Source organism: Kribbella sp. NPDC004875 (assembly GCF_042873375.1).
Lineage (GTDB): Bacteria > Actinomycetota > Actinomycetes > Propionibacteriales > Kribbellaceae > Kribbella.
Genome location: NZ_JBIALI010000001.1, coordinates 141,100 through 197,156 on the forward strand (window position 1 = coordinate 141,100; position 56,057 = coordinate 197,156).

Consider the following 56,057-nt stretch of genomic DNA (forward strand, 5'->3'; position numbering starts at 1 on the left):
GGGCGCGGCTGCACCACCCCCGCTACCAACACCGACAGTCATCCAGCGGTTCCCTCCTGTGTCCGGAAGGCTAATGTTGCCGAACACTGGGTGGAGTCGTGTGATTACGTCTTTACCAAGATCTGACACATCTGGTCGTGACCTGGCCTACGATCACCGCATGAGTGGCGCGGTCCGGATTCTGCTGGTCGAGGACGATCTCGATATCGCCAATGCCCTGATACCCGCCTTGCGGCGCTACGGCCTGATGGTGACGCACGTCCGGACGGCCGCGGACGCCCTGGCGGCGGATCCTGGCGACCTGGTCCTGCTGGACCTCGGGTTGCCGGACGGGGACGGCATCAACGTGTGCCGGCAGATCCGCACGGTGTCCGACGTCCCCGTGATCGCGGTGACGGCGCGCGGCGAGGCCGCGGACCGGGTGCGCGGGCTACGCAGCGGTGCCGACGACTACGTGGTGAAACCGTTCGCGATTTCCGAGCTGCTGGCCCGCATCGATGCTGTACTTCGTCGTACCGGTCTCCTCCAACCCCGCCCCCGGGTGACTGTCGGCGACCTGACCGTCGACATCGAGGCCCGGACGGTCCAGGTGGCGGACAAGCCCATCAGCCTGACCCGCAAGGAGTTCGACGTGCTCGCTGTGCTGGCCGCCCACCACGGCCGGGTGGTCCCCCGTGAACAGGTCGCGCTGTACGCGTGGCAGTCGGTCTTCGAGGCGTCCTCGCGCACCATGGACGTGCACGTGGCCAGCCTGCGCGCCAAGCTCGGCCGCCCCGAGCTGGTCCAGACCATCCGCGGCGTCGGCTACCGCCTCGGTTCGGACTGACCGTTGCGCCGTCGACTACTGCAGTCCCTCGTCCCGATGGTCGTCGCGCTGGCGATCGTCGCCGTGATCCCGTTGGCGAACTTCATCGCCACCTCGACGTCGCGCACGCTCTTCCTGTCCCGGAGCAACGACGCGGACTGGTTCGCCACGATGGCGGAGTCCCCGTTGCAGACCGGCGACATCGCCAACCTGCGGGAGCTCGCGGTCCGGTACCAGGAGCTGTACGACACTCCGGTGTTCGTCGTCGACGTCGATTCCCGCGTCATCGCCACCTCGGTGTCCGGTGTCGACGTGAAGGAGGAGGACATCGCGGCGGCCCTGCACAGCACGCTGGCCGGCCGGCTGCCACCCGAGCCACCGGCACTGTGGCCGTGGCGTTCCGGCGAGATGATCGTCTCCCGCCCGGTCGTCAACAACGGCAGCGTGCTCGGTGCCGCCGTACTGCGGGTTCCGACCGAGAACGCCCGTGACCAGGTGCAGCGTGGGCTGCTGCTGCTCCTGGGCGGCCTGCTGATCAGCATCGGCGCGATCATCGTCGGTATCGTCCGGCCGATCACCCGCTGGGTGCTGCGGCCGCTGCAGGACCTCGACAACGCCACCCACCAGATCACCCGCGGCGCCCTCGACACCCGCGTGTCGACCGACGGCCGCGCGCCGGAGCTGCGCCGGCTCGGCGACAGCTTCAACTCGATGGCGCTCAGCCTGCACCAGGCCCGGCAGCGTGAGCGGGAGTTCGTCGCGGACGCGTCGCACCAGCTGCGGACGCCGCTGACCTCGGCCCGGATCCACATCGAGGGCCTGTCCCGGCTGTCGCCGACCGCACGGTTCGCGCTCAGCGACATCGACCGGCTCGGCCGGATCGTCCAGCGGCTGTCCCGGCTGGCCGGCTCGGACCGCCCGTCGGCCGATGCCGAGGGCAACGAAGCGGCGCTGGACCTCGCCCAGGCGGTCAAGGAGCGGCTGGTCGGCTGGAAGGCCGTGTACGCCGCCGACGATCTGGAACTGATCATCGGCGAGATGGTCCCGGGTGGGGTCGCGCCCGAGCTCGAGGTCGACGACATCCTCGACGTACTGCTCGACAACGCGTCCAAGTACGGCGCGCCGCCGGTGGAGGTCTCGGTCACCCGGGACGGCACCGAAGTGGTGCTGTCGGTGCGCGACCACGGTCTGGGACTCGGTTCGCGGGACCTGAAGAAGGTCGGCGAGCGGTTCTGGCGCAGCGCACACCACCGGGAGATGCCGGGCACCGGTCTCGGGCTCGCGATCGTCCGCTCGGAGGCCGCCCGGGTCGGCGGCCGGGTGGTGGCCCGCCCACCGATCGGCGGCGGCCTGGTGATCGAGGTCCGCGTCCCGCTGCTCGAGGACTACGACGTCTGACCGGCAGCCCCGCTGCTCAGAGCGGACCGCTCACGACCGGACCGCTCAGATGTGGTTCTGGCGGTACCAGCGCTCCGCCGCGGGATGCAGCGGAACCGGCATCGTGGCGATCGCCGAGCGCGGGTCCAGCGCGCCGGCTTCCGGGTGGTTCTTGATCAGGTCGTTCTGCCGGCGGAACAGCGTGTTGACCGTCCACCAGGCCCACGAGTCCGACAGCTTCGGCTTCGCGATCAGGTAGTTCGGCACCGCCAGCGTCGGCACCGAGCTGGCCAGCCCGTACTGCGACGGCGGGATCGACGACACCACGAACCCGCCGAACTCCTTCAGCGCGATCTGCTCGGCCACGGTCCCGATGTCGAGCAGCCGGAAGCCGATCGAGTTCTGCAGACTCTTGATCGGGTCGGTCGGGATGCCGCCGCTCCAGATGAACGCGTCGATCGTCCCCCGGTCGGCGTTTTCCTTGGGGATCAGCGCGGCCACCGACTGTTCCAGCGTCATGTTCACCCGCTTCACGTCGACCTTCGCGGCGTCCAGGATCAGGTCGGCGACGATCTGGGTCCCGGAGTGCAGCGGTCCGACGCTGACGACCATCTTCCGGCCGGTCGGGTCGGCCGGGTCCGGGTTCAGGTCCTCGAGGCTCTTCGCCTTCGACGCCATCGGGACCACGACATGGACGTAGTTGTCGTACACCCGGGCCAGCGCGGTGAACTTCAGCGGCGCTCCGCCGCTGAACGCGCCGCTGCCCTCGTACGCCGCCAGCGCGGAGTCCGACGTACAGAAGCCGAGGTCGGCGCGGCCGGTGGCGACCTTCACCAGGTTGTCCACCGAGCCGTTGCTGGCCACCGGCTTGAGCTCGACGCCCGTGACTTCGCTCACCAGCCCGCACAGCGCCGTACCGAACTTGTCGTAGACGCCGTTCGGGTTGCCCGTCACGAACGTGCCGGCGGCGGCCGGCGCGGGCTCGTCGGCACGGCCGCGGGAGCAGCCGGGCAGCAGCAGGCCGGACGCCGCGGCGGCACCGAGACCGAGGATGCTGCGGCGCGTCATCCCGGTCGGCCGGGCAGGAGTCAGCAGGCGGGGGCGTTCCATGCAGGACAACCTAGACAACAACCGGTCCTCGGGGTAGCCGCGCGGGCAGCCCGCAATCGAACCGCTACCCACAGGTAAGGCCCGGGATCGTGGTGAAACTGCGTCTGGACGGGTGCGGGGTCGGTGTGACAGCGTTGTCATCCGTGCGGCCGTAGCGGCCGCGTGAGGATCCTTCTCCGGAGGCTGATTTCGTGCACGACGACCGTCAACTCATCGAGGAGCGGCTCAAGCGCGCCCTGCGGGAGCGACTCCGCCCCGCGATCTACGGCGCGGCCGTCCCGCTGGACATCGAGGTGTGGCACGCACCTGGTGAGCCGGTGTCCCCCGCCGAGGCCCTTGCCCAGACCTACGAGAAGGCCGAGATCGGCCTGCCGTGGGGTCCGGCCTGGGGTACCGCGTGGTTCAAGTTCAGCGGCCAGGTGCCGGCCGAGTGGGCAGGGCAGGAGATCGAGGCCGTCATCGACCTCGGCTTCAGTGGCGGTCCCGGGTTCTCCGCGGAAGGCCTGGTGCACACCACCGGCGGCCGCCCGCTGAAGGGCCTGCACCCGCGCCAGACCTACGCCCCGCTGTCGATCCTCGGCCCGGACGGTACGGCGGCCTCCGCCGGCGACCGCATCGAGTTCTACGTCGAGGGCGCCGCGAACCCGGAGATCCCGCTCGACAACGCCTACGCGAAGGTCGACATCGGCGCCAAGCTCGGCGACACGCCGATCTACCAGCTCACCCGCGCCGACCTGGCGGTCTTCAACGCCGAGGTGTGGAACCTGATCCTGGACCTCGAGTCGCTCGACGGCCTGCAGAAGGAGCTCTCCCCGCAGGAGCCGCGCCGCCGTGAGATCCTCCGTGCGCTGAGCCGCGCGCTGGACGTCCTGGACTACGAGAACGTGGCCGGCACCGCCGCGGACGCCCGCGCGCAGCTGACCGACGTCCTCAGCCGGCCGGCGCACGCCAGCGCGCACCAGCTGTCCGCGGTCGGGCACGCGCACATCGACTCGGCGTGGCTGTGGCCGCTGCGTGAGACCCGCCGCAAGGTGGCCCGCACGGTGTCCAACGTCGCCACCCTGGCCGAGGAGTACCCGGAGCTGGTCTTCGCGTTCTCGCAGGCCCAGCAGCACGCCTGGGTGAAGGACAACTACCCGGAGGTCTGGGAGCGGCTGAAGAAGGCCGTCGCCGAGGGCACCATCGTCCCGGTCGGCGGCATGTGGGTCGAGTCCGACACCAACCTGCCCGGCAGCGAGGCGCTGGCCCGGCAGTTCGTGCACGGCAAGAAGTTCTTCCTGGACGAGTACGGGATCGACACCCAGGAGGTCTGGCTGCCGGACTCCTTCGGCTACACCGCCGCGCTGCCGCAGCTGGTGAAGCTGTCCGGCTCGAAGTGGTTCCTGACCCAGAAGATCTCCTGGAACAAGGAGAACCGGTTCCCGCACCACACCTTCTGGTGGGAGGGCCTGGACGGCACCCGGGTGTTCACCCACTTCCCGCCGATCGACACCTACAACTCCGACCTGTCCGGTCGTGAGCTGGCGCACGCGCAGCGCAACTTCGCCGAGAACGGCGCAGCGACCCGGTCGCTGGTCCCGTTCGGGTACGGCGACGGCGGTGGCGGCCCCACCCGCGAGTTCGTCGCGACCGCCCGCCGGGTGGCGAACCTGGAGTCCTCGCCGAAGGTGACCATCGAGTCCCCGACCGAGTTCTTCAGCGCCGCCGAGGAGGAGTACAGCGAGCACGCACCGGTCTGGTCCGGTGAGCTCTACCTGGAGATCCACCGGGCGACGTACACCTCGCAGGCCAAGACCAAGCAGGGCAACCGGCGCACCGAGCACCTGCTCCGCGAGGCCGAGCTGTGGAGCGCCGCGGCGGTCGTCGCGGGCAAGCTCGACACCTACCCGTACGAGGACCTGGACCGGCTGTGGAAGGTGGCGCTGCTGCACCAGTTCCACGACATCCTGCCGGGCTCCTCGATCTCGTGGGTGCACCGCGAGGCGGAGCGGACCTACGCGAAGATCGCCGACGAGCTGGACGCGATCATCTCCCGCGCGCAGCAGGCGCTGGCGGGCGAGGGTTCGGAGCAGATCGTCTTCAACGCCGCGCCGCACGGCCGCAACGGGGTCGCCGGCCTCGGCGCGGGCGTCGCGACCACCTCCGGCCAGGCGGTCACCGTCGAGAACGGCGTGATCGACAACGGCCTGATCCGGGTCACCGTCGACGAGCGCGGCCTGATCACCTCGCTGTACGACGTCGAGGCGCAGCGCGAGGTCATCGCGCCAGGTGCCGCGGGCAACCTTCTCCAGCTGCACGTGGACACCCCGAACCACTGGGACGCCTGGGACGTCGACTCGTTCTACAAGAACAACGTCCGCGACGTCACCGAGGTCGACAGCGTCGACTTCAGCACCGCCGACGGCGAGGCGACCGTGGTCGTGAAGCGGTCCTTCGGCCGGTCCACCGTCACCCAGACGCTGCGGGTCAGCCCGGGCACCAAGCGGGTCGACATCGAGACCGAGATGGACTGGCACGAGACCGAGAAGTTCCTCAAGGCGGCGTACCCGGTCGACGTGCACGCCGACCGGTCGGCGTCCGAGACGCAGTTCGGGCACATCTTCCGGCCGACCCACCAGAACACCTCGTGGGACGCGGCGAAGTTCGAGATCGCGGCGCACCGCTGGGTGCACGTCGCCGAGCCGGGGTACGGCGTGGCCGTGGTCAACGACTCGACGTACGGCCACGACATCAACCGGACCGCGCGCGAGGACGGTGGCACCACGACCACCATCCGCACCTCGCTGATCCGGGCGCCGCGCTTCCCCGACCCGCAGACCGACCAGGGCGTGCACGTGGTGAACCACGCGCTCGTCGTCGGCGCCGGGATTCCGGAGGCGATCGAGGAGGGCTACCGGATCAACCTGCCGGAGCGCCTCGTCACCGGCGCCCAGGGCGTCGAGCCGATCGTCGCTGTCGACAACGACAACGTGATCGTCGAGGCGCTGAAGCTGGCCGACGACCAGTCGGGTGACGTCGTCGTCCGGCTGTACGAGTCGTCCGGCGGTCGTTCCCGCGCCACCGTCACGCCGTCCTTCCAGGCGGCGTCGGTGACCGAGGTCGACCTTCTCGAGCGACACCTGGCGGACCGCGAGCTGACGGACAACGGCGTGAGCTTCGAGCTCCGGCCGTTCCAGATCCTGACGCTGCGGTTCAAGCGTTCCTGATACACCCCCCGAGGACCTCGGACAGGCAATTGCTTGTCCGAGGTCCTCGTCTGTTGTCCGCATGACCCGGGAGGCAGCGTTTGTCGCGTGCGATGCCCGGTGTTCACCCGGCTGACGTAGCGTGCGGTCATGGCTCCGACACCTTTGCTCGGTTCCCGAACGCTGGACCGGCAGACGGCACGCACGCTGCCGCCCGGCCCGAAGCTCCCGACGCTCGCCCAGACGGTGCTGTTCGCGAGTCACCGCCGGACGTTCTTCCCCCGGATGCGGGAGAAGTACGGCGACGTGTTCACGATCCGCCTGGTGCCGTCGAGCCGCGTGTGCGTCGTCCTGAGCCGGCCGGAACACATCCGCGAGGTGTTCGGCAGCCCGCCGTCGGTGATGCACGCCGGTGAGGGCAACACGGTGCTGGAGCCGATCATGGGCTCACATTCGTTGCTGCTGCTCGACGACGAGGACCATGTCCGGATGCGCAAGCAGCTGATGCCGGCGTTCTCCGGCGCGGCCCTGCGCGGGTACGCCGCGATGGTGCTCGAACTCGCCCGCGCCGAGGTCGCCAAGTGGCCGGTCGGCGAGCCGTTCAAGGTGCACCAGCGGATGCGGAACCTGACGCTGGAGATCATTCTGCAGGTGATCTTCGGCGTCACCGACGCCGACCGGCTGAACACCCTGCGCCCGCTGCTGGACAAGATCGTCTCGGTGTCACCGGTGATCATGCTCGGCGGCTTCTACCCGGCGCTGCTCCGGGTCCGGCCGTGGAAGACGTATCTGGACACCCAGCGCAAGGTCGACGAGATCCTGTCCGACGAGATCGCCCGGCGTCGCGAGACGTTTGCCGGGCGCAACGACGTACTGTCCCGACTGCTTGCTGCCGGCAACTGGTCGGACGAGGAGCTGCGGGACCAGTTGGTCACGTTGTTGCTGGCGGGTCACGAAACGACGGCGACCGGGCTGGCCTGGGCGTTCCACGAACTGGCGCGGCGGCCGGCGGACCTGGAGTTCGGGCAGCACGCGGCGGATGCCGGCGCCGACGAGGAGCTGGAGGCGATCGTCAAGGAGGCACTGCGGCTGCACCCGGTGGTGTACCAGGTCGGTCGCCGGCTGACCGAGACGGCCGACATCGCCGGCTACCGCCTGCCCCGCGGTACGACGATCATGGCGGCGATCGGCCTCGTGCATCGGGACGGTGAGCACTTCCCGCTGCCCACGGAGTTCCGCCCGCAGCGGTTCCTGTCGGACGATCCGCCGGCGCCCGGCACATGGATGCCGTTCGGTGGTGGCGCCCGGCGGTGCATCGGAGCCGGCTTCTCGCTGATGGAAGGCACCGAGATCCTGCGCGCGGCGCTGGCCGAGTACGACATCCAGGCACCGCACCCGAAGCCGGAGCCGCCACAGGCCAAGAACGTCACCCTCGTCCCCCGCCACGGCGCCGAGATCACCGTCACCAGGCGGTAGCTGGTCAGGCGGCTGGGCGGCGCCGCAGGGTGGGGTCGGTCACGGCCGGGGAGCGATAGGCCTGATCCAGGGTGCCGACGTCGGTGCCGGGTGGGACGAGCTCGTCGATGCGGTCGAGCAGGTCGTTGGACAGCCGGACGTCGACGCCGGCCAGGAGGTCGTCCAGGTGGGCCATGGTGCGCGGACCGGCGATCGCGCTGGTGACCGCGGGGTGGGCGATCGTGAATGCCATGGCGAGGTGCGTGAGCGGCATACCGGCCTCGTCGGCCAGCTTGATGAGCTGCTCGACGACGTCGATGCGGTGTTCGTCGGTGACGTGGTTGACGAAGCGCGCGCGGACCAGATCGACGGGCTGCCCCTTGCGGACCCGGCCGGTGAGGATTCCCTGGCCGAGTGGCCCCCAGACCAGCACCCCCATCCCGAACCGCTGGGCGACCGGCAGCACCTCCCGCTCGATCCCGCGGCTCAGCAGCGAGTACGGCGGTTGCTCGGTACGGAACCGCGCCAGACCTCGGCGCTCCGCCACCCACTGCGCCTCGACCATGTCCGAGGCGAGCATCCCGGACGCGCCGATCGCACGGACCTTGCCGCTGCTGATCAGGTCCGTCAGCGCCGACAACGTCTCCTCGATATCCGTGGTCGGGTCAGGGCGGTGGATCTGGTACAGGTCGATGTAGTCGGTCTGCAGGCGACGCAACGAGTTCTCGACCTGGGTCATGATCCAGCGGCGGGAGGCGCCCTGCTGATTCGGGTCGTCGCCCACCGGCCGGCTGACCTTCGTGGTCAGCACGACGTGCTCGCGGCGGCCCCGCAGCGCCTTGCCGACGATCTCCTCGGAGTCCTGGTACGCATCGGCGGTGTCGATGAAGTTGATCCCGGCGTCGAGCGCCTTGTGGATGATGCGGGCCGAGTCCTCCGGGTCGGGGTTGCCGACCGAGGTGGCGAGCATCAGCGTTCCGAGGGCAAACGGGCTGACCTTGATCCCGGTGCCGCCGAGTGTGCGGTACTCCATCGGGCTTCCTCCTGCCGTAGGATAAACCTAAGTGGAAACTCTTTCCGCTTCAGACTATACGGAAAGCTTTTCCGGTTACGCAAGTGGAGGCCTTGATGCCTGAGGAACCCGTCCGCCGACGGCGCGCGGACGCCGCCCGGAACGTCGACCTGCTGCTCGACGCCGCGCGCGTGGTCTTCGACCGGGTCAGCGTGGACGCGCCCGCGAAGGAGATCGCCGACCTGGCCGGCGTCGGGGTCGGCACGCTGTACCGGCACTTCCCGAAGCGCTCGGACCTGGTCAAGGCGGTCGTGGAGACGGGGATCGACAGCATCGCCGAGCAGGGCGCGATCCTCGGCGCGACGTACCCGCCCGGGGAAGCACTCACCCGCTGGATCGACGAGTACACGACGTTTCTCGGCACCAAGCGCGGGCTCGCGCCGGCGCTGCACTCCGGCGACCCGGCGTTCGACGGACTCGCCGGCTACTTCCGGGAGGAGGTGGGCCCGGCGCTCGCGAAACTCCTGGACGCGGCCGCGGCCGCCGGCGCGATCCGGTCCGACGTCACCGCCGACGACCTGATGAACGCGATCGCACACCTGTGCACGCCGATCCCCGGGCGCGACCCGTCGTACGGCCGCCGGATGGTGCACCTACTGATGGACGGCTTGCGGTACAGACCGCAGGGGTGAGCCTGGCGCACCCCTGCGGGAACGCTCAGTCCTCGGCGTCGGTGACGTCGCCCAGGTCGACGTTCTCGTAGCTCTCGAGGTCTTCCTCGTCGTCGTCCTCGAGCTCGAAGTTGTCCTCGTCGTCGACGACGTGCACCGCCGCCTCCTCGGCGCCCGCCGCGGCACCGTCGATGCCGACGTCCTCGGCGTACAGCTCGCTGTCGTCGTCGCTGTGCGCGCCCTCGTCGGAGGCGACCAGCCGGCCGGAGCGCTCGGCGCCGACCTGCGGCCCGCCGACGTCCTCACCCTCTTCCGCGTACGGGTCCACGTCCGGGACCTCCTGGGCGACCCGCTGGTCCAGCGACTCCCCCTGCAGCGCCTCGTCGGCCGTCGTCCCGAAACCTTCACCCGCGGACCACTTCTCCGGCGGCGAGTACCCCTCGTCGAGCAGATCGTCGACACCGCGGTCGTTCAGGGTGTCCTCCGCCTGCAACTGGTCCTCGTCGTCGACGCTGTAGCTGCCGTAGTCCTCGCGGTTGTTCTCCGTCATGCCGAAACCTCGCTGGCGCTCGGCTCCGGCATGACGGAGATCTCCACTGTGCTTCCTGCTCGCTCGCTCATGTGCCAACCTTGGCGCGTCGCGAGCGGTGGAATCAAGCTCGACGGAGAATGGGGCGCGTGGATCCGGTCAGGCTGACGTTGGACCAGCTGCGGGAGCTGCGCGACGACATCGCGCCGCGGGCCGCGCGGCGGTCGCGCGCCTCGTTCCGCCGCCGGACCGAGCGCTGGCGCAGCCGGGCGTTCTTCATCGCCCAGTGCGCGCTCGCCGCCGGGGTCGCCTGGGCCATCGGCCGGTACGTCGTCGGTCACCAGCAACCGTTCTTCGCGCCGGTCGCCGCGATGGTCTGTCTCGGGTTCAGCTTCGGCCAGCGCCTGCGCCGGGTCGCCGAGGTGATGGTCGGCGTGGCGGTCGGGGTCGGCGTCGGTGACCTGTTCGTCCGCGTCTTCGGTACGGGAATCCCGCAGATCGTCTTCGTGATCGCGCTCGCGATGAGCGTCGCCGTCCTCCTGGGGGCCGGCACGCTGATGACCACGCAGGCCGGCGTCCAGGCGGCGATCGTCACCACGCTGCTGCCTGATCCGGGCGCCGGCTTCAGCCGCTGGCTGGACGCGGTGCTCGGCGGCGTCGTCGCGCTCGCCGCCGCCACGATCGCCCCGGCGGCCGCCATCAGGCGCCCGCGGCAACAGGCCGCCGGCGTCCTGAACGAGCTCGCCGAGATCCTGATCGAGACCGCCGACGGCCTGCGCTCCCGTGACGAGGAAGCGCTCACCGACGCTCTCCGCCGCGCCCGGGCCAGTGAGTCGCAGCTCGACGATCTGCGCAGCGCCGCGGACGAAGGGGTCGCGGTGGTCCGGCTGTCCCCGTTCCGCCGCCGGCACCGGGGGCGCGTCCAGGAGATCGCGGATCTCGTCGTACCGCTGGACCGCGCGATCCGGAACATCCGGGTCCTGGTACGCCGGTGCGCGGTGTCGGTCTGGCGGGACGAGAAGATGCCGTCGGAGTACCCGATGCTGCTCGAACGGCTCGCCGACGGGACCCGGCTGATCGGTGAGTCCCTGTTCGAGCCGGCCGCCGACGTCGCCGCGCGCCGTGTCCTCGGCGAGCTCGGCCGCCGGACCGCGGAGATGCCGCTACCGGCCGGCCTGTCCGCGGTCGTCGTGCTCGGCCAGCTCCGCTCCACGATCGTGGACCTGCTCGAGCTCACCGGCACGTCGTACGACGACGCCCGCAAACTCGTCCCGCTCCGACTGGACGGACTCGACGAGAGTTAGTGACTCAGGTCACATCGCGGATTCCCGTCATACCTCGGGAGCGGCCGCGTCTCACCGGCATGACGATCCACCGACTGATGAGCACGATGGCCACCGAGCAGGTCCGCCAGCTCGAGGACCTGCTGGCCGTCGACGTACCCCAGACCGCTGACGACCGGAGCGACGCCGCCGCCGAGCAGTAACGGCGCGACCGGACGAACGGATCCAGGCGGCGCACCGAACGGTCTTGCCCACCGAGCTAGACCGCGCGGACGTCGCACACCAAACGCAGAGGCGCCCTAGTGCGCGGCGCCGCCGGATCCGTTACCAGGTGCACGCCACAGACGTGCACCGTGAAACCACCCGCCGGCTGTCCTGACGCCGCTTGCGCGAGGCTCAGGCCAACCCGGCGGGTGGTTTTTCATTTGCCGGCGGCAACAGTGATCTCGGTGGTCACCGAGTTCGCGATGAAGCACTCCTGGTGGGCCCGGTGGTGGATCCGCTCGATCGTCGCGGCGTCCGGCTCGTCGCCGGCCCAGACGATCGTCGGGTGCAGCGTGACCTCGGTGATCGCCAGCCGGCCGTCCGTGTTCTTCGCCATCACGCCGACCGCGTGGTCGTCGTACGTCTCCACCACCAGGCGCTTCTTCGCCGCGATCGCCAGGAACGTGAGCATGTGGCAGGACGACAGCGCCGCCACGAACGCCTCCTCCGGATCGACCGGGCCCGGGTTCCCCAGGTACTTCGGGTTCGCCGAGCCCGGCACCGTGATGCCGCCGTCGAAGCGCCACTCGTGGTCGCGGTTGTAGGTGTCGTAGGTGAACTCGTGCTCACCACGGCTCCAGCTCACATCGACCACGTGCTCCGACATGTCTACCCCTCTGTCAAGGCCGCCTTCGCGGATGCGGTGACGGGATTGCATCGTACGGGAGTGTGCCCGGGCAGCTTGGCGACGTAGTCGCTGTCGTAGCGGGCCGCCATCCCGGCGACCGGGAAGTCCGTCGTCACCCACTGCGCGCCACTGGCCAGGGCGATCCCGAGCCGGGTGTAGTCCTTGTCGCGGATCGTCGCCATCGGCTCGTCCGACCGGGTCCGGACCAGGTAGCCCTTCGTCACCAACCGCTGGATCTCGGCCTGATTCGCACCGCGCGGGTCGTTCACCTCGGTGACCGCGGCGTCCGGCGCACCCTCGGGACCGCGGGTGAAGACCGCCCGGCCCTCGAGGTTGGGCTTACCCGCCGTGTAGGTGTCACGGATCTCGCCGGGTCCCCCGTTGTCGAAGTAGAACATCACCTGGCCGCGGACGCTGCTCAGCTTCGGCCAGCCGTTGGTGAGCACGGACTGCTCAAGGGTCAGACCGGGCTTGCGGACGTCGTCCGGCGTCACGATCTCGTTCTCGGCGAACACCGACCGGATCTCGGTGTCGACGCTGTCCAGGTTGGCGGCGTCCCACGGCGGCGCCTGCACGCCACCGGCGGCGACCACCTGCGGGTCGGACTGCTTGAGTTCGAGGTTGATCGCGATCGGCACGTGGTTCGGGTGCGCGTCGGACCACGTCTTCACCTGCTGCAGGCACAGCACGAACGTCGCGCAGTTCGTGTTGTAGTCGAAGTCCGGGACGTGCATGACCTTGATCCCGGGCTTGGCCATCGCCGGGTCGGTCAGCGGACCCTGCCCGGTCAGCTTCCGGATCAGCGGGTAGGTGTACAACCCGCCCTGCGGGTCCGGGAACAGGTCCAGCTCGAGCGAGCGGACGTTCTGGTCCTCCAGTTGCTGCGTGATCGGGGCGTGCGAGTACCACAGGTCGACCGAGCCGGCGTTCTGCTGCTGCTGGACCTTCTGCTCGTTCGGGCTGAGCTCCCGGTGATAGGAGTTGTGCGAGCCGACGACCTGCATCTGGTTCAGCCGCAGGCCGTCGCCGGCCGCGTGCGAGTCGTGCCGAGCGACCGCCGTACCGGCGACACCGGACGCTGCGAGTGCTGCCGATGCGAGGCCGGCGACCGCTGTTCTGTTGAAGCGCATACGAAGTTCCCCTCCTCGTGATTGACGGCAATCTGTCACATACGGGTGGCAACGGTGTCCCCCCGATGCGTGGACAATGAGTGAATGGTGACTTCGGGGGCGTATCCGCTGCGCCGGACGCCGACCCAGGACCGGGCGAGCCGGCAGGTCGAGCGGATCCTGGACGCGGCCTGTGCCGAGGTGGTCGAACGCGGGTACGACGCGGCGTCGACGAGCGGGATCGCGAAGCGGGCCGAGATCGCGGTCGGCAGCGTGTACCGCTACTTCCCGGACAAGCGCAGCCTGATCCAGGCGATCGAGCGCCGGAACCAGGCCCGCTACACCGAAGCGGTCAGCGAGCGCCTGGCCGGCGTCACCAGCTGGCGCGGGGCGGTCGACGTCACGCTGGACACCTTCCGGGACATGCACCGGACCGACCCGGGGTTCAAGGCGGTCGTGCTGAGTGGCCTCGGTGACCCGGAGCTGGAGGCGAAGCCGGGCGAGTTCGACGACCAGCACGCGGGCGAGTTCGCGGAGCTGCTGGTGGCGCGGTTCGGCGCGCGTGACTCACAGGATTTCCGGCTGGCGGTGACGCTGAGCATCACGATGGGCGAGGCGCTCGCGCACCTGGCGGACCGGTTGTCGGCGGACGAGGCGAAGTACGTCCTGGACCAGGGCCGGCCGGTGCTCTACAACCTGCTCGCCCCACATCTGCCTGCTTGAGCCGGAAGCGGCTCAAGCAGGTGAACGGTCAGGCTGCCGGGGCCGCGGAGTACGGGCCCAGGGTCGGCCAGTGGCTGACCCGGCCGGCCAGGCGCGCCCGGCGGGGTGTGCGGACGTCGTAGGCGACGATCACCCGATCGTCCTTGGCGTACGGGATACGGCTGCCGACGGGGAACTTGCGAGCGACCTCGTACGGGCCCTCACCCCGGCGGGTGTAGTACTCCACGATGACCTCGGTGTAGACCGCCGGGGCACCGCTCTGCAGTTGGCCGCGGACCGGGCCACGCACCCGGATCACCCGTCCCGCGGTCTTCTCTTCCGTGCCGGTGGGGAGCTGGTCCCGCCGGATCCCGGCCAGGACGTCGGTCACGATGAAAGCCGCAACCACCAGCACCAGGCCGAAACCTAGAACAACGATCGTCAACATGGCACTCACCCCCGACGCGCCACCCGCGAGTGACGCGGTCGTTGTCGAAACTGCCTTGCGCGGCCCTTGCCGCACACCGGTGAGACGCCACCGGATTCCACTTGGTTCCAGGTAAGTACAAAATCTTTTCTACATGAACATGGTAGAGCCCGGTGGAGCGGTGTTGCTAGGGGTAGAGTTGACCTGAAGTTGTCAGTTTCCGCCCATCCCGAACTGGTACTGCGGTGGAACTGGCCGGTGGGTGCCAAGTGCCTCCTCGGCCGCCAGCCAGTACTCGGTGAGCGGATTCGCGCCCTCCCGGACCGTGGCGAGCTGGATCCCGGCCGCCAGCAGTTCATGGGCGCGCGCCGGGTTTCCGGTCCCAATGCGTGCCTGACCTGCAGCAATTGGATCCGGGGATCGTCCGGGGCGTGCGCCAGCATCCGCTCGGCGCGGGCAACGTCGGAGTCGAGCGCGGCCGCGACCGCCTCCACCACCAGCGGCACCAGATCGGGCCGGAGTTCGACCGCGCGCTCGTAGTACACCGATTCTCCCGTGACTACACCGAGGTTGCGTAGAGCCCAGGCATTGTCGCCGGACTGCCGCCACGCGGCGATCGCGCCGTCGACATCACCGTCGTAGTGCCGCGCGACGCCGCGGTGGTACCAGACCAGCCAGTTGTCCTCCGCGGCCTCCAGCAACTCCCGCCACGCCACCAACGTCCCATCCGGTACGTCGTCCTCCGCCGGCAGCCGTCCGTCGAGCAGCGGCAGCCACGCCCGCTCACGCGCCGTCATCGTGTCCGGAGCGAACGGCGTACCGCCTGACACCGTCCAACCCGTGCGCGCCAACTCCAGCGCGCCCCATCCCGAGCCGACCGCGAGACTTTCCGTCGGTACTGCGTCGGCGATCTCGAGCCACGCCTCCTCCTGGGCAGGCAGCGCCTCGAGCAGCGGAGCCAGCGCGGCGGCGCCTGCGCGACGGGCCGTGCGCCAGTCGTCGGAGTGCGCAGCGGCCGGGTCCACCGACATCCGGCCGTACGCCTCCAGCCAGTGCCAGTTCGTTCCGGCCGGCAGCTTGAGGTGCTCCATCTGCGTCCGGGCGAGACCGGCCTGAATCTCGGCGTACCCGTCGCCTTCGAGTCCCGGCGACAGCCACTCCTGCCAGCGGTGGCCGCCGTCGCCCTGGCCCCAGACGAACAGCTTGCGGCCCTGCAGCCCCTCGGTCGACGCCTGCACCAGACCGGCCCCGGCGCCGTCGACCGACGCGATCCACGAGTCCTCGTCGGCCAACGGCTCGAAGAAGAAGTCGACCGCCCGCGGGTGCCGCGTCGGATAGGTCAGATCAGCGCCCTCATACAGCGGTACGTCGACCAGGTCGAGGCGACTGCCGTACCCGAACCGCCACGCCTGGTCCGCCGGGACGAGCACCCGCCGGTCCGGCGACTGCGGGACCGCGATGTTCGACCACCAGTACGCCGGGACCTCGGTCTCGGACGGGTTCTGCAGGCGCACGCCGACGTACAGGAACTCGGAGTCGTCCGGGAGCCAGAAGTCGAGTTGGGTGACGAGGTTCCGGGTGCGCTCGAGTTCCCACAGGCGCAGCACCGGGGTACCGTCCGGGCCTTCGACGCGGGCGGCGTGCATCGGGGCGCAGGTGCCGGTCCAGTGACCGGTGCTGCCGACGTTCCACTCGACCCCGCCGGCGAACCAGGCGTTGCGCAGGGCGAGGTTCGCGGGCTGGAAGACGGGGTTGCGGTAGAGCAACTCCTCGCCGGTCGCCTTGTGCACGAGCGAGTACAGCCGGCCGCCGAGGCCGGGCAGGACCGTCGCCCGGACGTGGTCGTTCTCCAGCACCAGCACGGGGAGCGGCGTCTCCACCAGCGTGCGGTCGTAGCCGTCCTGGTTCAGGCACGGCAGCGGGCTGTGCAGACGCCCGTACTCGATGTTCTCGCGGAGGTCCGCGGGCAGGTCCGCGATGTTCTCGACGTGGTGCGGCTCGCGCTGCGTGCGCAGCGGGGCGAGCGGGTTCTCCGGACCGAGCGAAGCTGCGGGAAGTACGACGTTTTGCGCAGAAAGAATCGTCACGCACTCATCTTCGCAAGTGCGCTATACATGGTCGACATGGACGCTGATGTGATCGTCGTCGGGGCGGGACTGGCCGGGCTGGCCGCGACCGCCGAACTGGCCGACGCGGGCCGGAAGGTGCTGCTGCTCGACCAGGAACCCGAGGCGTCGCTCGGCGGCCAGGCGTTCTGGTCGTTCGGCGGCCTGCTGTTCGTCGACTCCCCCGAGCAACGCCGGATGGGGATCAAGGACTCCCGCGAGCTCGCGCTGCAGGACTGGCTCGGCTCGGCCGGGTTCGACCGGCTCGACGACGAGGACAAGTGGGCGCGCCAATGGGCCGAGGCGTACGTCGACTGGGCGGCCGGCGAGAAACGCCCGTGGCTGCATGCCCAGGGGGTGCGGTTCTTCCCGGTGGTCGGTTGGGCCGAGCGCGGCGGGTACAACGCCGACGGCCACGGCAACTCGGTGCCACGCTTCCACATCACCTGGGGCACCGGCCCGGGTCTGGTCGCGCCCTTCGAGCGACGCGTCCGGGAGGCGGTCGCGAAGGGCCTGGTCGAGTTCCGGTTCCGGCATCGCGTCGACGAGCTGACCGTGACCGGCGGCGCTGTGGACGGCGTCGCGGGCAAGATCCTCGAGCCCAGCGGCGTACGGCGTGGTGAAGCGAGCTCACGTGTCGAGGCCGGCGACTTCGCACTGACGGCGCAGGCGGTGATCGTCACGTCAGGCGGCATCGGCGGCAATCACGACCTGGTCCGTCAACAGTGGCCGGAGCGGATGGGCACGCCTCCGAAGCGGATGATCAGCGGGGTACCGGCGCACGTCGACGGCCGGATGCTCGCGATCACCGAGAAGGCCGGCGGCCGGTACGTGAACCGGGACCGGATGTGGCACTACACCGAAGGCATCCAGAACTGGGACCCGATCTGGCCGCTGCACGGGATCCGCATCCTGCCCGGCCCCTCGTCGCTCTGGTTCGATGCCACCGGCAAGCGACTGCCGGTGCCGCTGTTCCCCGGGTTCGACACGCTCGGCACCCTCGAACACATCATGCGGACCGGGCACGACTACACGTGGTTCGTGCTGACCCAGAAGATCATCGAGAAGGAGTTCGCCCTCTCCGGCCAGGAGCAGAACCCGGACCTCACCGACAAGGACATCAAGGGCGTCCTCGGCCGGGCTCGCGGCGGCGCGACCCCGCCGGTGCAGGCGTTCATGGACAAGGGCGCGGACTTCGTTGTCCGCGGCAACCTTCCGGACCTGGTCCGGGGCATGAACGACCTCACCGGCGAGAACCTGATCGACCTCGACGACCTGGAGCGGCAGATCGTCGCGCGGGACCGCGAGCTGACCAACACGTTCACCAAGGACCTGCAGGTGACCGCGCTGCGCGGCGCCCGCAACTACCGCGGCGACAAGCTGATCCGGGTCGCGTCGCCGCATCGCATCCTCGACCCGAAGGCCGGCCCGCTGATCGCCGTCCGGCTGAACATCCTGACCCGCAAGTCGCTCGGCGGCCTGCAGACCGATCTGGACTCCCGCGTGCTGCGCGCCGACGGCACTCCGCTCCCCGGCGTCTACGCGGCCGGCGAGGTCGCGGGCTTCGGTGGCGGCGGCGTCCACGGCTACCGCTCGCTGGAAGGTACCTTCGTCGGCGGCTGCCTCTTCACCGGCCGTACGGCGGGACGCGCGGCCGCGAAGGCAGTGTCCTGAGGAACCATCGTTGGCCTCGTGGTTATGTGCTGCGATCCGATGTCCGGGCAGGAGGGCGGGATCCTAGCGTGACGCCATGCGCCGACTCCTCATCCTCGCCACCGCCACCGTCCTGCTCGCAGGAGTGACCGTGCCGGCTGATGCCCGTCCTCCGGTCCGGGTCCCCGATGCGGAGCACCAGGAGGTCGCCCAGCTCGACGACCTCACCACCGCGGGGACGGTCGGGTCCGGTCATACCAACCCGGCCGACTACGCGGGTCTGACCCATGCCGGGCTGCCCGCGCATTCCGGCGTACCCGGGGTGCAGATCGACGGGTACTTCCCGGACAACTCGCACACCAACACCAATCACGGGTGGAACCACGACTCGCAGTTCGTGATCCGGCTGCCCGAGCACTGGAACGGCGGTCTCGTGGTGTCCGGGTCGCCCGGTGTACGGGCGCAGTACGCGAATGACGTCGCGATCTCGGACTACGTGCTGTCACTCGGGTACGCGTACGCCGCGACCGACAAGGGCAACACCGGCGCGGAGTTCTTCACCGACGGCCGGCGGCCCGGGGACGCGATCGTCGAGTGGAACGTGCGGATGACCCAGCTCGCCCGAGCAGCTCGCGCCACCGTCGAGCAGTACTACGGGCATCGCCCCCGCGAGGTGGTAGCGGCCGGGATCTCGAACGGCGGGTACCTGGTCCGCTGGCAGCTCGAGAACCACCCCGAGCTGTACACCCGCGGTGTCGACCTCGAGGGCACGCTCTGGACCGTCGACGGGCCGAACCTGTTCACGCACTTGCCGCAGGCAATCAAAGGTTACGAGCAGCAGAACCCGGCGTTGATCACGGCCGCCGGCTTCGACCCGAGGTCCGAGTTCCTGTGGGACTACCACTACACGGTCTACTGGAAGCTGACCCAGCGGATCTACGCCGCCGAGCTGGACCCGACGTACACCGGTAGCGAAGCGGACTACGACTACGCGTTCCGGCCCGAAGCACACAAGGCGATCAAGCGGATCGCGCTGACCGGGAAGATCCGCAAGCCGCTGGTCACCATCCAGGGCACCTACGACAGCCTGCTCCCGATCACCCAGGACTCCGACGTGTACGCCGAGATGGCGCGGCACACCGGCTTGCACAGGTACCAGCGGGTCGAGGCAGGTAATCACGTCGACGGTCTCGTCGACACCTACCCCGACCGGCTGGTCCCGCTCGTCCCCCTGTTCCAGGAGGCGATCAGAACACCATGGTGAGCAGGTCGGCGAACAGTTCCTGTTCGTCGATCTCCAGCCCGCGGTTGGTGAACCAGGTCGCCATGTTGTGGCAGTCGCGCAGCAGGAACTCCATGCCCTTGGGATTGCCGACCACATCGATCACCTGTGGGAGGTCGATCATCACGATCCGCTCCCCCTGGGCGAGGACGTTGTACGGCGAGAGGTCACCGTGGGCCAGACCGGCGCGGGCCAGCTCACGCATCCCGTGGCGGACCTGCTCGAAGTAATGACCGAGCAGGTCCTGCGACGGCCGGACCTGGGCGAGCCGCGGCGCGGCGCCGCCCTGACCGTCGTCGATGAACTCCATCAGCAGTTCGGTGCCGTCGACCTGCACGGGGTACGGCACCGGGACGCCGGCCGTCCACAGCTGACACAGCGCGCCCCACTCCGCGCCTGCCCACTGGCCCGCGGCGACACTGCGGCCGTGCGCGGTCTTCTTGTGCATCGCCCGGCTGTCGCGGCTGTTACGGACCCGGCGGCCCTCGACGTACGCCGTGCTGCGGTGGAACGACCGGTGTTCCTCGGTGCGGTACCGCTTCGCGGCCAGCAGCGAGGACTTCGCCGGGTTGTCGCCGATGGCTTCGACGGCCCGTTCGACCAGGAAGACGTCGGCTTCCTTACCGGTTTTGAGGACGCCGAGCTCGGTGTCGATCGCAGCCTGTTCCGTCACAACCCAGTCGGGTCGTGGTTCCGGGCCGCGAGAGCCGCGCTCGACGTCCAGCCAGGTGGACCACCGCTGATCCGGGCCCAGACGCTCGTCCACCGAGTGGAACTTGAAGACGAAGGCATCGGACGGATCTGGTAGGGACTCGTCGCTGGTGCTGAATTCGCTGAAAGCGCCTTCGGCGCGGGCAGCCCAGCGGGAGTCGAGATCTGCGGAAGAAGTGGTGTCAGAGATGTGGTACTTCGAAGACAACGGGTGTGCTCCTGAACGAAGAAGAGAAACTGACGCGGACATGCCGCAGCACAGTGATGGCCATCCGTCAGCCCTCCTTAGGTCCAGGCAGCGTTCGCCGCTACTCGGTCAGACCAGGATGCCCGCCCGCTCCGCACCCCGCAACGTATTTACCGGAACTGCGATCGCGCGGTCGGCCGGAGCCGCAGTTCCTGGGCCGGCCGCGCCGACCGGCAGACCAGTTCCGGCAGCACCCGCTGCTGCCACACCCTGGACGCCGCGAGCTGCCGGCGATGCTCGGCGTACGCCGTGTCGCCGGCGAACCGTGCGAACCAGGCGAGCACCACCTCGTCCCGCAACGGCAGCTGCGGAAAGTTGTTCTCGGCAACCAGACTCTCGAACACCGCGACCGGCTCGGCCCCGGTGCCGGCCAGCACCGGCGCGACCCGGTCGGTGAAGAACTCGACGAACCCGTCGTCCTCCGCACCCCGGTGATAGACGGCGCCGGCGACCACCGAGTCCGCCGGCCCGTCCTCCCGCACCACGTCGAGCGCCGGGTACGCCGCACCGAGCCGCACCGGCCTGAGTAACAAAGCGTTGTCCGAGTCAACCATCGTCGCGTTCGCGGCCGCGGCGTGCGCCCGCCAGATCGGCCCGTAGTAGAAGGCGTTCAGCGCGTCCGCCCGCGCGGGCAGATCACGGAAGCCGCGCAACCAGACGAACCGGTCCGGGTGATCGAGGTCACGGAACTGACCGGAGATGTGCATCCCGGTCTGCTCCTGTCCCTCGACGAAGTACGTGTCGAAGAGGTCGATCAGAGTGTCCCGATGTCCGGGGTGCAGCGTGTACTGGCGCAGGTCGACGACGGCGCAGCAAGCGTTCATAGGTGTCAGCGAAGCACCGAAACCTGACAGTTACCGTCAGGCGACAGTCGTTTCAAACAGTCGTAACAGCCTGGTACTTGAAAGCGCTGGCCGAGTTTGGTCTGGTGGAACCAGTGGTTGAGCCCCCTGCCACCAGACTTGCACGACGACACGACGAGGTATCTCCCGTGACGATCGCAGCTGCCGAAGACACCAAGCAAACCATCGCCGATGCCACCCACGAACTGCTGCTCGAGGCGGACAGCGTCCCGGATCCCCGCCATCAGGCGTGCCTCGACGAGGTCGTCCTGCTGAACGCGCCGGTGGCGAGATCGATCGCCTCGCGCTACCGCAGCAAGGGTGTGGACGCCGACGACCTCGAGCAGGTCGCGTACCTGGGGCTGGTGAAAGCCGCCAACGGCTACCGCCTGGACGCCTCGACCGCGTTCCTCTCGTACGCCGTACCGACCATCCGGGGTGAGCTGAAGCGGTACTTCCGCGACTGCGCCTGGACGATCCGGCCGCCACGCCGGGTCCAGGAGATGCAGGGCAACATCGCCGCGGCCGAGCCGGAGCTGATCCAGCGGCTCGGGCACGTGCCGACCGACGAGGAGACCGCCGAGGCGCTCGGCACCGAAGCGTCCGAGGTCGCCGAGGCCACCTCGGTCCGTGGCTGTTTCAGCACGCTGTCCCTGGACGCTCCGGGCGCGTCGGAGGGTGGCACCAGCCTGCTCGACACGGTCGCGGACGCCGAGAACGGCTATGACCTGGTCGAGGACGTGCACACCCTCACGCCGGCGGTCGCGAACCTCGGCGACCGGGACAAGCGGATCCTCCAGCTGCGGTTCTGCAACGGCTTCACCCAGGAGGAGATCGGCCACGAACTCGGGGTCAGCCAGATGCAGGTCTCCCGGCTGCTGCGCGGGATCCTGGAGAAGCTACGCGCCGACCTGGCCGCCGGAGTACACAAGAAGAGCTAGCTCGGGGGTCTTCCGAGGCCGGCGGCGGACGCGGCTCGGTGCGGTAGCGTCGCCTCGTGGACTTCGACGAGGCGGCGGACGCGCTCTACGCGGCGCCGGCTGCCGAGTTCATTGCCACCCGCAATGAGCTGGCCAAGCAGCTGAAGGCCGACGGCGACCCGCTCGGGTCGACCCGGCTGAAGGCGCTGCGCAAGCCGACGGTCGCGGCCTGGGTCACCAACCTGCTGGCCCGCAAGCTTCCGGACGAGCTCGACGACCTGCTCGCGCTCGGTGACGAGTTCCGCGAGGCGACCGCCGATCTCGACGGCGAGCGGCTGCGCGAACTGACGCCGAAGCGCCACAAACTGCTGGACGCGCTGGCCAAGCAGGCCGCCCGGTTGGCCGGCGACGAGGGCCAGAAGATCAGCGCGGACGTCGGCCAGAAGCTCCGCGAGACCCTCGACGCGGCGCTGGTGGATCCGGCCGCGGGCGATGCGGTGCGGGAAGGCCGCCTGAGCAGTGCGCTGCGGCACGTCGGGTTCGGCGTCGTCGACGAGAACGGCGAACCGTCCAACGTCACGCCGCTCACCGACGAACGCCGCCGGGCCGCTCGTGATCGTCGCACAGCGCAGCAGCGGGTCGAGACGGAGACCGCGAAGGAGAAGCAGGACGCCGCGCAACGGGAGCAGGAGGAACGGGAGGCCGCCGAGCGGGCCAAGGCCAAGCAGGCCCTGGAGGACGCGGTCGCGGCGGCGCAGCAGGCCGAGGCGAAGGTCGAGGACCTCGACACCCAACTCGACGACGCTCGCGAAGCGCTCTCGGAGGCTCAGGCCCTCGTGCACCGCCTCGGCTCCGAACTCGACGAAGCCCGCCGCGCGGCCCGCGACGCCCAGAAGGAGAGCCGCGAGGCCCGCAAGCGCTACAACCGCCTCTGAACAGGCAACACAGAAGACAACCGGGCAGCAGAAGACCGGGCACCAGGCGGCCTGAACCGACCGGCTAGGGTCATTGGCGTGGGTGGGCTTCTGCTGGGTGGCGTGGTGGTGTTGGGGGCGTCGGTCCAGTGGATGACCGGGATGGGGTTCGCCCTGGTCGCAGTGCCGGCGTTGGTGCTGGTTCTTGGGGCTCAGGACGGTGTGGCGCTGGCCAACTGTGCGGCCGGAGTGATCTGTCTGGCCGGTCTGTCCGAGGGTTGGCGACGGGTTCGGTTGCGCTCGATGGTGCCGTTGATCGTCGCTGCGGCGTGCACGGTTCCGGTCGGCGGCTGGTTCGCGCGGCGGCTGCCCGAGCCCGTTCTGCTGGTCACGATGGGTGCGCTGGTGACGGTCGCCGTACTGCTGCTGCTTCGCGGTCTCCGGCTGCGCGCGCTGAGTGGTGTCGGTGGAGCCGTGAGCGCCGGCGCGGTCGGCGGTTTCATGAACGCGGCCGCGGGTCTCGGCGGTCCGCCGGTCTCCCTGTACGCCGTCAACGCGGGCTGGACGATCCACGAATTCGTCCCGAACGCGCTGTTCTACGGCGCCGTCGTCAACGTCTTCTCGGTCGTCGCGAGCGGACCTCCGCAGCTCAGCAGGGTCCAGTGGATCGTCGCGGCGATCGGATTGGCCATCGGAGCGGTGGCCGGGCGGACGCTGGCCGGACGGGTGTCCGAGCCACGGGCGCGGCTGCTGGTACTGATGCTGGCCCTGGTCGGCGGGGCGACCACGGTGCTCAAAGGCGTGTGGGGCCTTCTCCCGGCGTAGGCAGGAGGTAGCGGCTCGGATTCGCCGGGGCGCCGGCGTCGAGCCAGCGGTGGAAGCCGTCCGGGTTGCGTTTTTCGAACTCGTCGAGGCAGATCCGCCGTACCTCGGCGACTGCCTGGCGGTCCCGGAGCCCGGCGTCGTGGGCGAGCTGCGTCACGGTCTCCGACCAGACACCGCAGAGCTCCTCGATGCTGAGCGGGCACTTCAACGACGCGATCAACTGCTCGTCGTCAGCCAGCTGAGCCTCGGTCAACCGCTCCAGCTTGCGCTGCTTGCGGGTCGCTCGCCGCGGCGGCCGATCGGGTACGGCGAGGTCGATCAGCACGAAGAGTGCGGCCAGGACCAGCGCCGCGGTGACACCGAGTCCACCCCAGGCGAGCAGCCGGACCAACCCCGGCAAGGCCAGCACCGCGGCCGCCGCCGTCGCCGCGACCAGACCCGCCGAGCCGTACGGCGCGTCGTCCGTCACGTGCCGGACCACCGCCGCCAGCGGCCAGACCAGCACGAACACCGCGGCGAGCAGGATCGACGCGGCCACCGGGCCGAGCAGCAGGACACCGGCGAGCGCCCCGGCGGTCCCGACCCCGAGACCGGCCGCGAGGCCCATCCGCCGTACCAACCCGGACTGACGCATCACTCACTCACCGTCACCCAGCACACCCCACAGAACCCACGAAGTCCTCCCCCGAAGAACGAACAACACCCCAGCACCGTTCCCCCTCCGGCGCCTGAGCAATCCACCGGGTGTGTGTTCAGGGTGTGGTCGCCGCTGTGGTGCCGGCCGTCTTCGCGGATGATGTATCAGATGAGGACCTTCGCCGACCGCGTCCGCGGCCTCGCCCCGGCCCCGTGGGAGCACGACGCAGAGCTGCTCCGCGGCCTGTTCGACGCTCAGCTCGGCAGCCGGCACGCGGACCTCGCCGCCCGCTGGATGCAGTCCCAGGGCACCGGCTTCTACACGATCGGCTCGGCCGGTCACGAGGGCAACGCGGCGGTCGCCGCCGCCCTGGAGCCGACCGACCCGGCACTGCTGCACTACCGCTCCGGCGCGTTCTACCTGACCCGGGCCGCCCAGTGCGGCTCCAAGGACGGCCTGCGGGACATCCTGCTCGGCGTCGCCGCAGCCACCAGCGAGCCGATCGCGGGCGGCCGGCACAAGGTGTTCGGCCGCGCCGAGCTGGCGGTCATCCCACAGACCTCGACGATCGCGTCGCACCTGCCGCGGGCGATGGGCGTCGCGTTCTCGCTGGCCCGGGCGGCGAAGCTCGGCGTACCGTCGCCGTGGCCGGCCGACGCGATCGTGGTGACCAGCTTCGGGGACGCGTCCGCGAACCACTCGACGGCGACCGGCGCGATCAACGCCGCGCTGCACGCGTCGTACCAGGGTCTGCCGATGCCGTTGCTGCTGGTCTGCGAGGACAACGGGATCGGGATCAGCGTGCGGACACCGGACGGCTGGATCCGGCAGGCGTACGGCTCGCGCCCCGGCCTGCGGTACTTCGACGCGGACGGCACCGACCTCGACGCGGCACTGTCGATGGCGACCGAGGCCGCGACGTTCGTACGCCGGAACCGGCGGCCCGCGTTCCTGCGACTGCGGACCGTGCGGTTGCTCGGCCACGCGGGCTCGGACGTCGAGACGGCGTACCGCTCGCCCGCCGAGCTGGCCGCGGACGAGGAGCTCGACCCGCTGCTCGGCACGGCGCGGTACCTGCTGGGCGCCGGCTACACCGCCGACGAGATCATCGAGCTGTACGAGGACAAGCAGGCGGAGGCGCTCCGGATCGCGGCCGAGGTCGCGGGGCTTCCGCAGCTCACCTCCGCGGCGGCCGTCGCGGCGCCCTTGCGCTTCCCAGCGCCGGAGGCGGTCGCCGATGCGCTGCCGGAGCGCACGTCCTCCACCGAGCTCCTGACGCTGAGTCAATCCGTCAACCGCGCCTTGGGCGACGTACTGGCGTCCTACCCGGAGGCGATGGTCTTCGGCGAGGACGTCGGCCGCAAGGGCGGTGTGTACGGCGTGACGCGCGGACTGCAGAAGGCGTTCGGACCGGCCCGGGTGTTCGACACGTTGCTCGACGAGCAGTCGATCCTCGGACTCGGGCTCGGCGCGGGCGTCTCCGGACTGCTGCCGATCCCGGAGATCCAGTACCTCGCCTACCTGCACAACGCCGAGGACCAGCTCCGCGGCGAGGCGGCGTCACTGAAGTTCTTCTCGCAGGAGCAGTACGCGAACCCGATGGTGCTGCGGATCGCCGGGTACGGGTACCAGAAGGGCTTCGGCGGTCATTTCCACAACGACGACGCGATCGGCGTACTGCGGGACATCCCGGGCGTCGTCATCGCGTCACCGTCGCGGCCCGACGACGCGGCCGCGATGCTGCATGCCTGCGCGGCCGCGGCGCGTTCGTCCGGGACGGTCAGCGTGTTCCTCGAGCCGATCGCGCTCTACCACCGGCGTGACCTGTACGAGGACGGTGACGAGCAGTGGCTGGCGGCGTACCCCTCCGAGCCGGTGCCGATCGGGCGGGGCCGGACCTACGGGGACGGCAGTGAGCTGACGATTGTGACGTTCGGGAACGGTGTACCGATGAGTCTTCGGGTAGCGGCTCGGGTGCCCGGGGTCAGGGTTCTCGACCTGCGCTGGCTGGCGCCCTTGCCGGTCGAGGATCTGTTGCGCGAGGCAACAGCCACCGGCCGGGTGCTGGTCGCCGACGAGACCCGGCGCTCCGGCGGGGTCTCCGAGGGCGTCCTGGCCACGCTCATCGACCACGGGTACGCCGGGCGGCTGGCGCGGGTGACGAGTTACGACTCGTACGTCCCGCTCGGCGCGGCCGCGCACGAGGTCCTGCTCGCCGAGCAGACCATCGAACGCGCGGCCCGCGACCTGCTCAGCTGAACAGCCGCTGCCAGATCGACTTCTTCCGCGCCGGCCGGTGTTCCCCGGCGGGCTGCGGCCGGGGCTCGCGTGCGGGCCGGTCCATCCGCCACTGCGCGATGACCGCTTCCTCGTTCACCGGGCCGGTCGGCACGACCGGGCCGGTGGTGTCGCGGATGCTGACCCGGATCCGCTTGTTCAGGTCCGCCAGGTACTCGCGGACCTCGGACTCGCGCCGCATGCCGCGGACCTTCTCGTGGACGTGCTGCTTCTCCTTGCGGAGCTGGACCGCCGGCGGCAGCAACGCCTCGGTCTCGACGTCCTCACGGCGGATGAAGTCCTTGACCCACCAGTCGGGGTCGTGCTGGTCGGCGAGCTTCAGTGGCTTGCCCGCTCCGGGCAGATTGTCGAACTCGCCCTGGTTCTGGGCCAGCTTGATCTGCGACTCGACCCATTCCTGGTTACTCATACCCGGTGGTCTGCGCTTGGTCATCGCCACACCTCGTCTGTCGTCGTCGACAGTTGCTTCGGAGAAACATCCTACTAGCTTGTGAATGCAATCACAAGGCATACTCGAAACGTGCAGCTGACCGATGAAGACATCGCGGCGATGACGCCGGCCGAGCGACGGGACCTGATCCTGCGGCTCGCCCCGCGACCGGGCGGGTTGCCGTCCCGGCAGACGATCGAGCGGATCCGCAAGTGGCGGACCGTCCTGGTCCTGGTGTGTGTGGCGGTCCTGGTCCCGTGGACGGTGTACCTGGCGATCACCCTGCCCAACCACTACGTGGCCCGGAACTGGGTCGCGACCTGGGTCGGGTTCGACATCTTGTTGCTCACGATGCTGGTGCTGACCGCGATCGGCGGCTGGAAACGCAAGCAGTTCGTGTTCCCGACCGCGTTCGCGTCCGGCGTCCTGCTGATCTGCGACGCCTGGGTCGACGTGATGACCAGCCAGCGCGGCGGCGACCTCACCCAGGCGCTGCTCAGCGCGCTGCTGGTCGAGCTCCCGCTGGCGTTCGTGCTGATCGCCGGCCCGCTCCGCCTGCTCCGGATGATCGCGATCCGGCACGGCATGGTCCACCCCGACTCGCACCTGTGGCGGCAGCCGATCCCGATCCCGGACCTCTATCCCGACCACAAGGTGCCGCCCGCGATCTAGAGTTGCGGTTCAGACGAGGAGAGGATGCCGCGTGGCCGGTGAGGTGCTGTCCGTTGTCGGTGGCGAGCGGGTTGCGGAGACGGTACGGCGTACCGCGTCGACCAATCCCGCGCGGTTGAGCGAGATCGTCGGGACGATCGGGAGCGCCGGGCCGGAGGTGTTCGTGCGGGCGGCCGAGGCGGCGCACGCCGCGCAGCCGGCCTGGGCCGCGACGCCGGCACCGCAGCGCGGCCAGGTGATCTCGAACGTCGGCCGGCTGATGACCGCCAACAAGGAACGGCTCGCCGCACTGGTCACCCGGGAGATCGGGAAGCCGCTCGCCGAGGCGCTCGGCGAGGTGCAGGAGATCATCGACACCTGCGACTTCTTCCTCGGCGAGGGCCGCCGGCTGTACGGGCAGACGGTGCCGTCGGAAATGCCGGACAAGCAGCTGTTCACGTTCCGGCGCCCGGTCGGAACGGTTTCCGTGATCACCGCCGGAAACTTTCCGGTCGCCGTTCCGTCCTGGTACATCGTGCCGGCGCTGCTGTGCGGAAACTCCGTGGTCTGGAAACCGGCGGAATACTCCGCCGTCGTTTCCGACGCGTTCTACGAGATCTTCGCGCATTCCGGCGTACCGGCCGGGGTCTTCAACGTGGTGTACGCCGACGGGCCGGACACGTTCGCGGGTCTCGAGCAGGCGTTGCAGGCCGGACTGATCACCAAGGTCGGGTTCACCGGTTCGAGCGCGGTCGGTACCCGGATCGGTGAGCTGTGCGGCCGGCACCTGCAGACCCCGTGCCTGGAGCTCGGCGGCAAGAACCCGATGGTGATCACCGAGGACGCGGACCTGGACCTGGCGGTCGAAGGCGCCCTGTTCTCCGGCTTCGGTACGGCGGGCCAGCGCTGCACGTCCCTCGGCACGGCGATCGTGCACCGGTCCGTGTACGACGAGTTCCTCGACCGCTTCGCCCGCGCCACCGCGGCGGCGGCGATGGGCGACCCGACCCAGGACGTGCTGTTCGGGCCGTTGCTGGACGAGAAGTTCGCGGCCGGCTTCGAGAAGTCACTGGGCTGGATCACCGCTCACCACCGGGTGATCGGCGCGATCGGCCGGGTCACGGCCGCCAACCCTCGCCCCGGGTTCGTCGGTGATCCGGCAGCCGGGCTCTTCTACCACCCGGTGATCGTGGCCGGCGTGCGGCCGGACGACGAGCTGTTCCTGAACGAGACGTTCGGTCCGGTCGTCGGCGTCACGGCGTACTCCGAGCTGGACGAAGCGATTGCGCTGGGCAACAAGTCGGGGTACGGGCTGTCGAGTTCGATCTACACCACCGACCCGAACAAGGCGTTCCGGTTCGCGCAGGGAATCTCGGCGGGGATGGTCAGCGTCAACAACTCGACGTCCGGTGCGGAGGCGCACCTGCCGTTCGGCGGAAACGGGAAGTCGGGGAACGGTTCGCGGCAGAGTGGGATGTGGGTGCTGGACCAGTTCACCCGCTGGCAGTCGCTGAACTGGGACTACTCGGGCAAGCTCCAGAAGGCCCAGATGGATACGGAGACGGTGGAGGCCGACCTCTCGTTCCGGCTGCCCTGATGGCGGCACCGCTGCCGGAAACCGCCGAGGTGGTGATCATCGGCGGCGGCGTGATGGGCACGAGTATCGCGTTTCACCTGGCCGAGGCCGGCGTACCGGACGTCGTGCTGCTGGAGATGAACGGACTCGGCTCGGGCTCGACCTGCAAGGCGGCCGGCGGGGTGCGTGCGAACTTCTCCGACGAGGTGAACATCGCGCTGGGCGCCCGCAGTCTGGAGGCGTTCGCGCGGTTCGGCGAGCGGCCGGGGCAGGACATCGATCTGCATCGGGTCGGGTATCTGTTCCTCCTGGAGACTGCCGAGCAGGTCGAGCATTTCCGCGAGAGCACCGCCCTGCAGAACCGCCTGCAGGAAACCGGCGGGCGACCGACGCGGATGGTTTCCGTCGACGAAGCCGTCGCGCTGGCGCCGCTCGTGGCGCCGGACGGGCTGGTCGGCGCCTGCTTCTCGCCAACCGCGGGGCATTGCACGCCGGAGTCCGTCGTACTCGGATATGCGTCGGCGGCGCGGCGGCTGGGCGCGACGCTGGTGACCGGGTGCGAGGTGGTCGGGATCGATGCGGCCGGCGTGCGGACGAATCGCGGGGTCGTTCGGACGCCGACGGTGATCTGTGCGGCGGGCGCCTGGTCGGCGGGGCTTGCGGCGATGGTCGGGGTCGACCTGCCGGTGGTCCCGCTGCGGCGGCAGATCGTCGTGACCGAGGCGATCGCAGGTCTGCCGGACACGTTGCCGATGACGATCGACTTCACGAGCACGTTCTACTTCCATCGCGAGGGCCCTGGGTTGCTGGTCGGGATGTCGGATCCGGACGAGCTGCCCGGGTTTCACCTGGGCCGGACCGACGCGTGGATCCCGCGCCTCACCGAGGCGATGGCGAGGCGAGCGCCTGCGTTGCTCGATGTCGGGCTGACGGGTGGCTGGGCCGGGCTGTACGAGGTGACGCCTGATCACAACGCGCTGATCGGCGAGGCGGACACATCGTCGCGTTTCCTTTATGCGACAGGATTTTCGGGACACGGTTTCCTGCAAGGCCCGGCGGTCGGTGAGGTGATCCGCGACCTGTACCTGGGTCGCCCGCCGGTCGTCGACGTCACCCCACTGGATGCGCGCCGGTTCCAGTCCGGCACCCGAGCCGAACGGAACATCGTCTGATGACAGTCCTGTTGACGCGCTCGGACATCCTGCAGTCCCTCCAGGTGCCCGACGTACTGGAGTGTCTGCGCACCGGTTTCCTGCAGGCCGCCGAGGTGGAGCCGTTGCGCATCCGCACAGACCTTCCAGGACCTGGTACGGCGACTGCGTTGTTGCCCGGGTTGATTCCAGGCATTCCGGCGTACACCGTGAAGGTCAACGCGAAGTTCCCTGGTGCGACACCCGCGCTCCGCGGCGTGGTCTGCCTCCACGACCTGACCGACGGCACGCTCCTCGCGCTCCTGGACAGCGCCACCGTCACCGCCTGGCGCACCGGCCTGGCCGCCGCCCTGGCCACAATCACCTTGGCCCGACCAGCCGAGCCGACCTGGGGAGGATCACACCCCCAGATCGGGCACAAGGTCCTCCCCGGATCAGGTCAGGCGGTGGGAGTGGTGGGGGCAGGGGCGCAGGCGGCGATGACGTTGGCGGGTATCGCCGCGCTTCGGCACGTCGATCACCTCGTCGTGCACGATCTGGATCCGGGGCGTGCCGCGGATTTCCTTGCACAGCAAGGGATTCCGGGGGTGGTGGTGAACAGTCCACGGGAGGTGGCCGCGGCGGCCGATGTCGTGGTGCTGGCCACGTGGTCCCGGACACCGCTGCTCACCGCGGCCGATCTCCGGCCGGGGCTGCACCTCACTACGTTGGGCGCGGACGAGCCGGGGAAGGTGGAGCTGTCCCGGGATCTGTTGGAGGCGGCCCGAGTCGTGGTGGATGATCGGGCGCTCGCGGTGCAGATGGGTGCTCTGGGCAACGTTGGCTTGACCGCGGACGGCGTTCACACGCTGACCGAGGTGCTGACCGGCGCTGCTGCAGGACGCCGGTCAGCGGAGGAGGTCACCGTCTATGCGCCCGTGGGACTCCCCTGGCAAGATCTCGCCATGGCCTGGCCCCTCCACCAGGCCACGCATGGGCGCACGATCGACTTCCTCAGCTAGTTGAAGTCGGTCTCGGCTAGTTGAAGTCGGTCTCGGCTAGTTGAAGTCGGTCTCGGCTAGTTGAGTCGGTCTCGGCTAGTTGACGACCGCGCCGGCGGTGAGGTTGATCGCGGTGCCGGTGACGGAGCGGGCCAGGTCCGAGGCCGCGAAGGTGGCGACGGCACCAACATCGGCCAGGGTCGCGGCCCGGTTCAGCATCGTCTGCGCCGCGGTGTGCTCGGCGACCTCGCGCCGGAAGTCCTCGGGGTAGGTGTCCGGGTTCGACTCCGGGATCCCGTTCGTCTGCAAGGTGATCACGCGGATGCCGTGCGGCCCGAGCTCGCGGGCGAAGCTGCGCCGCAAGGCCTCCACCGCGCCGAACCCGGCCTGGAAGCTGCCGAGGTTCGCCGCCGGGTCGCCGTACCCGCCGAAGGTGAGGATGACGCCGGAGCGCTGCTCGACCATCCGCCGGGCGGCGGCGCGGGAGGTGAGGTAGTAGGTGCGCAGCATGTTCCGCACCGGTTCCTCGATGTCCGCGAGGGACATGTCGATCAGCGGCGTCCCGAAGTACTGCTGGTGGCCGATCAGGTTGAACGAGATGTCGATCCGGCCGACGGTCTCGGCGTGCTGGTCGACCGAGCGTTCGTCGAGCGCGTCGACGACCGCGGTCTCGGCCTTGCCGCCGGCCGCGCGGATCTCGCCCGCGACCCGTTCGAGGGTGTCGGCCGTGCGGCCGGCCAGGTGCACCGTCGCGCCTTCGGCGGCGAAGGCCTTCGCGACCGCACCGCCGATCGGCCCGGCCGCGCCGTACACGATCGCCTGCTTGTCGTTGAGCATCATCAGGTGGCCTCCTCGGCCAGTTCGGTGACGAGGTCGTCGAGCTGTTGCATCGACGCGCGGATCCCGCGCTCCATCCCGCCGGCGACGTACAGGTCGCGGTCCTCGACGGCGAAGAACACGGTGTTCTGGGTCAGCGTGGTGACCCCGTCGGCCTCGTCGAAGGTGATCAGATTCAGGTAGACGGTCCCCGGCGCCTGGTCGAACTCGTACGTCTGCACGATCCGCTCCGGCGTCGGCTCCCCGTGGTACAGCCCATGGAACACATAGCCCTTGCCGTCGCCGTCGTAGTGCGTCCACCGCCAGCGGCCGCCGTGCTGCGGGTCGAGCTGGTTCACGACCAGCTCGAGCCCGGCCGGACCCAGCCAGCGCTTCACCAGGTCGGGCTCGGTGTAGGCGCGGAACAGCAGCTCCCGCGGGGCGTTGAACGTCCGGACGACGACGACCTGCGGAACGCCGGGCTCCGCGATGACCTTCACGATTGCTCCTTCAGGTCGTCGAGCAGATCGTCGAGCCGATCGAAGCTCTCCGCCCAATAGCCGCGGTAGTCCATCAGCCAGCCGACCGCTGCGCGGAGCGGCTCGGCCTCGAGGTGGCTGAGCCGGGCCGTGGCCCGCTGGGACCGGCTGATCAGGCCGGCCGCCTCGAGCACCTTCAGGTGCTTCGAGACCGCCGGTTGGGACATGCTGAACGGCGCCGCGAGCTCGGCGACCGTCGCGTCGCCGTGCTGGAGCTGGGTCAGGATCGCCCGCCGAGTCGGGTCCGCGAGGGCCGCGAACACGCCGGTCAACATGTCTTCATAACCAGATGGTTTCAGAACCATGTGGTTAAGAATGCAGACCGGACCGGCCGGCTGTCAACCGGACGTCACGGATGCTGCGGCGACTGCCAGTTGTTCGGGTCGCACCAGTCGGGGTCGATCCCGCGATCGATGCAGTACTGCCGGAGTTCCTCACGCGTCGACGGCCGAGCGGTCGGCCTCGGCGGCTTAGGCGGCTTCGTGCTCGTCGTCGTCCGCGTCGGCTTGGGATCCGGCGTCGGCTCGGTCCGCCCGGTAGTCCGCTCGGTAGTCCGCGTGACGGTCGGCTTCCGAGTCGGCCGCTGGGTCGGCACCTGAGTCGGCGCGACCGTCTTCGGCACCTGGGTCGGTGTAACGGTCTTCGGCACCCGCGGCGGCGTGACCGTCGGGGAGGTAGAAGTCGGTGACGGTACGGCGGGACTCGTCGCGTCGTCCTGGAGGAACTTCACGGCCGCCGTCTCGTCCGAGCCCCCGAACAGGCTGATCGACGACACCACGACTCCGAGGACCAGGACGGCCGCCGCGGCACCGGCGTACACGACCCGGCGGGACGGGGCGGCGTACTGACCGAGTGGGCCGCGGACCGGCTTGCCCTTGCCGTCGACCCAGAACGCCCAGCCCTCCGGCGCCGGCGGCCAGGACGGATCGGGGCGCCAGGTCTTCGGTGGCACCCAGCTGCGACGGGGTGGGGTCGGCCAGTTCGGCGGGGCCACGAACCGCTTCAAGGGAACTCCTCCACTCGACCGGGACTCACCCAGGCCAACGACACAGACCAGAAGCAGGCTACTCGCGGCGTGGAGCAGTTGCTGGTACGGCGGGTCAGGGCCGGAGAACGTCGGCGAGGAGCCTGGTCAGGTCCTCGCCGAACGGGCGGTCGCCGGCGATCGGAGGTACGACGTCGTCGACCGCCCGCAGCAGTTCCTGGAGTCCCGGCGGCACCGGACGCCCGGACAGGGCGAAGGCCTGACGTACGGCGAGCAACTCGCAGGCGGCTGTGCCGCGGGTGAGGCGGATCGCGTCGCCGAGGTTCCCGACGGCTTCCCAGGAGAACGTCTGGACGTCCTCCTGACCGTTCGACGTCTCCGTCGTACTGATTGCCGTGGGCAGCGTCAGGCGGCGGAGCTGGTGGGCCGTCGCGACCGCTCGTTTGTGCACGGCGACGAGGCCGGCCTGCGGCCCGGGCTCGCGCGCGAGCTGCGCGGTCAGTCCGGTCACGGCGGGATCCAGCAGTCTGTGCAGTCGCGCCACCGAGACCTCGGCGGCGTGGGCGAGCGCCGCCGTCAGGTGATCGCAGTGCGCGGCCAGGTCGATCCCGTGAAAGCCTGCCGTTCCGACGAATTCACCGTCCAGGTACGCCGGTGAGTCGGTCACACCGTCGAACGCCCGCTCGACCGCGTCGTCGAGCTGCCGCACAGTCCGTCGTACGTGGGCGATCACGTGGCCCGCCACGCGGAACGACACCGGGGCCTGCAGGCTCCGGGGCTCCTCCTCGGGGCCCGCCAACTCCCGCAGTCGCGCCAGTTCGGACGCCAATACGGCGTCTCCGCGGCCCACCGCCGGACGGTACGGATCCCGGTTCGCGCCGACCACCGCGATCGCACCGGCCGCAATGGCGCTGAGTCGCTCGACCAAGCGGTGAGCGTTCGCCGCATGGAGAGCGGCCCGGCCGGTTGCGCCAGGGATGCCGGCCAGCAGCGCGATGCCTTCCTTGGGGCCGGGATCGAGAGAGGCGAACGCATGCGCCAGCGGGATGATCTCGCCGGCCGATCCGGCACCTTCGGCGGGGATGTCCGGGACCTCGCCACTGTTGATCAGGGCAACCAACGCCTGGACCAACTCGACCGACACCGCGGCGTCACCGGTGAGGAACGTTCGCAACCGGCCGATCAGGACCGCGCGGGCTTCCTCGGGCGGCAGCCACGGCGGGCCGCCGACCGCCCGGCCGAGGAGCAGGTTGCGCTGGTGCACGCGCTGCTCGTCCTCGGTCAGGCGGACCTTGCTGAGGTTGCCCATGCCGGTGTTCACGCCGTACACGGGACGGCCCGACGCGAGAGTGCGGAGGGCGGCGGTACGGGTCGCGGCCAGGCGGTCGAGGAGCGCGGGGGCCAGCTCGATCCGAGCGGGACTCGCCGGGTCCAGGTCGGCGGGATCCTCGATCATCAGTGGAACCGGAGCATGGTGCCGGCGTCGGCGGCCTCGGCGCGACGCAGGATCAGGTGCGCGATCGCGACGTCCAGGAGCGACAGCCCGCGGTGCCAGAAGAGGTTGCGCTCGGCATCGTTCTCGCGACCGGGTTTGTGGCCCGCGACGATCGCGCCGATCTCGCCGTACAGCGTCTCCGGGGACAACCGGCCGGTGTCCACGTGCCGTCGCAGCGCACCGAAGCGGCCGGACTGCGCCTCCCGCCAGTCGTCGACGACGACCTTGTCCATCACGTCGAGCAGGTCCAGCTCGACCGCGGACACCGTGCCGTACGGTACGACGAACGCTCCGGGCCGGACCGCCGCCGTACGCAACAGTGGCTCTGGCTCGGTCAGCCGGGTCGCCTCGACGAGGACGTCGGCGCCGTCGAAAGCCTCCGCCGCGGTCGCGCACACCCGGATCGGCGTGGACAGTTCGGCGGCGAGGTCCGCGGCGAACTTCTCCCGGGACTCCGGTCGCCGTGACGTCACCCGGATCTCGTCGAGGTCGAGCAGGTCGTCGAGCATCGTGACGTTCCACCACGCAGTACCCCGGGCTCCCGCGTGCGCGAGGATCTTGCTGTCCCGGCGGGCCAGGTGCCGGGCGCCGACCGTGGTCATCGCGCCGGTCCGGGCGGCGGTGATCATCGTCGCGTCGAGCACCGCCAGCGGTACGCCGGTGGTCGGGTCGAACAGCGTCGCCATCGCGAGCTCGCTCGGCAGGCCCTGCTGGTAGTTCGGGACGAAGTCGCCGACCACCTTCACGCCGCTGATCCCGTGCTCGCCGAGGCCGTCGAGGTGACCGCGGAGCACGTTGAAATGCCCGATCCCGCCGTTGTCCGGGGTGAGGTGGACGCGCGGCTCGAAGGCGGTCCGGCCCTCGCCGTGTTCACGGACCGCTTCCTCGACGGCGTCCACGATCTCCAGCCGGGTCAGCCCCAGCGCGTCGATGTCCGGGCCGCTGAGGAAACGCAGCCAGATCCCGTCCGTCACATGGCTCCTTCGGTTGCCGTCGATCGATACTTTAGTTTCACGTCGTGACGCTACGTTCGGGACATGGGGTCGACGACTGGAACACCGGAGCGCACCGTCATCGGGCATTCGACCACTGACAAAGTGGTGCTGTTCGGCGGACTGCCGCTGGTCGGGCTGGTGCTCGGCTTCTTCCTGCCGCGGATCGCGGACTGGGCCGCCGACCGGAGCTGGGTGCCGTTCCAGGGGCCGCTCAAGCTGATCGCCGCGTGGGACAGCTGGTGGGTCGTGGTGATCTGCGTCCTCGTCGGTCTGGTCGCCGGCGTGGTCCTCGCCGGGATGGCGCTCGACGACACGCTCAAGGTGACGATCACCGACCGGTCGGTGGAGTTCCTGAAGAACCAGAAGGCGGTGACGGTGCCCCGGGAGAAGGTCGCCGTCGCGTTCCTGGACGGGAAGGAGATCGTCCTCCAAGACGCCACGTCCCGGGAGCTGGCGCGTGAGAAGCACGACCAGCTGAAGGCCGAGGCCCAGCGGATCCCGGCCGCCTTCCGGGCGCACGGTTACCCGTGGTCGGACGCGGGCGACCCGCACGAGTCGGCGTTCCGCCGCTGGATCGAGGACGACCCGGAGCTGCCGCCCGCGGTGAACGCCGTCCTCAAGGTCCGTTCGAAGGCGTTCGGCGACGGCGACAAAGGCAAGGCCGACCTGCGCGAGCTCCGCACCGAGCTGACCAACCTCGGCTACACGGTCAAGGACCGCGACAAGGTGCAGTACTGGCGCGCGTCTTAGGCACCCAGAAGGTGCATCAGAGCGTCGGCGTACGCCTGCTCGGCGTCGGTGGAGGTGTGGGTGCTGTCGGTCAGCGTGACGCGCCAGCCATCGGGGGTCGACTCGAGGGAGCGGAAGTGCGGGCCGAGGAGCGCGCGGAGCTGCTCCTCGCGGGGTAACCAGATGACTTCGCGCTGCTCGATGCTGTCCAGCGCCCATTCCGTGGTGCCGTTGAAGCCGATCACCTTGCTGCCCTGGTAATCGTGCACCTCGACGGTCATGTCGCTCACCACGAACACGTCCTCGTCCATGTCCCGGTCCGGTACGACGAAACGATCACCGGCGCCGGGGCTCCACAACACCCCGGCCTTGCGCAGTCGTCCGGCCTGCTCGATCGTGATCACCCTTCCATCCTCCCCACAGCAGGCAAACGCCGCAGGTCCGCGCGAGCCGCGGCCACCGAGACACGGCTCGCGCGGTGGACCTCCAGGGCCTCGGGGTCAGCGCGCGAGGGCGCTGCGCAGCTCCTCGGCCCGCTGGGCGATCCGGTCCCGGCACTCGGTGGTCAGCGGCAGGTCGAGCAGCGCCGTGGCCTGCAGGTGACTGAGCGCGAACCGGTCTCGTAGCCGGCGTACGGCGAGTGCGCGGTCCGGCGCGGAACGCAGTACCTCAGCGACCTCGTCGCGGCGCTCGAACGCGGACAGGACGCCGTCGTAGATCTCCAGCTGGGTGAACGCGGACCGGTCCGGCTCCGGCGGCATCGCGTGCTCGGACTTGTCACCGGTGCGGATCACCTGCCGCCACAGGGCGGGGACGGCGAGCCGGGCGCGGGTGTAGCGCCGCCGGGCGAGGGGCTGTGCGTAGGTCATAGTCATGAGAAATCCCCCTAGTGATCAATCTGCCTTGGCCACCGCGTGCGGTTCGCGCGGTGGGCACTTCCTGCCGGGCGTCGTGAGCGCCTCGAAGTGCCAGGGTTCGTTGTCGTACCGGCGGCACACGCCGTACCGCCAGCCGTTCGTGTTCAGCCAGGTCATGGCGGCCGTCGGACCGATGTCCACGGCCTTGCCCTGCACGTGGGCGGAGTACTTCGGCGGCAGCACCCACCGGGTCGCCGCCTTGTAGGTCCCGTACTTCTCGATCGCCTCGTCGAGCAGCCGCTGCTGCTTGGTCGCGCTGCGCCGCGCGGAGGTGATCCGGATCGTCACGCCGTCCGCCTTCGCGGCCGCGATCGCCTTCTTCAAGCGGGTCCGCAGCTTCGGGGTCAGGCCCTCGATGCTCTCCTCGCGAACCCCGGTCGACGGCTTCTTCGTCGCCTTCTCGGACGGCGTGGTCCTCGGAGTCACCGGCGTCCTGGACGGGATCTTCGAGGGTGCCTGCGTCGGCCGGCTCGTCGGCTCGGGCGTGCTGGTGACGAGCGTGGTCGCCGGCGGTGCCCCCACCGCCGGCGCGCTCACGGTCGACACGACCGGTTCCTTGTCCGCGGCCAGGCCGAGCACGTCACCGATCTGCGCGTGCCACAGCAGCAGCGCACCGACGACCGACCCGGCCACGACCACCCCGATCACGGACAGCAACTTTGTCCGTACCCCGCCGTGTGGGCGTGGCGGGCGGCGGTCGTGACTCATGGGGTACAGCCTTTCTGATCGGGACAGCGGGCGCATCGGTCCCAGGGACCGTCCTCGCGTCCCATCTGTAGCCCCTGAGTATCAGTTCGGACGCCGAGCCTCCTCCAAAAGTTGGAGAGACCGCCCCTCCGGTCAGATGAAGCTTCGGCAAACACGGTCTGACTACCCTGGGCGACGTGAATGGGCTCTGGCGGAGATTGTCGCAGGGGCAGCGGGATCTGCTGCTCGCTGCGGTGATCGGCGTGGTCTGGTTCGGGGCGCTGAACCTGATCAGCGGGACCGGTCTGCGCCCGCGCAACCCCGCGGTCTCGGTCGTGACCGGTGTCTTCCTGATCGCCACGGTCGCCTTCGCCCGCCGTACGCCGCGCACCATGCTGCTCGTCGTCTCGATCCTCTACCCCTTCCTGTACGCCGCTGTCGGTACCGGGCTCGCCGCGCAACTGGGGCTGACGATCTTCGGTCAGCCCGAGATCAGTGACGCGGCGCTGCAGTCCGAGATCCATCTCGTCCCGCTGCTCGTGGTCGGGTATTTGGCCGCGGCCGCCGGGGTCCGGCGCTTCACGTGTCTGTTCTTCACCATGGGCAGCCTGGCCGGCCTGATGATCGGTCTGCCGACGGTCGTCGCGATCGTGCTCGGCCACGTGAACCGCGACATCCTGCGCGGCGACCGGTACCAGAGCCTCCCACGGAGCCTGCCGAGCCTGTACTCCTACATCGACGTCTCCCTGTTCGTGTTCGCCGAGGCGCTGATCTGCGGCATGGTGCTGCTCGGCGCGGACGCACGGCGGCGCCGGAAGTCGGTCGCGCTGCTCGAGCAGCGCAATGCCGAGCTGATCCGGCTGCGAGCCGTCGAGGCCGAGCGGGCGGCGGTGGCGGAACGGACCCGGATCGCCCGCGACCTGCACGACGTCATCTCGCACCATGTGAGCGCGGTGGTGATCCGGGCGCAGGCCGCGGACCGGGTGGCCGACCAGCGGCCCGAAGTACTCCGGGAGGCGATCCGCTGGATCATTGCCAGCGGCAAGGAGGCGCTGACCGCGATGCGGGAGACCGTCCGGGTGCTGAACACCGCCTCGCCGCAGGTCGCCGGCGACACCGGCTCCGGCGGCGGGACCGCGCCGGTGCCCGACCTGGCGGATGTGGCGCGGATGGGTGAGCGGCTGCAGGCGGTCGGGATCGACGTGACGATGGAGCTCCCGCCCCGGCAGCGGCAGCTCACGTCGGCGACCGACCTGACCGCGGTGCGGATCATCCAGGAGGCGCTCACCAACGTGATGGTGCACGCGAAGGCGACCGCGGCGCGGGTGACCTGGCAGAGTGGTCCCCAAGGCGAGCTGCTGACCATCGACGACAACGGGAACGGCGGCCCGCCGCCGGTGAACGTGCTGGAGACCGCACGGCGGAACGAGAGCGGCCGCGGCAACGGGTTGATCGGGATGCGGGAACGGGCCACCGCGGTCGGCGGCACGCTCGCCGTCGCGGCCGGGCCCCTGGGTGGATGGAGAGTGCAGGCATGGTTGCCCCCGCAGAACTGAGCCCCAACGGCCCCAACGGTCCGGGCGGCCCGGGCGAGAGCGAGCCGATCCGGATCCTCGTCGCCGACGACCAGGGCGTGATCCGGATGGGGCTGTCGATGATCCTCGACCACGAGCCGGATCTGACCACGGTCGCCCAGGCCGAGAACGGTGCGGAGGCGCTCCGGCTGATCGAGCAGTACGACCCGGACGTGGTGCTGATGGACATCCGGATGCCGGTGATGGACGGACTGGTCGCCACCGAGCAGATCACCTCCGCGAACCGGGCGGCCGGGCGCGCGCGTCCCGCCGTACTGGTGCTGACGACGTTCGACGACGAGGCGTATGTGCTGGCGGCGGTGCGGGCCGGGGCGTCGGGGTTCCTGCTGAAGGACACCGATCCGGATCTGCTGGTGTCGGCCGTGCGTGCGGTGCACCGCGGCGACTCGCTGGTCGACCCGGCCTCGACGCGCGTGCTGCTGGAGCGCTGCATGGAGCTCGAGCGGCAGGTCGACGGCGGTACGGCGCCCGCGGCGCCGGCGCAGCCGGATGCGCGCTGGATCGGTCTGCTCGGTCAGCTCAGCGAGCGGGAGCGCGAGATCCTGGTCTGGATGGCACGCGGGCTGTCGAACCGTGACCTCGCGGCCAAGCTGTTCGTCAGCGAGACCACGATCAAGACCCACGTCAGCTCGGTGCTGTCGAAGCTCGGGCTGTCCAGCCGGGTGCAGGCGGTCGTCGTGGCGTACGAGGCCGGGGTGGTCCGGCCGGGCGAAGCCGACGTGCGCTGGGACTAGGCCAACAGCCAGCCCCCGACGGCCACCACGGCGAGCAGGATCACAACGGTCACGGCTTGGCTCAGCACCGACGCCTTCTGGCGCCGGGGTAGAAAGTCCCCAGTCATGTTTCCAGGGTCGCTCGCGGAACCGCCGCACCCATCGGCCGTCAGGATGGTTCCGGTCTACTACCTCAGGATGACCGGGCGCGGCTTTCGTAGGCTGTCGCGATGACCAAGCCTGTGCTCAGCCGCCGTGTACTGAATCGTACGTTCCTCGAGCGGCAGCAGTTGCTGCACCGGGAGCCCGGAACGGCGGCCGAGCTGATCGAGCGGCTGGTGGGTCTGCAGGCACAGGCGCCGCTGGCCGCGTACGTCGCGTTGTGGTCCCGGCTGCGGGATTTCGACCCGGCCGAGCTGTCCGAGCTGATGACCTCGCGACAGGCCGTGCGCGCGACGTTGCTGCGGGCCACCATCCACTTGGTCACCGCCGACGACTGCCTGCGGATCTGGCCGCTCGTCCGTCCGGTCGCCGATCGCGGGTTCCGCGGCGCGTTCGGCAAGCAGCTGGCCGGTGCGGACATCGACGCGGTCGTTGCCTACGGCTCCGAGTTGCTGAGCCAGGCGCCGTACAGCCGCACCCAGCTCCGGGACGTGCTGGGTGAGCGCTGGCCGGACTGGGACGCGAACGCGATGGCGTACGCCGTGAGCTACCTGCTCGGCACGGTCCAGGTCACTCCGCGCGGCGTGTGGGGCGAGACCGGCCAGGCCGCGCTGCAGACCATCGAGAGCTGGCTTGGGCGGCCGCCGGCGCCGGCACCCTCGATCGACGACCTCGTCCTGCGGTACCTGGCGGCGTTCGGACCGGCGAGTGTGGCCGACGTCCAGATGTGGTCGGGTCTGACGAGACTCCGTGAGGTCGTGGAGCGACTCGACGTGCGTCGGTACGCCGACGAGGACGGGCGGGAGCTGTACGACGTACCGGATGGGGTGCTGACGGATGCGGAGACGCCGGCGCCGGTCCGGTTCCTCCCGGAGTACGACAACCTGCTGCTGGGTCACGCCGACCGGCGCCGCGTGAACCCGGTGGGGCGCCCCGTACCGCTGCCGCCCGGCAACGGCGCCGCGATCGGAACCGTCCTGATCGACGGCGACTACCGGGCCGACTGGCGCCACCACCGGGGCAAGAGCCTGCAGGTCACCCCGCACGAGCCGATCACCGCCGCCGAGCAAGCAGCCGTCGAGGCCGAGGCCGTGAACCTGCTCGGCCTGATCGGCAGTACGGACACACCGGTCGTCGTGTCCTGACCGTCACGGGTGCTTGCACGCAGGCGAAGATCGGCTGCAGCTGATCCCCTGGTGCCGGAATCGCGGCAGCCTGTGACGCGCGGTGCGGTCAGTGCTCCCCGAAGTAGTCGGCTCGGACCTTCTTCGGGACGCACATCGACCAGGCGTCCAGGATCAGCTCGCGCAGCTCGGCGTGGTCGAGGGCGGCCAGCCGGACCTGGATCCAGCGGAACCGCTCGTCGGACGGCCGCGGCGGGAAGAACTTGTCCGGCTCGGAGGCCAGCGCGGCGGCACGCTCCTCGCGAGGGAACCCGATGCCGATGGTCTGCTCGTCCGGAGCGACCGCGAGATAGACGATCTGGCCGACCCGGAACTTGATCTGGTCCCGGACCAGAACTTCGTAGCTGCGCGGCAGGTCCGCGGTGATGGCGCGGATATCGGTGAGATCGACCACGCTCTCACGATAGCCAGCGAACCCTGACACCGGATGTCAGTGTTTCCGTCGGTACCGTGGTCGGATGCCCGCAGTCGTGAGCGCCGTCGAAGGAGCCGAGGTGGTCTTCCGCCTCGGTGACGCCGCGCATGCCTTCACCGGTGTCCGGCTGTGGCAGGAGCTCGGGTTGCCGGCCGACGTGCTGGAGTTCAAACCGGTCGACTTCGGATGGGAGCTGCGGTTGCCGCGGCCGGCGGTGCACCGGATGGAATACCTGTTCGACATCGCCGACCTCGGGATGCGGACCGACCCGACCAACCCGCGCGTCGTCGGCGGGGCGTTCGGCGAGCACTCGTGGCTGCCGCTGCCCGGGTACGTCGAGCCCGCGTGGATCGACGTACCGCCGGTCGCGTCCACGCTGACGCCGCTGACCGTGGACTCGCTGGTCGGGGCGGTCGACGTGCAGGTATGGGCGCCGGAGGGGATCGCGCCGGGCTTCGAGCTGCCGTTGCTGCTGGCGCACGACGGTCCCGAGTTCGCGGCGTACGCCGGGCTCACGCACTACGCGGGGGCGATGATCGCCGACGGCTCGCTGCCACCGTTCCGGCTGGCGCTGATCCGGCCGACCTCGCGAAATCTCTGGTACGCCGCGAATCCGCAGTACGCCGCCGCGCTGACGCAACACGTGGTGCCGGCGGTGCAGGCGCGGTACCGGAGCCGGCGGCCCGTGATGATGGGGGCGAGCCTCGGCGCGCTCGCGGCGCTGCACGCGGAATGGCATTTTCCGAACACGTTTTCCGGTCTGTTCCTGCAGTCGGGGTCGTTCTTCACGCTCGCGACCGATCCGCAGGAGTCGAAGTTCGAGTACTTCGCCGAGGTCTCCGGATTCGTGGAGCAGGTGCTGGCGGCAACCGTGGCGCCGAGTACGCCGCCGGTCGGGCTGACCGCCGGGACGACCGAGGAGAACGTGCACAACAACCGGGTGCTGGCGGCGCGGCTGGCCGAGCTGGGGTTCGCCGTACGGTTCGACGAAACTCCCGACATGCACAACTTCACAGCCTGGCGCGATGTGCTGGATCCTGATCTGACGGAGCTACTGCGGCGGACCTGGGGTGGGGCTGATGGAACGGGAACAGGTCGAGTTGGAGGCGCCGGGGCTTGACCGACCCGGCACCGTGATCCGGTACGGCCACTTCGGCCGCCCCGTGCTGGTCTTCCCGAGCGAGCAGGGCCGCGCCTGGGACTACGAGAACAACGGCATGGTCGACGCCGTCGCGGACCTGATCGAGGCCGGCCGGGTGAAGCTGTACTGCGTCGACTCCTACGACCACGTCAGCTGGTCGGACCGCAGCATCCAGCTCGAGGTCCGCGCGCGGCGGCACGAGCTGTACGAGTCCTGGATCGTCAACCAGGTGGTACCGACGATCGGCGCGGACTCCCCCGGCGTCGCCGACATCATCACGACCGGCTGCAGCCTGGGCGCCTTCCACGCGCTGAACTTCGCGTTCAAGCGCGCCGACCTGTTCCCGATCGCGATCTGCCAGTCGGGCAACTACGACGCGGCGAGCTGGCACGCGTGGGGCGAGCGCGGCGACGCGACGTACTTCAACAACCCGGCCGACTACCTGCCGAACCTCTCCGGCGAGCACCTCGACTGGCTGCGGAGCCGGCTGTTCGTGCTGCTCACGGTCGGGCAGGGCGACTGGGAGACGCATCCCACCGGCTCGTTGCCGTCGGCCCGCGCGACCGCCGCCGTCCTGGAGTCCAAAGGCATCCCGCATGAGCTGGACGTGTGGGGGTACGACGTAGCTCATGACTGGCCGTGGTGGCAGAAGCAACTCGCCCACCACCTGCCCCGATTCTGTTAGGAGCACCTATGTCTGACCGCTCACGGCATCTGATCGGGTTGCTGCTCGGGGCCGAGGAGGACTGGCCGCGAGCCTTCGAGGCGCTGCTGCAGCGCGTCGGTCCGGTGACCATCGACGGGCGCGAGCACGAGTTCGGCTCCCGGCGGCTCACCATCGAGCCGTTCGACCTGAACGACCCGGTGCGGGTCGGCCTGGTGATCGACCGGCTCGCGTACTGGTACTACCACCCGCGCGAGTGGCTGAAGAAGGCCGCGCTGATGAACGGGACGTACCTGCTGAACTCGCCGTTCACGTTCCAGTCGATGGAGAAGCATTCGGCGTACTGCGCGATGCTGCGGCTCGGGCTGAAGATCCCGCGGACCGTGCTGGTGCCGTACAAGAACCCGGTCGACAACGTGCGGTGGGCGTACACGTCGGCGAAGTACAACCAGCCGTTCGACCTGGACGCGATCGCCGACGACCTCGGGTACCCGCTGTACATGAAGCCGTTCGACGGCGGCGGCTGGCGCGGGGTGTCGCGGATCCGGGACCGGGCCGACCTCCACCGCGCGTACGACGAGTCCGGCGAGATGCTGATGCACCTGCAGGCCACCATCGACTACGACAAGTTCGCCCGCGCGCTCTCGATCGGCGCCGAGACGATGGTGATGGACTTCCGCCCGGACGAGCCGATGCACAACCGGTACGCCGTCTCGCACGACTTCCTGTCGCCGTCGGCCGGTCACCAGGCGGTCGCGATCAGCCGGATCGTGAACGCGTTCTTCGGCTGGGAGTTCAACTCCTGCGAGATGCTGGTCAAGGGCGATTCGGTGCACCCGATCGACTACGCCAACGCCTGCCCGGACGTCGCGGTCACCTCGCTGCACTACTACTTCCCGTGGGCACTCAGCGCACTGGTGAAGTGGTCGGTCTTCTGCCTCGCGACCGGCCGGCGCTCGTCGGTCGACCTGCACACCGAGCGGTACTTCGAGATCGCGGACGACGAGTCGCTCGACTACGACGCCAAGCTCGAGGCGTACCTCGGGCTCGCGGACGAGCACTTCGAAACCGCGAAGTACCACGAGTGGTGTGCCGCGCACCTGGGCGACTTCGACCTGCGGGTCCGGGACTGGGTGTCGGGGCCTGACTTCGACCGGCTGCTGCGGGACACCGTCGCGGCGACCTACCCCGCGCACGAGCAGGACCGGTTCCTCGCGCACTTCAAGGGCCTGACCGACCTCTGGCTGGCCGATCAGGCAGGCTAGGGGGCGTGCGTGACTCCGAAGTGCCGGCATGGTGGCAACGACTAGGGCTCGACGGGCTGGTGGACGTGCATGTCCATTTCCTGCCGGACCGGGTGCTGAACGCGGTCTGGGCGTACTTCGACCAGGCCTCGGAGCATTACGGGACGGAGTGGCCGATCACCTACCGCACGTCGCCCGAGGAGCGGCTGAAGACTCTTGATGCGCTGGGCGTTCGTGCTTTCCCGGCGCTGGTGTATCCGCACAAGCCCGGAATGGCTGCTTCGCTCAACGAGTGGGCGCGCGACTTTGCTGCTCGTACTCCGGGCTGCGTTTCCAGCGGCACGTTCTTTCCGGAGCCTTCCGCGGCTGGCTATGTGCGTCAGGCGCTGGAGCTGGGGACGCGGATCTTCAAGGTGCACGTCCAGGTCGGGGACTACGATCCGCGGTCGGGTGAGCTCGACGACGTGTGGGGGCAGTTGGCGGAGGCCGGCGTACCGGTGGTCGTGCATTGCGGGTCGGGTCCGATCCCGGGGCGGCATACCGGGCCCGGGCCGATGGGTGAGGTGCTGCGGCGTCATCCTCGGCTGACGGCGGTCATTGCGCATCTCGGGATGCCGGAGTATGCCGAGCACTTGGCGCTCACGTCGTACCCGAACGTGCATCTGGACACGACCATGGCGCTGACGCCCTTCGTGGAGGCCATGATGCCGTTCCCGCGCGATCTGGTGCCGCGGCTCGGTGAGTTGCAGGACCGGATCGTGCTGGGGACGGACTTCCCGAACATTCCGTACGAGTACGCGGTTCAGCTCTCCGCGCTGGAGAACCTGGGGCTCGGGGACGAGTGGCTGCGCGCGGTCTGCTGGGACAACGGCGCTCGACTGCTCGGCATTTAGTTGCTTTTGGCAATATCCACAGGTATGTACAAGTATTTCCCTTGAAAACAAGGGACTCTGGGCTTGGGAAGTGTCGGCGGGCGTGCCTAGAGTTGATGCATGGAGACGTTGGGTGAGCGACCGGTCTGGTCGATGAGTGGCAGCGAGATGCTGGACACCATCGATCAGCTCGATGCCGAGCTCGCGCGCCTGGAAACGTACCGCCTGCAGGTGATCTCGGGCCTCGACGCGGTCGGGTATGCGCGGGAGATCGGGGCGCAGGACACGGTTCAGCTCCTCGAGTACCGGTACCTGCTGGATCACGTGCGCGCCCGCCGCGACGTACGACTCGCGCTGGCCCTCCCGAAGTACCCCACCGTCACGGAAGCTCTTCCCGCCGTCGACCCCTTTGACTCCCGCGACCCAGACACCGACCCGGCCGACGACTCGCGTGGCCCCGCGCCGCGTCTGAGGACCGCGCAGGCCGAGGCGATCGTGTCCGCGCTCGAGCAGGTCCCGCCGACCGTTCCCGTCGAGGACCTGAACGTCGTCGAGCGCGAACTCGTCGGCCTGGCCCGCCACCTCTGCCCCGCCGAGCTTCGCAAGGCCGGCCAACGAGCCCGCGACATCCTCGACACCGACGGTCCGGAGCCCGAGGAACAGAAGGCGTACGCACGCGAGACACTCACCCTCAGCACCGCCGACCGCGGCGTCAAGTTCCGCGGCTACCTGGCCAACGAGAACGCCGAACTCCTCCGCACGCTCATCCACGCCGGCGCCCGCCCCCACAAAACCGTCGACGGCGCACCAGACCCCCGCCCCCACGACAAACGCCAAGCCGACGCCCTCACCACAGCCCTCACCATCGCCGCAACCACCCTCGACACCACAACCCCAGCCAACCGCCAGGCAAACTCCGCCGGTCACTCGAGCAAGGCAAACGCTGCCGGGCACGCAGGTGAGGCGACCGCTGGTGGTCACGCGAGCGAGGCAAACGCTGCCGGGCACGCGGGTGGGGCGAATGCTGATGGTCACGCGAGCGATTCGACTACTGCCGGGCACACGCGTGGCGCGAATGCTGATGGTCACGCGAGCGAGGCGAACACTGCCGGGCACGCGGGTGGGGCGAATGCTGATGGTCACGCGAGCGAGGCGAACACTGCCGGGCACGCGGGTGGGGCGAGTGATGGTGGAACTGGCGGGCAGGTCCCGGGCTTCGGCGCGAAGGCGAACATCACGGTCACCATCGACCTTGCCGACCTCCGATCAACAGCGGCCGACGCAATTGGCGACGTCGTGTATGGCGACGGCCTCTCCGCCGCCGCCCTCCGTCTCCTGGCCTGCGACGCGAAGATCATCCCCCTGGTACTCGGCTCGAACTCCGAACCCCTGGACGTAGGCCGCTCCCAACGCCTGGTCACCCGCTCCCTCCGCCGCGCCCTGAACGCCCGCGACCGGGGCTGCGTCGTCTGCGGCGCCCCACCCATCATGTGCGACGCCCACCACCTGATCTCCTGGCTCCACGGAGGCGACACCAAACTCACCAACCTCGCCCTCCTCTGCCGCCGCCACCACCGAGCCCTCCACGCCGGCGAGTGGACCATCACCATCATCAACAACCAGGTCCACGTATCCCGCCCCACCTGGACCACTCCACCACCGTCCCGCACCAACCACCCACGTCCGCCCAACGCCCAACCACCCGCCAACCCCAGACCCACCACACCCCACACACCCACGCCCGCACCCACGCCCGCACCCACGGCCGCCCACACACCCACGCCTGCGCACACACCCGCGGCCGCGCACACACCCACGCCTGCACCCACGGCCGCCAACACACGCTCGACTGCACCCACCGCAGTTCCGACACCCACGTCTGCGCGCACATCTGCCGCAGCGCCGACCATCACGAATGCGTCGGCACCCAACCCCATTTCGGCAGCACTATCCGACCACCCAGCTCCAGCATTCGGCGCCATCGCCAACCGCTCGGCCATCGGACGAGAGCTGCTCACCAAGCTGACATCCACCACCGAACCCGGCACCCCAGCCTCCGCGCATTCCCTCCACGAGGCCGCATCCCGAGCCATCTGGGGCGAATCCACCACCACTGACGATCCTCAGGCCCACGACACCCCGCACAGTCAAACCACCGCGAGCCCTCCAGCCGACCACCGCGCAGACCCGTGGGCGGATCCCCCAGCCGACACCCCAACCCCATCCCCACAATCAGCCGCCTGACCACCCCGCATCAAACGCACTCGGCCCCGTCGCAACCAACGGGCAAACCTCGGTCGCGTACTCCGTGACGCACGCGCACACGTCGACGTACAACGTGCGTCTAAGACCCCGGCACCCCTGCGCGAACCCACAACAGTCGCAGTCCTGACAGGAGCATCCGCAACGACCGCCTGCCCAGCTCCATCACCAGCGGCAACCCAACCAGGCGCGCCCCCGGCCCCGCCCGCACGCCGACGTACAACGCGCAGCCCCGCCCGACCGCACCCACACGAACGCAGCCGGCCACCGGGATCGGTAAGAGCACCTGTGCGGACCCGAAGGTGCCGACAGCACAGGCAGCACGGACCGCACGGGCGTCCCCTCGCCCCGGCGCTCAGCGAGACCTGCCTGCGCGGTGACCTACAACGCGCCCGGTCACGCGCCCCGGCACGGGCAGCACGAGCAGCACGAGCAGCACGGGCAGCACGGGCAGCACGACTCAATCACGAGCGTCACCTCGGCCAGCCGCTCCACCAGACCCGCCTGCACGGCGACCTACAGCCCGCCCGGCAATGCGCTCCGGCGCAGGCAGCGCGGGCAGCGCGGGCAGCGCGGGCAGCGCGGGCAGCGCGGGCGTCATCCTCGGCCGGACGCTCCGCCAGACTCGCTTGCGCGGTGACCTGCGGCGCGCCTGGTCACGCGCTTCGGTACGCGCCGACGTCGTGCTCGGCGAGGCGTCCGCGGGCCCGAACGCGCACGCGGGCCTGAACGCGCACGCGGGCGTCAACGCGTGCTCGCCCGCTGTCCGCGATCTGGCGATGCCGTGACCGAGATCGATCCACGGACCTGCAAGGTGATGACAGCGGTGACCAACCCGAGCACCGGCGCGAACGTACACACCAGCCGTAGAACGGTTGGTGGCATCGATCTGATTTCGCGGCCGGGCCGGTCTGAGCGGTGTTCGACTGCGGCCGAGGATGTAGACGGTCGGGGTCGCGCCGTTGTACCTGAGGAGGCGTTGACGCACGACCTTCAACGTCGGCCGGCGGTCGACGGCGGCGAGGAGAGTGCGCTTGTCCTCAGTGAGGAGAACAGCGCGCCCGTGGGCCGTCAGGACTCGATCGAGCTCCCGCAGGAAGGCCGGGTACAGGCGCTGGTTGGCCCGATGACTGCCGACCTGCTTGCCGAACGGGAGGTTCGCGACAACTCGCTCCAAGCTGCCGGAGGCGACCGGCAGCGCCTCCGCCGTGCCCCGCACGAGCGGGAACCCATCCCGAGCGGCCAGGGTCAGGGCATTCGGGTCGTGGTCCAGTCCGAGGACTGTTGCCGTCGGGACGCGACGGCGTACGGACCGAAGAATGGTGCCGGTACCGCAGAACGGATCGAGCACGCGCGACGCCGGGTGGATCTTCGCCAGCCGGACGAGTACCTCCGCGACGATCAGGTTCGTTGACCAGGGCAACCGTTCGGGCCGGCCGAATCGGCGTGTCCAGGAGAGCGGGCCGTATTCGACGACCCCGTCGGTGAGGTTGACGTCCCAGTCGCACGGCCGGTTGAGCCAGCCGGATCGTTGCGCGGTCGCCGTGATCAGCTCGCGCCGCCGCACCGGATCATCAGCGCCGACGCGGAATCTGATCGGCGGTGGAAGAGTGCTGAGTACGCCGGTCCGCAGCGACCCGTCGAGATCGCGGACGGCGACCGTCGAGTACAACGCGCAGGCGGCGAGTTCGTCCAGCGGTCCGTCGAGCACGCAGTACACGGTCTCGGCCGACGTCTGGTGGATCGAATGGACGGACGGCATCGCGCGTAGTTCCTCGACGAGGAGATCGGCGGCGCCGTCGATCGTACGCAGGACAAGGTGATCGGTGACGCGGGCAGCAACGCCGCGTCCCGGCTCGGGAAGGCCGGACACAAGAAGGCTCCTGAAGGCTCGCGATCGACAGAGCAGTCGAAGCGCGGCGTACGCACGTCCGATCGGGCCGACTCCGCTCCGGAGCCCGCCGCGTCAGTCGCGCTTACGCCTTCAGGAACAACGCATCGCGGGCACTTTAATATGGGGCGCGCCGCCTCCTCACCTGCATTTACGATGCACGCGTGGAATACGACGTACAGGAGCGTTCACTGGACGACGCCGAACTGGCCGGCCTGCTGGAGGCCGCGTTCGCCGAACTCGTCACGCGCAACGGCCGCGAAGGACGCACACAGGTCAAGAGCGGCGCACGGTACTTCGTGGTGCTCGACGGCGAGGACCGTGCCGTCGGGTGTGGTGCCGTACAGGTGTTCGGCCCGGACACCGAGCATGCGGGCGACGGTGAGGTCAAGCGGATGTACGTCGCTCCGCCGGCCCGCGGGCGGGGATACGCGCGCGCGTTGCTGACCGCCCTCGAGAACGCAGCCCGCGAGGCCAACCACCCGGTCCTCCGGCTGACAACCAGCGAGCGCCAGCCCGAAGCAATCGCACTCTACGAGTCCTGCGGTTTCGTGCGGGTCGACCCATGGGGCAAGTACGCAACCGAACCCACCACCCGCTGCTACGGCAAACCCCTCAACCCGACAAGCTAGCGATGACGGACTCCCGGATCTCCACGGTTGACCAGTTGTTCGAGGTTCTCGATCAGGTGGTGGGCGCGAGCCCTCGCGGCGACCGCTCACATGCGTCAGCCACGGAGTACTGGACCAGCCTGTTGACCACCCCGGGTCATCCACTCGCGATTCAGCTCCCCGACGAGCCGCTGGTCGACTGGTACGAGCGAGGCCTTCTCGGTCAGCTCGACGGAAAGCGTGTTCTTGACGTCGGATGCGGCGGCGGACGGAACGCGCGGTGGTTCGCCGAGCAGGGGGCGACGGTTGATGGCATCGACCTCGCTGCCGGGCTGCTCGACGTGGTTCGGCCGAGCATGCCGGCCGGGGTCACGCTGAGCGCACTCGACGTACTGCGTGACTCGTTGCCGGACTGTCAGTTCGACGTCGTGTACGACTCGGGTTGCTTTCATCACGTCGCGCCGCATCGGCGGATCACCTACCTGCGGCGGGTGTTGTCGCTGGTTCGGCCCGGTGGGCGGTTCGGCGTGGTCACCTTCGCGGCCGAGCGGATGGAGACGCCGAGCGATCTCGAGATCGTCACTAGCGGGGACACGTCCGGCGGGATGGCCTTCTCGCTCGATGACCTCCGGGGGATCTTCGGTGCGCTCACGCCCGTCGAGCTTCGCGCTGTGCGGGCGGGTCGGGAGGGCACCTTCGCGCCGGACTTCCTCAATGCCGGCCTGTTCACGGCTTAGGACCGACCGGCGCCCACCGGCCGGCGCCGGGGCAGGAGATTCCAGCGGGTGGACGGTGGCCGTTGCTGAGGCTATTTCAACGTTGTAAAGTGCTGGCGACCCCACCAGAACAGCATCACGGGAGAGTTCATGTCGCAGCCTCGTGCGGAGTACCCACGTCCGCAGTTCGTTCGGCCCGAATGGGTCAATTTGAACGGTGAGTGGCAGTTCGAGATCGACCGGTCGGACTCCGGACTGGAGCGCGGCCTGCGTGATCGGGAGCTGACGCAGCGGATCGTCGTACCGTTCGCGCCGGAGACCGAGTTGTCCGGGATCGAGGACGTCGACTTCATGGAGGCGGTCTGGTACCGCACCACCGTCACGATCCCCGCCGACTGGGCCGGCAAGGAGGCGGTCCTGCACTTCCAGGCCGTCGACCACGACGCCACCGTCTGGGTGAACGACCAGGAAGTGGTCCGGCACCGCGGCGGGTTCACCCCGTTCAGCGCCAACCTGCGCCACGTCGTCCAGCCCGGTGAGGAGGCGACCATCGTCGTCCGCGCCCGGGACACCCACCGCGGCCCGCAGGCGCGCGGCAAGCAGAGCCAGCTGTACGCGAACCACAGCTGCCTCTACACCCGGACCACCGGCATCTGGCAGACCGTCTGGCTGGAAGCGGTCCCGACGGTGCACCTGAAGCGTCCGCGGATCACCCCCGACGTGGCCGGCTCCAGCTTCCACCTCGAGGCGCCACTGTCCGCGAACAAGGCCGGCTACAAGGTCCGCGCCGTCCTGAAGGACGCCGACGGCGAGGTCGCGACCGCCGAGGTGCGCGCCGACCTCGACCTGGCCCCGCGGCTGACGCTGCAGGTCCCGGCCGACCGCGTCCGGCTCTGGGACACCACGGACCCGCACCTGTACGACGTCCGCCTCGAGCTGATCGATGCCGAGGGCAACGTCGCGGACGCCGCCGACTCGTACGCCGGCCTGCGGTCGGTCTCGATCAACGGCAAGGCGATCCTGATCAACGGCAAGCACGTCTTCCAGCGGCTCGTGCTGGACCAGGGCTACTGGCCGGAGAGCCTGATGACCGCCCCGTCCGAGGAGGCGATCGTCCGCGACATCGAGCTCAGCCTGGCGGCCGGGTTCAATGGCGCGCGGCTGCACCAGAAGGTCTTCGAAGAGCGGTTCCTGTACCACGCGGACCGGCTCGGCTACCTGGTCTGGGGCGAGTTCGGCGACTGGGGCTCCGGCGTCGGTCACACCGGTGACGACAACCAGCAGCCGACCGCGACGTACGTCGGTCAGTGGCTCGAGGCCGTCGAGCGGGACTACAGTCACCCGAGCATCATCGGTTGGTGCCCGCTGAACGAGACCCACCAGCTGCTGCACGACCGGATCACCCAGCTGGACGACGTCACCCGCGCGATGTTCCTCGCCACCAAGGCCGCCGACACCAGCCGGCCGGTACTGGACGCGTCCGGCTACTCGCACCGCGTGCCGGAGACCGACGTCTGGGACTCGCACAACTACGAGCAGGACCCGGCCGAGTTCGCGAAGCAGATGGCCGACCTGGTCAACGACAAGCCGTACGGGAACACCGGCGGCCCCGAGGGCAAGCCGATCTCGCTCGCGTACGACGGCCAGCCGTACTTCTGCAGCGAGTTCGGCGGCATCTGGTGGAACGCCGAGAAGGCGGCCGCCGGCAAGACCGGGAACTCCGCGGATTCCTGGGGCTACGGCCAGCGGGTCGCGAACGAGGAGGAGTTCTACACGCGCTTCGCCGGCCTCGTCGACGCGTTGCTCGACAACGAGTTGATGTTCGGTTACTGCTACACGCAGCTGACCGACGTGTTCCAGGAAGAGAACGGCATCTACAACTTCGACCGCAGCAACAAGCTCGACGTACCGCGGATCAAGGCCGTCCAGGAGCGTCAGGCCGCTTACGAGAAGGACTGAAGTCCGAGGCTGCCGACAGCGACCAGGACCCAGAGAATCGCGCCGAGAAGGAGCGGCCTGGGTCCTGCGTCGCGCAGCTCGCGCGGCCGCAGCGAGAGCCCGATCGCGGTCAGCGCGGCGGTGATCATGGTGCTGCCGATCAGGGTGAGCGTCGGCAGCCAGGCTTCGGGTACGGCGCCCGCGGTGCGCAGCCCCGCGGCCGCGATGAAGCCGATCAGGAACAGCGGGACGAGTTTGCGCCACGGCAACGGTTTACGGATCGAGGCCGTGGCGCCTTCGTACGAGCCCGTGGAGCCGGCGTTCAGCGCCCGGGCCGCGCGGTTCTCGCGGCGGATCTTGAGCGCGACCAGCGTGAGCACGATCGGGATCAGCGTCAGCGAACGGGTCAGTTTCACGACGATCGCCTGGTCGCCGGCCTGCTGGCTGTACGCGTAACCGGCCGCGACGACGGACGAGGTGTCGTTGACCGCCGTACCCGCCCAGAGGCCGAAGGCTTCGGGGCTCAGGTTCAGCAGGTGGCCGAGCGGCGGGAAGGTCAGGACCGCGACGATGTTGAAGGTGAAGATCGTCGCGAGGGCGTAGGCGACCGAGGAGCGCTTGGCACCGATCGCCGCGGTTGCCGCTGCGATTGCCGAGCCGCCGCAGATCGCCGTACCGACGCCGATGAGGGTTTGGGTGTCGCCGCGTACGCCGAGGATTCGGCCGAAGAGCCACGCGCCGCCGAGTGCGAGGGCGAGGGTGCCCAGCATGACGGGCAGGGAAGAGATGCCGACGCGGGCGACCTGCTGGAGTGACAGGCCGGTGCCGAGTACGACGATCGACAGCTGGAGCAGCGTCTTCGAGGCGAAGTCGTAGCCCGGGCGCCAGGCGTCGGAGCGCAGTACCGGGATGAAGGAGCCGGCGAGTACGCCGAGCACGATCCCGAAGACCGGGCCGCCCACCAGAGGAACCAGCCGCCCGAGGGGCACCGCGACGGCCGTCAGGACCAGCACGATCACCAGCCCCCGCAATCGCCAAACGGCAGAGCCGAGGCGACGGTTGATCGGAAGAACCCCAGCAGTCCCGGCGGCCGGATCTGTCATGGTCGGGTCGGACGGGTCGGTGGTTGGGTCGGCGGGGTTGGGGTCTGGTGTCCTAACCTCGACGTGCACCACTAGCCGGTCCTCCCTTGCGGAAATGTGCGTACATTTAAGGTAGGAGATGACCGGACATTTGGCAACCGCTGGGAGGGCATGGGTGAGCACGGGCAGGCTCGATCGGGCTGCCGGGGAGCCGTTGTGGAAGCAGCTGCAGGCGGATCTGGTGCGGCGGTTGCGGTCCGGTGAGTTCGACGACGCGTTCCCGGGGGAGCTCGCGCTGGTCGACGAGTACGCCGTCAGCCGGCACACCGTCCGTCAGGCACTCGCCCAGCTGCGCGCCGACGAGCTCATCGTCGCCGAGCGCGGCCGCCAGCCACGGGTGGCAACGGCGCCGGAGATCCGCCAGCCGATGGGTGCGCTCTACAGCCTGTTCTCGTCCGTCGAGGAGTCCGGCCTCGCGCAGCGCAGCGTCGTCCGCGCACTCGACGTCCGCGCTGACGGCGTCGTCGCCGCCCGTCTCGACCTCGAGGAATCCATTCCGCTCCTCTACCTCGAGCGCCTCCGGTACGCCGGTGACGAACCGCTCGCCCTCGACCGCGTCTGGCTT

At 69.6% G+C, this 56,057-nt stretch carries 55 protein-coding genes (2 of these 55 only partly in view); 31 read left to right on the forward strand and 24 right to left on the reverse strand.

All coding sequences use genetic code 11. The features are described from left to right. Positions 1–42: the 5' end (the start) of a TRAP transporter permease gene (locus ACFYRH_RS00700; RefSeq protein WP_387765877.1), read on the reverse strand. 1,959 nt of this gene lie to the left of the window's left edge; 42 of the gene's 2,001 nt are visible here — the first part of the coding sequence; the start codon lies at positions 40–42; the stop codon falls past the left edge of the window. 118 nt (positions 43–160) lie between these two features. On the opposite strand from ACFYRH_RS00700, the gene ACFYRH_RS00705 reads away from it, so the two are divergent. After that, positions 161–826: a response regulator transcription factor gene (locus ACFYRH_RS00705; protein WP_012918592.1), complete on the forward strand. Its 666-nt coding sequence runs from the start codon at positions 161–163 to the stop codon at positions 824–826. Positions 827–829: 3 nt separating this feature from the next. Then, complete coding sequence (locus ACFYRH_RS00710; RefSeq protein WP_387765880.1) at positions 830–2,203, forward strand: sensor histidine kinase; 1,374 nt, start codon at positions 830–832, stop codon at positions 2,201–2,203. A gap of 45 nt (positions 2,204–2,248) precedes the next feature. Here ACFYRH_RS00710 and ACFYRH_RS00715 read toward each other — a convergent pair whose 3' ends face one another. Continuing rightward, positions 2,249–3,292: a TAXI family TRAP transporter solute-binding subunit gene (locus ACFYRH_RS00715; protein ID WP_387765883.1), complete on the reverse strand. Its 1,044-nt coding sequence runs from the start codon at positions 3,290–3,292 to the stop codon at positions 2,249–2,251. 191 nt (positions 3,293–3,483) lie between these two features. Between ACFYRH_RS00715 and ACFYRH_RS00720 the strand changes: the two genes are divergently transcribed. After that, complete coding sequence (locus tag ACFYRH_RS00720) at positions 3,484–6,498, forward strand: alpha-mannosidase (RefSeq protein ID WP_387765886.1); 3,015 nt, start codon at positions 3,484–3,486, stop codon at positions 6,496–6,498. Positions 6,499–6,627: 129 nt separating this feature from the next. Continuing rightward, entirely contained in the window at positions 6,628–7,953 is a 1,326-nt protein-coding gene (locus tag ACFYRH_RS00725) for a cytochrome P450 (RefSeq protein WP_387765888.1), read from the forward strand. Positions 7,954–7,957: 4 nt separating this feature from the next. Here the strand turns inward: ACFYRH_RS00725 and ACFYRH_RS00730 are convergent, their stop codons facing one another. After that, positions 7,958–8,965, reverse strand: coding sequence for an aldo/keto reductase (locus tag ACFYRH_RS00730; RefSeq protein ID WP_387765891.1), 1,008 nt, complete (start codon positions 8,963–8,965; stop codon positions 7,958–7,960). A gap of 95 nt (positions 8,966–9,060) precedes the next feature. Between ACFYRH_RS00730 and ACFYRH_RS00735 the strand changes: the two genes are divergently transcribed. Further along, positions 9,061–9,636 carry a TetR/AcrR family transcriptional regulator gene (locus ACFYRH_RS00735; protein ID WP_387765894.1) on the forward strand — a complete coding sequence of 192 codons (576 nt, stop codon included), beginning with the start codon at positions 9,061–9,063 and terminating at the stop codon, positions 9,634–9,636. Between the two features lie 25 nt (positions 9,637–9,661). Here ACFYRH_RS00735 and ACFYRH_RS00740 read toward each other — a convergent pair whose 3' ends face one another. Next, a complete protein-coding gene (locus ACFYRH_RS00740) occupies positions 9,662–10,165 on the reverse strand; it encodes a DUF5709 domain-containing protein (protein WP_387765897.1) in 504 nt (167 codons plus the stop codon). Between the two features lie 128 nt (positions 10,166–10,293). Between ACFYRH_RS00740 and ACFYRH_RS00745 the strand changes: the two genes are divergently transcribed. Both ACFYRH_RS00745 and ACFYRH_RS00750 read left to right on the forward strand, forming a co-directional pair. Beyond that, positions 10,294–11,448, forward strand: coding sequence for an aromatic acid exporter family protein (locus ACFYRH_RS00745; RefSeq protein ID WP_387765900.1), 1,155 nt, complete (start codon positions 10,294–10,296; stop codon positions 11,446–11,448). Between the two features lie 59 nt (positions 11,449–11,507). Then, positions 11,508–11,630: a hypothetical protein gene (locus ACFYRH_RS00750; RefSeq protein WP_387765903.1), complete on the forward strand. Its 123-nt coding sequence runs from the start codon at positions 11,508–11,510 to the stop codon at positions 11,628–11,630. Between the two features lie 218 nt (positions 11,631–11,848). On the opposite strand, the gene ACFYRH_RS00755 is transcribed toward ACFYRH_RS00750, so the two are convergent. Then, positions 11,849–12,298, reverse strand: a complete 450-nt coding sequence (locus ACFYRH_RS00755; RefSeq protein WP_387765905.1) for an OsmC family protein — start codon at positions 12,296–12,298, stop codon at positions 11,849–11,851. Between the two features lie 2 nt (positions 12,299–12,300). Next, entirely contained in the window at positions 12,301–13,449 is a 1,149-nt protein-coding gene (locus ACFYRH_RS00760) for a phosphatidylinositol-specific phospholipase C1-like protein (protein WP_387765908.1), read from the reverse strand. A gap of 84 nt (positions 13,450–13,533) precedes the next feature. On the opposite strand from ACFYRH_RS00760, the gene ACFYRH_RS00765 reads away from it, so the two are divergent. Next, on the forward strand, positions 13,534–14,151 hold the full coding sequence (locus tag ACFYRH_RS00765; RefSeq protein ID WP_387765911.1) for a TetR/AcrR family transcriptional regulator: 618 nt from the start codon (positions 13,534–13,536) through the stop codon (positions 14,149–14,151). A 28-nt stretch (positions 14,152–14,179) separates the two neighbouring features. Here ACFYRH_RS00765 and ACFYRH_RS00770 read toward each other — a convergent pair whose 3' ends face one another. Next, a complete protein-coding gene (locus tag ACFYRH_RS00770) occupies positions 14,180–14,578 on the reverse strand; it encodes a hypothetical protein (RefSeq protein ID WP_387765913.1) in 399 nt (132 codons plus the stop codon). 5 nt (positions 14,579–14,583) lie between these two features. After that, positions 14,584–16,644 carry a DUF5107 domain-containing protein gene (locus tag ACFYRH_RS00775; protein WP_387765916.1) on the reverse strand — a complete coding sequence of 687 codons (2,061 nt, stop codon included), beginning with the start codon at positions 16,642–16,644 and terminating at the stop codon, positions 14,584–14,586. A 36-nt stretch (positions 16,645–16,680) separates the two neighbouring features. Between ACFYRH_RS00775 and ACFYRH_RS00780 the strand changes: the two genes are divergently transcribed. Then, positions 16,681–18,336 (forward strand): FAD-binding dehydrogenase, encoded by a 1,656-nt coding sequence (locus tag ACFYRH_RS00780; protein ID WP_387765919.1) that lies wholly within the window; start codon positions 16,681–16,683, stop codon positions 18,334–18,336. 76 nt (positions 18,337–18,412) lie between these two features. Next, positions 18,413–19,579, forward strand: a complete 1,167-nt coding sequence (locus tag ACFYRH_RS00785; RefSeq protein WP_387765922.1) for a tannase/feruloyl esterase family alpha/beta hydrolase — start codon at positions 18,413–18,415, stop codon at positions 19,577–19,579. On the opposite strand, the gene ACFYRH_RS00790 is transcribed toward ACFYRH_RS00785, so the two are convergent. Both ACFYRH_RS00790 and ACFYRH_RS00795 read right to left on the reverse strand, forming a co-directional pair. Beyond that, complete coding sequence (locus tag ACFYRH_RS00790; protein WP_387765925.1) at positions 19,563–20,516, reverse strand: serine protein kinase RIO; 954 nt, start codon at positions 20,514–20,516, stop codon at positions 19,563–19,565. The genes ACFYRH_RS00785 and ACFYRH_RS00790 overlap by 17 nt on opposite strands. 149 nt (positions 20,517–20,665) lie before the next feature. Beyond that, on the reverse strand, positions 20,666–21,379 hold the full coding sequence (locus tag ACFYRH_RS00795; RefSeq protein ID WP_387765928.1) for an NIPSNAP family protein: 714 nt from the start codon (positions 21,377–21,379) through the stop codon (positions 20,666–20,668). Positions 21,380–21,546: 167 nt separating this feature from the next. Between ACFYRH_RS00795 and ACFYRH_RS00800 the strand changes: the two genes are divergently transcribed. The 3 genes from ACFYRH_RS00800 to ACFYRH_RS00810 all read left to right on the forward strand — a co-directional run bounded on the left by ACFYRH_RS00800 (position 21,547) and on the right by ACFYRH_RS00810 (position 24,056). After that, entirely contained in the window at positions 21,547–22,338 is a 792-nt protein-coding gene (locus ACFYRH_RS00800) for a sigma-70 family RNA polymerase sigma factor (RefSeq protein ID WP_387765930.1), read from the forward strand. Positions 22,339–22,394: 56 nt separating this feature from the next. Beyond that, entirely contained in the window at positions 22,395–23,252 is an 858-nt protein-coding gene (locus ACFYRH_RS00805; protein WP_387765933.1) for a hypothetical protein, read from the forward strand. A 78-nt stretch (positions 23,253–23,330) separates the two neighbouring features. Beyond that, positions 23,331–24,056 carry a TSUP family transporter gene (locus ACFYRH_RS00810; RefSeq protein WP_387765936.1) on the forward strand — a complete coding sequence of 242 codons (726 nt, stop codon included), beginning with the start codon at positions 23,331–23,333 and terminating at the stop codon, positions 24,054–24,056. On the opposite strand, the gene ACFYRH_RS00815 is transcribed toward ACFYRH_RS00810, so the two are convergent. Further along, positions 24,025–24,690, reverse strand: coding sequence for a hypothetical protein (locus ACFYRH_RS00815; protein WP_387765939.1), 666 nt, complete (start codon positions 24,688–24,690; stop codon positions 24,025–24,027). The two genes, ACFYRH_RS00810 and ACFYRH_RS00815, sit on opposite strands and share 32 nt — an antisense overlap. A gap of 171 nt (positions 24,691–24,861) precedes the next feature. On the opposite strand from ACFYRH_RS00815, the gene ACFYRH_RS00820 reads away from it, so the two are divergent. After that, a complete protein-coding gene (locus ACFYRH_RS00820) occupies positions 24,862–26,952 on the forward strand; it encodes a thiamine pyrophosphate-dependent enzyme (protein WP_387765942.1) in 2,091 nt (696 codons plus the stop codon). Here the strand turns inward: ACFYRH_RS00820 and ACFYRH_RS00825 are convergent. After that, a complete protein-coding gene (locus tag ACFYRH_RS00825; RefSeq protein WP_387765945.1) occupies positions 26,945–27,424 on the reverse strand; it encodes a DUF1992 domain-containing protein in 480 nt (159 codons plus the stop codon). The two genes, ACFYRH_RS00820 and ACFYRH_RS00825, sit on opposite strands and share 8 nt — an antisense overlap. Positions 27,425–27,511: 87 nt before the next feature. Here ACFYRH_RS00825 and ACFYRH_RS00830 point away from each other — a divergent pair, with 87 nt between their 5' ends. From ACFYRH_RS00830 to ACFYRH_RS00845, 4 genes are read left to right on the forward strand one after another with little or no spacing between them, the layout of a single operon-like run. After that, on the forward strand, positions 27,512–28,093 hold the full coding sequence (locus tag ACFYRH_RS00830) for a hypothetical protein (protein ID WP_387765948.1): 582 nt from the start codon (positions 27,512–27,514) through the stop codon (positions 28,091–28,093). Positions 28,094–28,124: 31 nt separating this feature from the next. Then, on the forward strand, positions 28,125–29,669 hold the full coding sequence (locus ACFYRH_RS00835; RefSeq protein WP_387765951.1) for an aldehyde dehydrogenase family protein: 1,545 nt from the start codon (positions 28,125–28,127) through the stop codon (positions 29,667–29,669). Then, positions 29,669–30,820 (forward strand): NAD(P)/FAD-dependent oxidoreductase, encoded by a 1,152-nt coding sequence (locus ACFYRH_RS00840; protein ID WP_387765954.1) that lies wholly within the window; start codon positions 29,669–29,671, stop codon positions 30,818–30,820. Before ACFYRH_RS00835 ends, ACFYRH_RS00840 begins: the two co-directional genes overlap by 1 nt. After that, positions 30,820–31,800 (forward strand): ornithine cyclodeaminase family protein, encoded by a 981-nt coding sequence (locus ACFYRH_RS00845; RefSeq protein WP_387765957.1) that lies wholly within the window; start codon positions 30,820–30,822, stop codon positions 31,798–31,800. Before ACFYRH_RS00840 ends, ACFYRH_RS00845 begins: the two co-directional genes overlap by 1 nt. Positions 31,801–31,875: 75 nt before the next feature. Here ACFYRH_RS00845 and ACFYRH_RS00850 read toward each other — a convergent pair whose 3' ends face one another. The 6 genes from ACFYRH_RS00850 to ACFYRH_RS00875 all read right to left on the reverse strand — a co-directional run bounded on the left by ACFYRH_RS00850 (position 31,876) and on the right by ACFYRH_RS00875 (position 36,588). Beyond that, positions 31,876–32,619, reverse strand: a complete 744-nt coding sequence (locus ACFYRH_RS00850; RefSeq protein WP_387765960.1) for an SDR family NAD(P)-dependent oxidoreductase — start codon at positions 32,617–32,619, stop codon at positions 31,876–31,878. Continuing rightward, positions 32,619–33,095 (reverse strand): SRPBCC family protein, encoded by a 477-nt coding sequence (locus ACFYRH_RS00855; protein WP_387765963.1) that lies wholly within the window; start codon positions 33,093–33,095, stop codon positions 32,619–32,621. The genes ACFYRH_RS00850 and ACFYRH_RS00855 overlap by 1 nt, the downstream gene beginning before the upstream one ends. Then, positions 33,092–33,439 (reverse strand): ArsR/SmtB family transcription factor, encoded by a 348-nt coding sequence (locus tag ACFYRH_RS00860; protein WP_387765966.1) that lies wholly within the window; start codon positions 33,437–33,439, stop codon positions 33,092–33,094. Before ACFYRH_RS00860 ends, ACFYRH_RS00855 begins: the two co-directional genes overlap by 4 nt. 44 nt (positions 33,440–33,483) lie before the next feature. Next, on the reverse strand, positions 33,484–34,140 hold the full coding sequence (locus ACFYRH_RS00865; protein ID WP_387765969.1) for a hypothetical protein: 657 nt from the start codon (positions 34,138–34,140) through the stop codon (positions 33,484–33,486). A 94-nt stretch (positions 34,141–34,234) separates the two neighbouring features. Continuing rightward, positions 34,235–35,575, reverse strand: a complete 1,341-nt coding sequence (locus tag ACFYRH_RS00870) for an aromatic amino acid lyase (protein WP_387765972.1) — start codon at positions 35,573–35,575, stop codon at positions 34,235–34,237. Next, the gene (locus ACFYRH_RS00875) at positions 35,575–36,588 is read right to left on the reverse strand and encodes an ornithine cyclodeaminase family protein (protein ID WP_387765975.1); all 1,014 of its coding nucleotides are present in this window, start codon (positions 36,586–36,588) and stop codon (positions 35,575–35,577) included. The genes ACFYRH_RS00870 and ACFYRH_RS00875 overlap by 1 nt, the downstream gene beginning before the upstream one ends. A gap of 63 nt (positions 36,589–36,651) precedes the next feature. On the opposite strand from ACFYRH_RS00875, the gene ACFYRH_RS00880 reads away from it, so the two are divergent. Then, on the forward strand, positions 36,652–37,359 hold the full coding sequence (locus ACFYRH_RS00880; protein WP_387765977.1) for a hypothetical protein: 708 nt from the start codon (positions 36,652–36,654) through the stop codon (positions 37,357–37,359). Here the strand turns inward: ACFYRH_RS00880 and ACFYRH_RS00885 are convergent. The 3 genes from ACFYRH_RS00885 to ACFYRH_RS00895 all read right to left on the reverse strand — a co-directional run bounded on the left by ACFYRH_RS00885 (position 37,356) and on the right by ACFYRH_RS00895 (position 38,963). Continuing rightward, positions 37,356–37,742 carry a pilus assembly protein CpaE gene (locus tag ACFYRH_RS00885; protein WP_387765980.1) on the reverse strand — a complete coding sequence of 129 codons (387 nt, stop codon included), beginning with the start codon at positions 37,740–37,742 and terminating at the stop codon, positions 37,356–37,358. The genes ACFYRH_RS00880 and ACFYRH_RS00885 overlap by 4 nt on opposite strands. Before the next feature lie 96 nt (positions 37,743–37,838). Next, positions 37,839–38,213: a hypothetical protein gene (locus tag ACFYRH_RS00890; protein ID WP_387765983.1), complete on the reverse strand. Its 375-nt coding sequence runs from the start codon at positions 38,211–38,213 to the stop codon at positions 37,839–37,841. 18 nt (positions 38,214–38,231) lie between these two features. Then, positions 38,232–38,963, reverse strand: coding sequence for a D-alanyl-D-alanine carboxypeptidase family protein (locus ACFYRH_RS00895; RefSeq protein WP_387765986.1), 732 nt, complete (start codon positions 38,961–38,963; stop codon positions 38,232–38,234). A 176-nt stretch (positions 38,964–39,139) separates the two neighbouring features. Here ACFYRH_RS00895 and ACFYRH_RS00900 point away from each other — a divergent pair, with 176 nt between their 5' ends. The 3 genes from ACFYRH_RS00900 (at position 39,140) to ACFYRH_RS00910 (ending at position 42,557) form a co-directional block, all read left to right on the forward strand. After that, entirely contained in the window at positions 39,140–40,498 is a 1,359-nt protein-coding gene (locus ACFYRH_RS00900; protein WP_387765989.1) for a sensor histidine kinase, read from the forward strand. After that, positions 40,477–41,271, forward strand: coding sequence for a response regulator (locus tag ACFYRH_RS00905; RefSeq protein WP_387765992.1), 795 nt, complete (start codon positions 40,477–40,479; stop codon positions 41,269–41,271). The genes ACFYRH_RS00900 and ACFYRH_RS00905 overlap by 22 nt, the downstream gene beginning before the upstream one ends. A 209-nt stretch (positions 41,272–41,480) precedes the next feature. Then, entirely contained in the window at positions 41,481–42,557 is a 1,077-nt protein-coding gene (locus ACFYRH_RS00910; RefSeq protein WP_387765995.1) for a winged helix DNA-binding domain-containing protein, read from the forward strand. Positions 42,558–42,645: 88 nt separating this feature from the next. Here the strand turns inward: ACFYRH_RS00910 and ACFYRH_RS00915 are convergent, their stop codons facing one another. Further along, the gene (locus tag ACFYRH_RS00915; protein WP_387765998.1) at positions 42,646–42,990 is read right to left on the reverse strand and encodes an MmcQ/YjbR family DNA-binding protein; all 345 of its coding nucleotides are present in this window, start codon (positions 42,988–42,990) and stop codon (positions 42,646–42,648) included. A 64-nt stretch (positions 42,991–43,054) separates the two neighbouring features. Between ACFYRH_RS00915 and ACFYRH_RS00920 the strand changes: the two genes are divergently transcribed. The 5 genes from ACFYRH_RS00920 to ACFYRH_RS00940 all read left to right on the forward strand — a co-directional run bounded on the left by ACFYRH_RS00920 (position 43,055) and on the right by ACFYRH_RS00940 (position 49,176). Then, positions 43,055–44,131, forward strand: coding sequence for an alpha/beta hydrolase (locus ACFYRH_RS00920; protein ID WP_387766000.1), 1,077 nt, complete (start codon positions 43,055–43,057; stop codon positions 44,129–44,131). Further along, positions 44,091–44,837 carry an esterase family protein gene (locus ACFYRH_RS00925; protein WP_387766003.1) on the forward strand — a complete coding sequence of 249 codons (747 nt, stop codon included), beginning with the start codon at positions 44,091–44,093 and terminating at the stop codon, positions 44,835–44,837. The genes ACFYRH_RS00920 and ACFYRH_RS00925 overlap by 41 nt, the downstream gene beginning before the upstream one ends. 8 nt (positions 44,838–44,845) lie before the next feature. Next, positions 44,846–46,081 carry a hypothetical protein gene (locus ACFYRH_RS00930; RefSeq protein WP_387766006.1) on the forward strand — a complete coding sequence of 412 codons (1,236 nt, stop codon included), beginning with the start codon at positions 44,846–44,848 and terminating at the stop codon, positions 46,079–46,081. A gap of 5 nt (positions 46,082–46,086) precedes the next feature. Continuing rightward, positions 46,087–46,953, forward strand: coding sequence for an amidohydrolase family protein (locus ACFYRH_RS00935; protein WP_387766009.1), 867 nt, complete (start codon positions 46,087–46,089; stop codon positions 46,951–46,953). A 99-nt stretch (positions 46,954–47,052) separates the two neighbouring features. After that, a complete protein-coding gene (locus ACFYRH_RS00940) occupies positions 47,053–49,176 on the forward strand; it encodes a DUF222 domain-containing protein (RefSeq protein ID WP_387766012.1) in 2,124 nt (707 codons plus the stop codon). 478 nt (positions 49,177–49,654) lie between these two features. On the opposite strand, the gene ACFYRH_RS00945 is transcribed toward ACFYRH_RS00940, so the two are convergent. Then, positions 49,655–51,067 (reverse strand): TRM11 family SAM-dependent methyltransferase, encoded by a 1,413-nt coding sequence (locus tag ACFYRH_RS00945; protein WP_387766015.1) that lies wholly within the window; start codon positions 51,065–51,067, stop codon positions 49,655–49,657. 182 nt (positions 51,068–51,249) lie between these two features. Here ACFYRH_RS00945 and ACFYRH_RS00950 point away from each other — a divergent pair, with 182 nt between their 5' ends. The 3 genes from ACFYRH_RS00950 to ACFYRH_RS00960 all read left to right on the forward strand — a co-directional run bounded on the left by ACFYRH_RS00950 (position 51,250) and on the right by ACFYRH_RS00960 (position 54,371). Next, positions 51,250–51,717: a GNAT family N-acetyltransferase gene (locus ACFYRH_RS00950; RefSeq protein WP_387766018.1), complete on the forward strand. Its 468-nt coding sequence runs from the start codon at positions 51,250–51,252 to the stop codon at positions 51,715–51,717. A gap of 2 nt (positions 51,718–51,719) precedes the next feature. After that, positions 51,720–52,433, forward strand: a complete 714-nt coding sequence (locus tag ACFYRH_RS00955) for a class I SAM-dependent methyltransferase (RefSeq protein WP_387766021.1) — start codon at positions 51,720–51,722, stop codon at positions 52,431–52,433. Between the two features lie 129 nt (positions 52,434–52,562). Further along, entirely contained in the window at positions 52,563–54,371 is a 1,809-nt protein-coding gene (locus ACFYRH_RS00960; RefSeq protein WP_387766024.1) for a glycoside hydrolase family 2 protein, read from the forward strand. Here the strand turns inward: ACFYRH_RS00960 and ACFYRH_RS00965 are convergent. Beyond that, entirely contained in the window at positions 54,356–55,363 is a 1,008-nt protein-coding gene (locus tag ACFYRH_RS00965; RefSeq protein ID WP_387766027.1) for a YeiH family protein, read from the reverse strand. The two genes, ACFYRH_RS00960 and ACFYRH_RS00965, sit on opposite strands and share 16 nt — an antisense overlap. Before the next feature lie 244 nt (positions 55,364–55,607). Between ACFYRH_RS00965 and ACFYRH_RS00970 the strand changes: the two genes are divergently transcribed. Next, positions 55,608–56,057, forward strand: partial view of a GntR family transcriptional regulator gene (locus ACFYRH_RS00970; RefSeq protein ID WP_387766030.1) — the 5' portion only. The gene runs 330 nt beyond the window's last position; 450 of the gene's 780 nt are visible here — the first part of the coding sequence; its start codon is at positions 55,608–55,610; its stop codon lies off the right edge, out of view.

Coding starts and splice junctions, on each gene's coding strand:
- ACFYRH_RS00920 (WP_387766000.1), top strand. CDS start 43,055: ATGCCCGCAGTCGTGAGCGCCGTCGAAGGAGCCGAGGTGGTCTTCCGC.
- ACFYRH_RS00725 (WP_387765888.1), top strand. CDS start 6,628: ATGGCTCCGACACCTTTGCTCGGTTCCCGAACGCTGGACCGGCAGACG.
- ACFYRH_RS00960 (WP_387766024.1), top strand. CDS start 52,563: ATGTCGCAGCCTCGTGCGGAGTACCCACGTCCGCAGTTCGTTCGGCCC.
- ACFYRH_RS00895 (WP_387765986.1), bottom strand. CDS start 38,963: ATGAGTCACGACCGCCGCCCGCCACGCCCACACGGCGGGGTACGGACA.
- ACFYRH_RS00780 (WP_387765919.1), top strand. CDS start 16,681: ATGGACGCTGATGTGATCGTCGTCGGGGCGGGACTGGCCGGGCTGGCC.
- ACFYRH_RS00845 (WP_387765957.1), top strand. CDS start 30,820: ATGACAGTCCTGTTGACGCGCTCGGACATCCTGCAGTCCCTCCAGGTG.
- ACFYRH_RS00820 (WP_387765942.1), top strand. CDS start 24,862: ATGAGGACCTTCGCCGACCGCGTCCGCGGCCTCGCCCCGGCCCCGTGG.
- ACFYRH_RS00760 (WP_387765908.1), bottom strand. CDS start 13,449: ATGCGCTTCAACAGAACAGCGGTCGCCGGCCTCGCATCGGCAGCACTC.
- ACFYRH_RS00940 (WP_387766012.1), top strand. CDS start 47,053: ATGGAGACGTTGGGTGAGCGACCGGTCTGGTCGATGAGTGGCAGCGAG.
- ACFYRH_RS00740 (WP_387765897.1), bottom strand. CDS start 10,165: ATGACGGAGAACAACCGCGAGGACTACGGCAGCTACAGCGTCGACGAC.
- ACFYRH_RS00870 (WP_387765972.1), bottom strand. CDS start 35,575: ATGATCGAGGATCCCGCCGACCTGGACCCGGCGAGTCCCGCTCGGATC.
- ACFYRH_RS00840 (WP_387765954.1), top strand. CDS start 29,669: ATGGCGGCACCGCTGCCGGAAACCGCCGAGGTGGTGATCATCGGCGGC.
- ACFYRH_RS00860 (WP_387765966.1), bottom strand. CDS start 33,439: ATGGTTCTGAAACCATCTGGTTATGAAGACATGTTGACCGGCGTGTTC.
- ACFYRH_RS00955 (WP_387766021.1), top strand. CDS start 51,720: ATGACGGACTCCCGGATCTCCACGGTTGACCAGTTGTTCGAGGTTCTC.
- ACFYRH_RS00825 (WP_387765945.1), bottom strand. CDS start 27,424: ATGACCAAGCGCAGACCACCGGGTATGAGTAACCAGGAATGGGTCGAG.
- ACFYRH_RS00905 (WP_387765992.1), top strand. CDS start 40,477: ATGGTTGCCCCCGCAGAACTGAGCCCCAACGGCCCCAACGGTCCGGGC.
- ACFYRH_RS00880 (WP_387765977.1), top strand. CDS start 36,652: ATGGGGTCGACGACTGGAACACCGGAGCGCACCGTCATCGGGCATTCG.
- ACFYRH_RS00770 (WP_387765913.1), bottom strand. CDS start 14,578: ATGTTGACGATCGTTGTTCTAGGTTTCGGCCTGGTGCTGGTGGTTGCG.
- ACFYRH_RS00785 (WP_387765922.1), top strand. CDS start 18,413: ATGCGCCGACTCCTCATCCTCGCCACCGCCACCGTCCTGCTCGCAGGA.
- ACFYRH_RS00750 (WP_387765903.1), top strand. CDS start 11,508: ATGACGATCCACCGACTGATGAGCACGATGGCCACCGAGCAGGTCCGC.
- ACFYRH_RS00850 (WP_387765960.1), bottom strand. CDS start 32,619: ATGATGCTCAACGACAAGCAGGCGATCGTGTACGGCGCGGCCGGGCCG.
- ACFYRH_RS00735 (WP_387765894.1), top strand. CDS start 9,061: ATGCCTGAGGAACCCGTCCGCCGACGGCGCGCGGACGCCGCCCGGAAC.
- ACFYRH_RS00925 (WP_387766003.1), top strand. CDS start 44,091: ATGGAACGGGAACAGGTCGAGTTGGAGGCGCCGGGGCTTGACCGACCC.
- ACFYRH_RS00795 (WP_387765928.1), bottom strand. CDS start 21,379: ATGAACGCTTGCTGCGCCGTCGTCGACCTGCGCCAGTACACGCTGCAC.
- ACFYRH_RS00730 (WP_387765891.1), bottom strand. CDS start 8,965: ATGGAGTACCGCACACTCGGCGGCACCGGGATCAAGGTCAGCCCGTTT.
- ACFYRH_RS00930 (WP_387766006.1), top strand. CDS start 44,846: ATGTCTGACCGCTCACGGCATCTGATCGGGTTGCTGCTCGGGGCCGAG.
- ACFYRH_RS00755 (WP_387765905.1), bottom strand. CDS start 12,298: ATGTCGGAGCACGTGGTCGATGTGAGCTGGAGCCGTGGTGAGCACGAG.
- ACFYRH_RS00890 (WP_387765983.1), bottom strand. CDS start 38,213: ATGACTATGACCTACGCACAGCCCCTCGCCCGGCGGCGCTACACCCGC.
- ACFYRH_RS00815 (WP_387765939.1), bottom strand. CDS start 24,690: ATGCGTCAGTCCGGGTTGGTACGGCGGATGGGCCTCGCGGCCGGTCTC.
- ACFYRH_RS00910 (WP_387765995.1), top strand. CDS start 41,481: ATGACCAAGCCTGTGCTCAGCCGCCGTGTACTGAATCGTACGTTCCTC.
- ACFYRH_RS00765 (WP_387765911.1), top strand. CDS start 13,534: ATGGTGACTTCGGGGGCGTATCCGCTGCGCCGGACGCCGACCCAGGAC.
- ACFYRH_RS00715 (WP_387765883.1), bottom strand. CDS start 3,292: ATGGAACGCCCCCGCCTGCTGACTCCTGCCCGGCCGACCGGGATGACG.
- ACFYRH_RS00705 (WP_012918592.1), top strand. CDS start 161: ATGAGTGGCGCGGTCCGGATTCTGCTGGTCGAGGACGATCTCGATATC.